Origin of the sequence: Methylohalomonas lacus (assembly GCF_024808875.1) — a bacterium.
GTDB classification, from domain to species: Bacteria; Pseudomonadota; Gammaproteobacteria; order Methylohalomonadales; family Methylohalomonadaceae; genus Methylohalomonas; species Methylohalomonas lacus.
The window spans coordinates 57672-115342 of sequence record NZ_JANUCT010000002.1 but is presented as its reverse complement, the minus strand read 5'-3'; the positions used below and the strand labels follow the sequence as shown (position 1 = coordinate 115342).

Sequence of the window (57671 nt, the reverse complement as noted above, 5' to 3'; positions counted from 1 at the left end):
AGTATCGCATGAATGATGCCAGCGATCCCGGTACGCAGCGATTGATCGCAGAGTGTTCGCCTCATGGCCTGTCGCCCTTGATAAACCGAGAGCTCAAGCAGCAACTAGGGTTATGCCATGAATGAAGCGGTCGAACCGTGTTGTCGATACGGCCGCAGGTTCGAATGGCCAGCTGGAAACCCAATCTTCATTAGGGGAGCTCAAAAGCTCCCCTAATGAAGATGGTGCCCCGGGCAGGATTCGAACCTGCGACCTACGGCTTAGGAGGCCGTCGCTCTATCCCCTGAGCTACCAGGGCGTGGTTTTATCCGGGAGACTCAGGATGGATGATAGCGGATGGAGAGAAATTGGTGGAGCGGAGGAGGATCGAACTCCCGACCTTCGCATTGCGAACGCGACGCTCTCCCAGCTGAGCTACCGCCCCTTCAAGACTGCGCGTATTCTAACGAATACATACCGACATCGCTACAGTCATACCACCACGGCATAATGGCGTTCATCATGCCCGCAGACAGCCGCCCCATGCCCGGTCAACCCGTCGACGATAAGGTTTCCGTAATCATGCCGGTCTTCAATGAGGCGGCCGGCATCGAGGCGGCGCTCCGCGCCCTGCAGCCATTGCGCGAGGCCGGGCACGAGGTCATCGTCGTCGACGGCGACAGCAGCGACGCGACCGTCGAGCGGGCGCAGGGCCTTGCCGATCGGACGCTGGCCGGTGAACGCGGCCGCGCCCGGCAGATGAACGCCGGTGCGGCCGTGGCCCGGCATCCGCTGTTGCTGTTCCTGCACGCGGATACGCAACTGCCACCGACGGCGCTGGAAGATGCCCGCCACGCGCTGGCGACAGGATATCGCTGGGGGCGTTTCGACGTCCGTATCGAACCGGCCGATGGAATCCTGCTGCTAGTTGCAGCCTGCATGAACCTGCGCTCGCGCCTGACCGGTGTAGCCACTGGCGACCAGGCGATTTTCGTTACCCGGCAGGCATTTGCCGCGGTCGGTGGCTACCCGGAGCTCCCCTTGATGGAGGACCTGGCACTGTCGGATCGTCTGAAAAGCATCGGCCCGCCGGCCTGTCTGCGTACGCGCGTGTTAACCTCGGCCCGTCGTTGGCAGCGTCATGGCCGTCTGCGAACGATTCTGATCATGTGGCGCTTGCGCCTGGCCTACCGGCTCGGCGCCGACCCGGCACGGCTGGCGCGCGACTATTATCAATGAGGCAGCGTTCATGAAAGACATCCGCGGCACCCTGCAGGTCTTCAGCAAGCCGCCGGAACCGGGCCAGGCCAAGCGCCGGCTGATCCCGGCCTTGGGCGAGACCGGCGCCGCCGAGCTGTATGAGCGGCTGCTGCGTCACAGCTTGCAAACCGCCACTGGCAGCGGCTTTGCGACGGTCGAACTCTGGTCGACGGATGTCAGCGCCACCAGCATCCGCCGGCTGGCCGGTCATTTCGGCGTACGCCTGCAGCAACAGCAGGGCGACGACCTGGGCCAGCGTATGTCGCGGGCACTGAGTACCGCCCTGTCACGGGCGCGGTTCGCGTTGCTGATGGGCTGCGACTGCCCGGCGCTGACTGTGGCCGATCTGCGTCAGGCGGCCGGCTGGCTGCGCGCCGGCGCCGATGCCGTGCTCGGCCCGGCCAGCGACGGCGGCTATTACCTGATCGGCCTGCGCCGGCCGGTCGTCGGGATCTTTGACGACATGCCCTGGGGCACCGGCAGCGTGCTGGATGAAACCCGGCAGCGCCTGCGCCACGCCGGGCTCGCCTGGCACGAGTTGCCGGAGTACAGCGATATCGACCGGCCCGAAGATCTCGAACGACTGCCGCCGGAGCTTGTCACGGACGGCGTATCCAGTATCTGAAAATTGCGCTACAGCGTTAATTTGTATACGCTCGCGCATCTTGAAAATCTGGAGAGGTGGCCGAGCGGTCGAAGGCGCACGCCTGGAAAGTGTGTAAGGGGTTTATAGCCTCTTCGAGGGTTCGAATCCCTCCCTCTCCGCCAAACAGAAAAAAGGACCCTTGCGGTCCTTTTTTTATGGATCAATGAAGCCGGATTCAAACCCTGAAATCAGCAATATTGGCACGCCCGTTTGCCAACTTTCCGTTATCACTGTCGCCTGCTGCCACGGCCGTGTAATCATATTCACATGTGAACAACCGTTGCCTGGCCTCTGCTCAGAGGGCAGTGATTTACAGAAACGATTCCAGGAGGACCCATGAAACACATTAAACACGGCCTATGGCTATGCTTGCTGATCGCACTGATAGCCTGTTCGCGCCTGCAGCCCATTGAAAATATCGCATCGGAGCCGTTGCCGGCGGGCAGCGAACAGCTCGAACTCGAACAGATCGAAGCGGCGATCATTCGTGCCGGTGCCAAACGCGGCTGGATTCTGCAGGCCGAAGGATCGGGCAAACTGCTGGGCACTTACAGCCCCCGCGATCATATGGCCAAGGTGCGCGTGGAATTCGATCGCCAGCAGTTCTCCATTCATTACGCCGACAGCGACAACCTGCTGCACGAAGGCGAGAAGATTCACCGAAACTACAATCGCTGGGTCAACAATCTGCGTCACGATATTATTGCTGAAGTAGCCGCGCTGGCCGCTACCGGCGACTGAAACCGGCCGCTCCAGCCCATGCCATCCGTTGAACTGACACTGGTAGACTGGTACGTATGGACCGATGATCCGGCCAGCAACGCGCTGCATGGCGAGCAGCTGCCGGCCGCCGAGCTCGGCAAACAGCTCGACGCGGGCATGCGTCGGCGCCAGGGCCTGTTCGGCCGTGCCACCGCCCAGGTGATCGCCACGGCCGGTGCGGACGGCGCCAGTCCGTCGCTCGTGTTGGCGTCACGCCACGGCGACCTGCAGCGGACATTGAAGATGATAGCCGACATTGCCGCCGGCGAATCACCCTCGCCGACCGACTTCAGCATGTCGGTACACAATGCACCGCTCGGTATCGCCGCCATCCAGTGGGCGATCAATACGCCCCACTCCGCGCTCGCCGCCGGCCGCGATACACTGCTGGCCGGCCTGACCGAGGCTGTCGCCCAGCTGCAGGTACAACCCGACCAGCCGGTACTGCTGGTCTACACCGATCTGCCACTGCCTGACGCGTATGCGGACAATGACCCGCCCGATACCTGCAGCTGTGCACTGGCCCTGCTACTTGCGGCGCCCGGCGGGCCGGGTGTGCGCCTTGAGTTCAGCGCCCATGCGGATCAAAGCGCCGACGTCTGGCCCCTGCGGCAGGCGCTGGCGCTGGCGCGCTGGCTGGATGAAGTAAATAATGATGAAGATTGCTTACTGTTAAGCGGCGAACATGGCGGCTGGCAACTACGCCGGGTTACGACAGACGCTTGAACGCGGCCGCCGGTTGGCGGCCACGGCGCTGGCGTTTGCTGCCTTCGGCGGCGGTGCCGTGCTGCTGGCGCTGCTGGCGGCGCCACTGCTGCTCATTCCACTTCGTACAGTCCGGCAACGACAGACCCAGCGCCTGATCTGCCACGCATTCGGCTTGTTCGTGGATTTCCTCGACTGTCTCGGCCTCATCAGAGTTACCATACAGGGTAAAGGACAGCTCGGTAAGGCAGGCGGTGTACTGATCATCGCCAATCACCCAACCCTGCTGGACGTCGTGATCCTGCTGGGGCGGTTGCCGCGTGCCCACTGCCTCGTCAAGCACCAGTTGTGGCGCAACCCGTTTCTGGCGCCCTTTATCAGTGCCGCCGGTTACATCCGCAATGACCAGCCGGCGGAGCAGTTGCTCGAACAATGCAGGCATGCTTTGCAACAACAGGTGCCGCTGGTGATCTTTCCGGAAGGCACGCGCACGCCATCCGGTCAGGTCCTCGGACCACTGCAACGCGGTGTGGCAAATATTGCGCTGGCAGCGCAGGCGGATATATTACCCGTCTGCATTCGCTGCAATCACGACGCACTCAAGAAAGGCAGCCCCTGGTATGCCGTGCCGGCAACAACGATTATTTACGACATCGAGGTCGCGCCCGCTTTTTCTCCGGCGCAGGTTATTGATTGCTCGCAGCCACGCGGTAGACAGGCACGCCATCTGACAGACTATATGAAACACAATTTTAGAGACAGGTTATCGCATGCAAGCGCTGGAAGATGAACTCAAGCTGTTTATTATAGAAACACTGAACCTGGAAGATATCAGTGCCGGCGAAATCGACAGTCATGAGCCCCTGTTCGTTGACGGGCTCGGGCTGGATTCGATAGACGCGCTGGAACTCGGCGTTGCCATACAGAGAAAATACGGTGTCCGCATCGATGCCCGCGACGAAAACGTCAAACAGCATTTTGCATCCGTGCATAACCTGGCCCGCTTTATCGAAACCGCACGCGAGGATCAGTAATGGCGTATTCGAAAGATGACATCTACGCCAAGCTCAGCGAATACCTGGTCGAGATGTTCGAGGTACCGGCGGCCTCAATCCGGCCCGAGGCCCGGCTGGCCGAAGACCTGGACCTCGACAGCATCGACGCCGTCGATCTGATCGTGCGGTTCCAGGGTCTCATCGGCAAGAAGATCCCGCCGGAAGAATTCAAGTCGGTACGCACTGTCGCCGACGTGGTCGACAAGGTTCATGCTCTGGTTCAGGAATAACGGCCGTGTATTGACCGCCGCGTTTGCAACGCTCGGCGTGCTGTATCCGCTGATCGTCTACTTTGGTCTGCAGACCCTGCCCGGCACCGGCCTGTTGGCGCTGCTGATGGCGCTGTTGCTGTTGCGTGCCCTGCTGTTCGGCTGGCAACGGCAGTGGCCGGGGTGCCTGGCCTGTCTGTTGCTGGCAGTCATGATGACGATCGTCGCGATCAGCCAGACTGAACTCGCCCTGCTGCTGTACCCGGTCCTCGTCAGCCTGTTGCTGGCCAGCGCCTTTACACTGACGCTGCTCTATCCGCCGCCGATGATTGAACGCTTCGCGCGCCTGCAACAGGCAACGCTCGACGACCATGGCATACGCTACACGCGCCGCCTGACCCTTGTCTGGATCGTCTTTTTCCTGATCAATGCAAGCATCGCGGCGTGGACGGCAACAGCCGGCACGCTGGAACAGTGGACACTTTACAACGGCTTCATCTCCTACCTGCTGATCGGCGCACTGTTCTTCGGTGAATGGCCGCTGCGTCACTATCTGCGCCGGCGTCAGACCGGGCCGGATCCGAACTGATGCAGGGTTTCCTCGAGGCACTGACCGATCCGCAACAACCGGCCGCTACGGTCTGCATGGATCACGACCGCAGCGTGGATCGGCAGACGACCGGCCGGGTGATCGAACAGCTGGCTGCCGGGCTGTCGGCAGAACGGGTTGCCATCCACTGTGATTCCGCGCTGCACTTCGCGATCGCGCTGGCGGCCACCTGGCACAACAATGCGCTGGCCATCCTGCCGGCGCACGGTCAGCCGGCCTATCTGCAGGAACTCGACCGGCAATACGACCGGCTGCTTGATGACGACGCCGTCCGCAGCGTGCTCAAAGAAACCGCTGCGACGCCGGACGGTTCGGCAACGACGGACCAGCGACCGGACCCTCGGCACAGCGAGCAGCACATCGTTTTCTACACGTCCGGATCCAGCGGCACGCCCAAGGCAATCACCAGGACCCGTCAGCAGCTGGAAACCGAGGTCGGCCTGCTGGAAAGCCTGTGGGGCGACTCGATCGCGGCAGCAGCCTGCTTTCACGGCCTGGTTTCCCAGCAGCATATATACGGCCTGCTGTTCCGGGTATTCTGGCCGGTGATGACGGGGCGGCCATTCGCAGCGCGGCAGGCGCACTACTGGGAAGAACTGCTGGCAGTCATGCGCAGCGGCGATGTGCTGGTGGCAAGTCCGGCCCATCTGCAACGCCTGCCCGCGCAGGCCAGCACCATCCGGCCGGCCCAGGTTTTCTGTTCCGGCGGCCCGCTGCCTGCCGCCGATGCCAACAAGGTGCAACACTATTTCGGTTGTCCGCCCTGCGAGGTCTATGGCAGCACCGAGACCGGCGGCATCGCCTGGCGCCGGCAAGCTACCGGCAGTGTCTGGACACCGTTACCGGGCGTGGCTGTTGCCAACGACGACGAACAGCGCCTGCAGGTAACGGCGACGCACATGCACTTACCCGACGATCAAACCGGTACCTGGCTGACGACGGATGACCGCGTGCGCATGGCGCCGGATCGGCAAACCTTCGAATTACTCGGCCGTGCCGATCGCATCGTCAAGATCGAAGGCAAACGCGTCTCGCTGGAACAGGTTGAACAGCGTCTGGCGGCCTCACCACTGGTCGAGCAGGCCCGCCTGCTACTGCTGGCACAGCGCGGTCAGCAACTCGGCGCCGTTGTGAAACTGTCCGCCACGGGCCGGCAGCAACTGACGCAGCTCGGCCGTTTCCGCCTCGGCCGCCGGCTACGGTCCGAACTGGGCGATTACGAAGAAAGCGCGGCCCTGCCCCGGCACTGGCGCTTCGTCACCGAACTGCCGGCTGATGCCCAGTCCAAACACCGGCAATCCGAACTCGCGGCACTGTTCGATCAGGCAACCGAACTGCACGCCATGCCGACAATCGAAACGCTGACCGCGACCGCTGAGCACGTTGTCCTGGCACTGTCCGTCGACGCGGACCTGACCCATTTCCGGGGCCACTTTCCCGATCAGGCAGTGTTGCCCGGCGTCACCCAGCTGCACTGGGCGGTGCTCAAGGCGGCCGATCATTTCACCGTAAGCGGATCGCCGAGCCGCATCCGCCAACTCAAGTTCAGACAGGTTATTCTGCCCGGCATGAACGTACGACTGGAACTGCGTCACGAAACCGCCCGGGCATGTGTTCATTTCCGCTATGAATCGGACCGCGGCGTTCACGCCTCCGGCATATTGCACTGGGATTGAATAGCGACCGCATGAACATCTGTGCCCTCATTCCCAGTTACGATCACTATCGTGAACTGCCCCGTATCATTGAATACCTGCGTACGCTGCAACTGGCGGTGTTCATCATTGATGACGGTTCCGGAACAACCGCCGCCCGCGCCATGGCCGATCAGCACGATCCCGAGCGCGGCATTCACGTTCTGCGTCTGGCGCAGAATAGCGGCAAGGGCGGCGCGGTCATCGCCGGCATGCGCGCTGCGGTCGCCCAGGGTTATACGCACGCAGTCCAGATCGACGCCGACGGCCAACATGATCTGGAACAGCTACCGGCGCTGCTCGAACAGGCCCGGCAACAGCCGCGGGCCCTGATCAGCGGTCGGCCCTGCTTCGATGCCGGCGTCCCCGTCATGCGCCGCTATGGCCGCTGGCTGACCAATGTCATGGTCTGGTGTGAAACCCTGTCGCTGCGGATCCGCGACAGCATGTGCGGTTTTCGTTGTTATCCGCTGGCCGACTGTCTAATGCTGGCCGACAGTGAACCATTGGGCAGCCGCATGGATTTTGACACCGACATCATGGTGCGATTGTTCTGGCGCGGCGTGACGACGGTGCATCTGCCGGTTGCCGTACGTTACCCGCCAGGCAACCCGTCCAATTTCCGGCTCTGGCGTGACAACGTCCGCATCACACGGATGCACCTGCGATTATTGACAGGCATGTTGTATCGACTGCCGCGCTTTATCCGCGACCGCGGCTGGCAAGCGCCGACACGGGCGTCCAGTCATTGGGCCCGGCTGCAGGAACGCGGTACCGCCCGGGGCCTGCAGCTGTTGCTTGCCGCCTACCGTTACGGCGGGCGGCGAACCTGCCTGGCCCTGCTCATGCCGGCGGTGATCTATTTTTACCTCAGTGGCCGCGAACAGCGTCGCGCCTCACAGGCCTACCTGACCCGCGTCGCCCATCTGAACGGACAGCCACCACCGGGCCGCTGGCAAAGCCTGCGCCATTTCTTCAGCTTCGCCAATGCGGCCGTCGACAAGGTCGCGGCCTGGTGCGGCGCCATCAAAACGGACCAGGTTCGCCTGGTCGACGGCAGCCACACGCTGTTCAAGCAGATCGATCACAGCCAGGCCGTCTTGCTGCTGGTACCGCACTTCGGCAACATCGAATGCATCCGCGCGATCGCCAACCGTGCCCGCAACTTCCAGGTCAACGTGCTCATCCATCGCAACAATGCCCGGCTTTTCAATCACGCCCTGGAACAGCTGGCCCCGGACTCGCAGATCAAGCTGATCGAGGTCAACGACATCGGCCCGGACACGGCATTATTGCTTCAGGAAAAGATTGCGGCCGGCGAATGGATCGTCATTGCCGCCGACCGCGTCGCCATCGGCGCCCGCGAGCGCAGCGTTACGGTGAATTTCCTCGGCAGTCCGGCCGAGTTTCCGCAGGGACCGATCATCCTCGCCCATGTGCTGCAGTGCCCGGTCTATATGGTCGCCGCCTGGCGCGAGGGCGACCTGTTTCAGGTAGCATGGCAACAACTCGCCGAGCGTGTTGAACTGCCGCGCGCGGATCGTGAAGCGGCCATACAACATTACATGAACGACTACGCACGCTGGCTGGAACCATTGGTGCTGGCGCAACCGCTGCAATGGTTCAACTTCTACGATTTCTGGGCGGATTTTCACAGTGCCAAAGAAGCAGGCATGACGACCGATGAACGCTGATCCCCAAACCATTGTTTTTGGCGAGACGCCATTGTCGATCGAGTCAATCATCGCCATTGCCGGCGAGCACCGACCGGTACAGCTGTCCGACCAGCCGGTGTTCGTGCAACGCATCGAGCAGGGTCGACAGCAACTGGATCGACACCTGGCCGAGGATGTTGTGGTCTATGGCGTCACCACCGGCTACGGCGATTCCGTTTCCAGAAGCGTCGCTGCCGGGCTGCTGGACGAACTGCCGCTGCACCTGAGCCGTTTTCACGGCTGTGGTCTGGGCGATCCCCTGTCGGTCGAACACGCCCGCGCGGTCATGGCCGTGCGCCTGGCCTCACTCTGCAGCGGCTACTCCGGTGTCAGTCGGGCATTGCTGCAGCAGCTGGTTGAATTCCTGAACCACGACATCGTCCCGGTCATACCGGCGGAGGGTTCGGTGGGCGCCAGCGGCGATCTGACGCCGCTGTCCTACATCGCCGCCACGCTGGCCGGCGAACGTGAGGTCATTTATCGCGGCACGCGCATGCCCAGCCGCCAGGCATTACAGCAGGCCGGACTGCAGGCGTTCGAACCGGGCATCAAGGAAGCGCTGGCGATCATGAACGGCACGGCAGTGATGACCGCGCTGACCTGCTGCGCCTGGCGGCGGGCCGAATACATGGCGCATTTGGCCGCCCGCATCAGCGCGCTCGCCGTCATCGGTCTGCAGGGCAACCCGGGCCACTTCGACGCGCGACTGGCGACCGCCAAGCCGCATCCGGGACAGACCGACATCGCCGCGCGCATGCACCGGGATCTGGCCGGGCTCGGCGCCGATTACCAGCCCGCGCGGCTGCAGGACCGCTACTCGATCCGCTGTGCGCCGCACGTCATCGGTGTACTCGCGGACATGCTGCCAGTGTTCCGCCAGACGCTGGAAACCGAACTCAACAGCGCCAACGACAACCCGCTGATCGACCCGGACAGCGGCGACGTGCTGCACGGCGGCCATTTCTACGGCGGCCACGTCGCCTTCGTCGCCGACAGCATGAAAAACCTGGTCGCCAACATCGCCGACCTGCTGGACCGCCAGCTCGCCCTGCTGGTCGACCCGCGCTTCAATCACGGCCTGCCCGCCAACCTGTCCGGTGCGCCGCCGGCGCGCGCCTCGATCAACCACGGCCTCAAGGCGGTGCAGATCGGCGCCTCGGCGTGGGCCGCGGAAGCGCTGAAGAACACCATGCCGGCCAGCGTGTTCTCGCGCTCGACCGAGTGCCACAACCAGGACAAGGTCAGCATGGGCACGATCGCCGCGCGCGACTGCCTGCGCGTACTGGAACTCAGCGAACAGGTTGCCGCTGCGCAGCTGATCGCGGTGCACCAGGCCATTCAGCTGCGCCTGCAGCAGGGGCAACTGGCGCGGCAACAACTGACCGGCGACGTACAGACATTCATCGACGCACTGTCCGAAACGGTGCCGTTCATCGATGAGGATCAGCCGCTCGAAGATGTACTGCGGACACTTGTGCAACGCATCCAGTCGCGCCAGTGGTCCCTGGACTGAAACTGCAACAATGATCAGCGCCTGCCATGAACACCGCGTACAACTGTTCGACCTCGATGCAATGCAGGTTGTCTGGCACGGCAACTACGTGCGCCTGTTCGAACAGGCACGCAGCGCCCTGTTCGATCGCATCGGTTACAACTATCCACAGATGGACACCTCCGATTACCTGTGGCCGATCGTCGATATGCGGGTAAAATTTCTGCGCCCGGCCACGTTTGGACAGCAGTTGTGCACCACCGCCACGCTGGGCGAATATGAAAACCGCCTCCGCATCGACTACGTCACGCGCGCAGACGATCACGAACACCCGGTCTGCAGCGGCTTCACGATCCAGGCGGCGGTCGAACGCCATTCCGGCGAAATGCTGTATCGCACGCCGGATTTCCTGATCGAGCGGATCCGCGCCCTGCTATGAACCGGCGAACGCTGTTGGCGAACGGTCTGCTGCTGATACTGCTCGTCGGCACGGCCGCCGCGGAAACGACGCTGATCAGCCTCGAGGACGATCAATACATCAGCGGCGAATTCAGTCTGGAACGCAGACTCAACCATTTCGAGGCGCCGCTGCGTTCGCATGGCCGTTTCATCCTGTCGGCCGAACACGGTCTGCTCTGGCAGACTGAGGTGCCGGTAAAACAGACCCTCATCCTCAGCGGGCGCAGCCTGTCGCGACTGACCGCTGACGGCGAAGTTGAGGCTTTGACGTCCGATTCGGACCGGGTCGGCCAATACACGCAACTCATCAACAAACTGCTGAACGGTGACTGGTCGGCGATCGAATCACGGTTTCATCTCGAGGATAGCGGCAGCGATACCGATCGCTGGCACAAGACACTGACACCCGACGAACAGGGGGCCTTGTTTCAACGCATCGAGATCAGCGGCGGCCGCTTCGTTGAACGTCTCAGCATTCACAAGGGCAGCCAGAACCGCGATCGCATCGAATTCAGCGACCAGTCGCTGCACGACGGGCCGTTGCCGGAGGATATCCGAACCCTGTTCACGGCGACCGGATCATGAAATACCGCGCGCTGGTCTGGATCGCACTGTTGATCGCGGCCAGTCTGTGGTCGGCCTGGCAACTGAACGCCGGCGCGATCGCGATCGATGCCGACTACCTGGCATTCGTCGACAGCGGCGAAAACGCCGCTTCCGGTCTGCAGGCCACCCACCGCCTGCTCACCGAAGACAATCGCCGGGCCCTGTTTGTCGTCGGCCACGACAACCACGATACAGCACGACAACAGGCACGTGATTTCATTGCCAGCCTGAAGGCGCTGCCGCAGACGGCGGCCATCAACTCGCCCGTCGCGGACAGCGATGACCGCGGCGAACGACTGCTCAAACACTACGCCGCGCACGGCGGCGGTCTGCTCAGCCGGGCGGATCGGCGCAAACTGGAAAACGGTCAGGCACGGCCGATCTACGAGCGTGCCCTGGCAGAGATCTACGCGCCCGCTGCCATGACAACCGGCGCCGGGCTGCGAGCCGATCCGTTCCGGCTGCTACCCGCCTTCCTGCGCCAGCTGCAAGAACGCAGCGCCGGATTCGATCGTGCCATCAAGCATAACGGCCGCAGCCATGTCCCGATCAGCGTGCGCCTGGACGAGGTGACGACAGCGCAGCGTCATGACTGGGCGGCGGCCGTGACGGCCGCGATCGATCGCGTCCATGACGCCGACGCGGCGACGCAAATCCTGCATACCGGGCCGCTGTTTTTCGCCCGCGCCGAGGAAAACCGGGCACGTCAGGAAGTCCGCCGCATCGCCCTGCTGTCGACTGCGGGTATCGTCTTACTGGCGCTGGCAGTGTTTCTGTCGTGGTTGCCGGTAGCCGGTCTGCTGATCACGATCGGCGGCGGCCTGCTGGCCGGCCTGACCGCGGCCGTAACCCTGATGGACACGATCCACGTCATCGCCCTGGTTTTCGGCAGCAGCCTGATCGGCATCAGTGTCGATTATGCGTTCCATTACTTTGCTGTCCACGACCGCCTCGGCGATGGTTACGGCAACCGGCGACTGCGGCGCATATTGCCGGGGCTGACGCTGGGCCTGCTGACTTCGCTGATCGGCTTCGCCGCACTGGCCGTCACACCCGCGGCACTGCTGACCCAGATCGCCGTGTTCTCGGCCTTCGGCCTCGCCGGCGCCTATCTCACGGTAGTCTGCCTGCTACCGCTGCTACCGGAACGCGGTCCGGCGCCATGGCTGCACGACAACCCGGGGCTGATGCAACTGGTCCACCGGCATCGGCGGCTGTTTCAGCGCAACAGCGCGCGTTACGCGCTGTTGGCTGTGTGGTTTATCGGCCTGATCGCCCTGCCCTGGTGGCTGCAACCCGACGACGATGTACGCGTGCTCGGTTACAGCGAGGCGCAGCTCGTCAGTAACAGCGAAACCATCCAGGCCATCACCGGTCAGGGTGGCCGGGCGGATTTCCTCCTGATCGAGGCGGCCGACACGCAGACGGCACTGCAGCTGGAGGAAACCATCCGCGAGCGACTGACACCACTGATCGAGCGCGGCCAGCTGGGCGGGCTGATCGCCATCGCCGACTTCATCCCATCGCTGCAGCGCCAGCGCGACAATCGTCAGCTGGTTGCAGAAAAACTCCATGCGCCCTACGCCGACGAACTGGCGGCCGCGATCGGCAACCCGGTCACGCCGCCGGACACGGACGAGCTGTTACGGCCGGATCGGCAAACGCTGGCACTCTGGCCGCAACTCGACACGCTGCTGGTCGCGCAACAACCCGGCACCCATCTGGTACGACTGCAGGGCATGGACGATGCGGACGCGGTCGATGCGGCGCTGGCGGATCTGGCCGGCGCCCAGCGCATCAACCCGGTCGCCGTCGTTAATAATGCGCTCGCCGGCTATCGCGTCTGGGCCTACGTGGCATTGCTGCTGCTGCTGGCCGGAGCGGCAGTGTTGCTGGTCTCGCGCTACGGACGGCGCCACGGCCTGCTGACGCTGCTGGCCCCGGCCAGCGGCGTGCTGCTGGCGCTGCTGGCGACGCCGCTGCTCGGCGTTACGCACAACTTTTTCACCACCATGGCGCTGTTTCTGGTCTTCGCTATCGGCGCCGACTACGCCATCTTTCTGCGCGAGAGCCACGCCGACGCATTCATCGAACAAACCTACCTGGCCGTGCTCCTGTCACTGGCCAGCAGCCTGCTGACCTTCGGCCTGCTGGCCAGCAGCCGGATTCCGCTAGTCCACGACCTGGGGTTGGTCATCGTCGTCGGCCTGACGGCAGCCTGGCTGTGTGCGACCCTGTCATTGGCAGCCCATCCCGACGATAAAGAGCACAACCCTTCATGAGCGCTCGCCCGGACCAACAGACGACCGACGTGGCGATCATCGGCGCCGGCCCGGCCGGCTGTGTCGCCGCCAAGCTGCTGGCCGACGCCGGCCACGCCGTCACCGTGCTCGAGGGCAGCCGCTTTCCGCGCTTTAGCATCGGCGAAAGTCTGCTGCCCTACTGCATGAACGTACTCGAGCGCTGCGGCCTGCTGCAGACGGTGGTCGAGGCCGGCTTCCAGTACAAGAACGGCGCCGTATTCGAGCGCGGCGACGCCTGCCAGCACATCGATTTCCGCGACAAGTTCGAGGCCGGCTGGGCCACCACCTACCAGGTGCAGCGCGCCCGCTTTGACCAGGCGCTCGCCAACACGGTCGCCGCCAGCGGCGTCGATGTCCGCTTCGAATCCCGGGTCACGGCGGCCAGGCTGCAGCGTGATGACTGCCGGCTCGACTACAGAGATGCGGCCGGCCGATCCGCCACGCTGGCATCACGATTCGTCATCGATGCCAGCGGCTTTGGCCGCGTCCTGCCGCGCTTGCTGGGCCTGGACGCGCCGGTAGAGTCGATCCCGCGGCGGGCGCTGTTCTCGCACGTGCGCCTGGCGCCGGCGGCCGACTTCGACCGCAACAAGATTCTGATCACGGTGCATCCGCAGGCGCACGACATCTGGTACTGGCTGATCCCGTTCAACGACGGCAGCGCCTCGCTCGGCGTGCTGTTCCCCGTCGATCATCCGCTGGCCGGGGCTGGCACGGATCTCGATACGTTCTGGTCACTGGTCAACGCGACGCGCATCGGCACGCTGCTGGCCGGGACCGAACTGCTGCGCGAGCTCGGCGCGATACAGGCCTACAGCAGTACCTCGAGCCAGGTGCATGGCGACGGCTACGCGCTGCTCGGCAACGCCGCCGGCTTTCTCGATCCGATCTTCTCGTCCGGCGTGACCATCGCCATGAAATCCGCCGAACTGGCCACCAGCACGCTGCTGCGCGAACTGGCCGGCCAGACCGTCGACTGGCAGCGCGATTACGCCGAACCGCTGGCCGCCGGGGTCGAGACCTTCCGCGCCTATGTCGATGCCTGGTACGACGGTCGCCTGCAGACGATCATTTTCAACCAGCCGCAGGACGCGGCCGACAGCCAGCTGCGGCGCATGATGGTGTCGATCCTCGCCGGCTACGCCTGGAATACGGCTAACCCGCTGGTCACGCATACTGAGCGCTATCTGAACATGCTGCATGAACTCAGCGATCAGCAGGTATAATCGACATTATCATGCTGTACCTGAATGCACTGGGCATCGTCAGCCCGCTCGGTCCTGACTGCCAGTCAACCCTGACGGCGTTCAGCAACGCCGACGCCGGCGGCATGCAGCGCGACGATCACCTGCTGTCCCGACCGATCACGGTCGGTCGCGTCGCCGAACCACTGGCGCCGCTACCGGATAACCGGGCGGAATTCGCCAGCCGCAACAACCGGCTGTTGTGGACCGCCTGCACGCAGATACTGACCGCAATCGAACACGCCGTCGCCAGTCACGGCCGCGAGCGTGTCGGCGTCATTCTCGGCACCAGCACCTCCGGCATCGCCGAGGGTGAAGCCGACTACACCCATTACCTGGAACACGGTCGCTTGCCCGACAATTTCCATTACGGTCGCCAGGAACTCGGCGCGCCGGCCCGATTTCTGCGCCAGGTCCTCGATCTCACCGGACCTGCCTACGTCATTTCGACGGCATGCTCGTCCAGCGGCAAGACCTTCAGCGCCGGTGCACGGCTGATCAACGCCGGTCTTTGCGACGCGGTCATCGTCGGCGGCGCCGACAGTCTCTGCCGCATGGCCATCAGCGGCTTCGAGTCGCTGCAATCAATTGCTGCCGAGCGCTGCAATCCGATGAGCCGCAACCGCGACGGCATCAACATCGGCGAGGCGGCGGCGGTCTTCCTGTTATCGCGCGAACCGGCCGACATCCAGCTGCTCGGTGTCGGCGAAAGCACCGACGCGCATCATCCGAACGCGCCGGATCCGCAGGGCCACGGCGCGCGTCTGGCCATGCAGGCGGCGCTGGACAATGCCCGCCTGGCGGCAACGGATATCGACTACATCAACCTGCACGGCACAGCGACGCGGCTGAACGATCACATGGAAAGCCACGCCGTGTCCGCGGTACTCGGCGACACCGTTGCGGCAAGTTCCAGCAAGCCGCTGACCGGCCACGCCCTCGGCGCCGCCAGCGCGCTGGAAGCGGCGCTGCTGTGGCTGTCGCTGATGCAACTGGAAAACGGCGCTCCTGTGCCGCCCCACTGCTGGGATGGCGAACCCGATCCGGAACTCGCCGCGCTCAACCTCATCGATGCCGATCAGGCGCGATTGCCAACGGCCCGGCGCGCGGCCATGATGAGCAACTCGTTCGCGTTCGGCGGCAGCAATGTCACCCTGATACTCGGCCGCGGCTGGCCGGAGTCTACGGCATGACAGCATATCCGCCCATCGGCGAACTGCTGGCGCATGAACCACCGATGCGGTTACTCGACGCGGTAACCGCCGCTGCCGAGGATACGCTGACGGCAACCGCCGGTATCCGCAGCGACAACCCGTTCTACATTGCCGGTCAGGGCGTACCCAGTTACGTCGGCATCGAATACATCGCCCAGGCGATCGCCGCATTGAGCGGCTGGCGCGCCTGGCAGGAAGGCACGCCGATCCGTCCGGGCCTGCTGCTCGGCAGTCGCCAGCTGGCGCCGCAGCGTTCCTGGTTCGTACCTGACGAGATCATTAGTATCACGGTCACGAGCGTCTACAGCGACGGCGGCATGGCGGTGTTCGACGGTCATATCCACGCACCAGGCGGACAGCTCATACTCGATGCCCGTACGACCGTCTATCAGCCCGACGACGCCGACAGTTTCGCCACATTGATCAATAACCAGTCCACGCAATCATGAACAAGACCATTCTTGTAACCGGCGCCAGCAAGGGTATCGGTGCCGCCGTGGCCGGCCGGCTGGCAACAGCCGGTTATGACATCGCCGTGCATTATCACAGCGATCGCGCCGGTGCCGAAGAAACAAAGACCACGGTCGAAGCCGCCGGTCGCCAGGCCCGGCTGCTGCAGTTCGATATCGCCGATCGCGCCCAGTGCCAGCAGGTGCTGAACGACGACATCAGCCATCACGAATGCTACTACGGCGTGGTCCTCAACGCCGGCCTGACTCACGACAATGCCTTTCCGGCGCTCAGTGACGACGACTGGGACAGCGTCATTCATACCAACCTCGACGGTTTCTACAACGTACTGAAACCGCTGGTCATGCCGCTGGTCCAGCGGCGGGCGCCGGGACGCATCGTCGCGCTGACCTCGATCGCCGGTATCAGCGGCAACCGCGGCCAGGTCAACTACTCCGCCTCCAAGGCCGGCATCATCGGTGCGGTCAAGGCACTGGCGGTGGAACTGGCGAAACGCAACATCACCGTCAATGCCGTCGCGCCGGGGATCATCGACACGCAGATGACCGCTGAACTGCCGGAAGAAGAGGTTCGCCAGTTGATCCCGATGCGCCGCTACGGCAGCGCCGCGGAAGTCGCAGCGGTGGTCGCCTTCCTGTGTTCCGACGAGGCCGCCTACGTCACCCGCCAGGTGATCAGCGTCAACGGGGGCATGCTGTGAACCGCCGCGTCGTCGTCACCGGCATGGCCGGCATCACCGCACTCGGCAATGACTGGCCGAGCATCCGCGCCAACATGGCGGCCGGCCAGACCGGTACGCGCCACATGGCAAGCTGGGCGAACGACTATGACCTGCGCACGCAGCTGGCCGCGCCAGTGCCCGACTTCGACATCAGCGACCGTTTCAGCCGCAAGCAATTGCGCAGCAGCGGCCGTGTCGCCCAGTTCGCCATCGCCGCCAGTGATCAGGCATTGACGCAGGCAGGGTTGCGCGACGAGACCCGTCTGCTGAAAAGCGGCCGCGTCGGTATTGCCTATGGTTCTTCGTTCGGCAGCACGCCGCCGGTACTCGGCTTCACCCGCCTGATCACGGACGGCACCTCGAACGGCATCAGTGCCACCAGTTACATCCAGATGATGAGTCACACCACCTGCGTGAACATCGGCATTCTGTTCGGCATCTGCGGCCGCATCATTCCGACGTCGACGGCCTGTACCTCGGGCAGCATGGCGATCGGTTACGCCTGCGAGGCGATCCGTTACGGCCAGCAGGACGTCATGATCGCCGGCGGTGCCGAGGAACTCTGTCCCAGCGAGGTGGCCGTGTTCGACACGCTGTTCGCCACCAGCGTACGCAACACGGAATCGGCCCGGACCCCGCGTCCCTACGACCGCGATCGCGACGGCCTGGTCATCGGCGAAGGCGGCGGCACGCTGATCCTGGAAGCCTATGATCACGCCGTCGCCCGCGGCGCGCCGATACTCGCCGAGGTGACCGGCTTCGGCACCAACACCGACGGCGTCCACGTCACCCAGCAGTCGGAAACAACCATGGCGGACGCCATGTGCCTGGCGCTGGCTGACGCCGGAGTGGCGGCCGGCGACATCCAACTGGTCAACGGTCACGGCACCGCCACCGAGCACGGCGACCGGGCCGAATCGCTGGCGACCCACGCGGTATTCGGCGAGCGGATCGCATTTCATACGCTCAAGGGCCATTTCGGTCATACGCTTGGCGCCTGTGGCGCGATCGAGTCCTGGCTCGGCCTGGAGATGCTGCGCGAGCAGCGCTTCGTGCCCACCGCCAACCTCGAGCGGATCGATCCGGACTGTGCCGATCTGGATTACATTCATATGCAACCGCGACAGCTGGCGGCCGAGTATTTCATGTCGAACAATTTCGCCTTCGGTGGTATCAACACGTCGCTGGTCTTTCGCCGTTGCGACTGACAGCAATCCCAGAATTCAAACCTGTGGGCAGGAGGTACGGTCATGCAATTCATATACGGACTTGTCTTTACACTACTGGCGCTGGTGGCCGGTTGTTCCGATAACGAGCGTCCGCAGGCGGCGCTGTCCATTGAAGAAGTCGCCGACGGCATTTACGTTCATGTCGGCAAACACGAACCCGTCGACTCTGAGGCCAGTGATGACGTTGCCAATATCGGTTTCATCGTCGGCAGTGACTGCGTTGCCGTGATCGACACCGGCGGTTCGGTCGAAATCGGCCGCGACCTGGAGCAGACTATCCGGGCGACCACCGACACACCGATCTGCTACGTGATCGACACGCACGTGCACTACGATCACATCCTCGGCAACCAGGCCTTTCAGAAGCACGACGATGTCGAGTTCATCGGTCACGCCGAACTGGCCGACGCCATCGCCGGCAATCGCCAGTTTTTTATCGAACAGTTTCCACAGTACCTCGGCGACAAACCGCAAGACGCGATCATTCCCCCGGGACGCCTGGTCGATGAGCGCCTGACCTTGGACCTGGGTGGCCGGCAACTGGAATTGCGGGCCTGGCCGTCCGGCCATACCAGCAGCGACCTGACGATATACGACAAACAGACGCGCACGCTGTGGGCCGCCGACCTGCTGTTCATGGAACGCATCCCGGCACTGGATGCCAGCCTGAAAGGCTGGCTGGCCATCATGGATGAACTCGAAACCATCCCCGCTGAACGCGTCGTTCCCGGCCACGGCCCGGCCGTTGCCGACTGGCCGCAGGCGCTCGCCGATCAACGACGCTATCTCACCACGCTGCTGGAGCAGACCCGCGCCGCTATCGACGACGGCCTGTTTCTCGACACCGCGATGGACAACGTGGCGAGCGAAGAAGCGGCGAAATGGCAACTGGCCGATCAGCATCACCGGCGCAATGTAAGCCGCGCCTACCGTGAACTAGAATGGGAATAAAGGGTCTGTATGGGGACTCCCTATAACAGGTCGTTCACGATGCCAGCAACCATGAATATGTTCAGAAGAGCTGTTCTGACACTGACAGCAATCATCGCCACACAAAACATCGGCGCCGCCGAGATTGAAAATGTCGAATTCAGTGAAAGCGTCAGCGTCGCCGGCACTGATCTCGAGCTGGCCGGGCTGTCACGACTGTATTACAAGGTCATCTTTACCGGCGCCGTGGCCGGCCTGTATCTGGACGATCCGGCCAGTCTGGATGACGTCCTGGCGGATACGGCCAAGCGGCTGGAATTCGTCTACTTTGGAGGGCTGGACGCCGACGATTTTGTCGCTGCCGCAAACGAATCGCTGGCGGAAAACCTCGACGCTGAAACCCTGGAAAAACTGCGCCCGAAAATCGATGCCTTCAACGATCTCTATGTCGATATCGAGAAAAACGACCGTTATGCCATCAGTTATGTTCCGGGACGGGGACTGGAACTGGCACATAATGGCGAAGTGTTGGGCACGGTCGCGGGCGACATGTTTGCCAACACCTATTTTCACATCTGGTTCGGCGACAGGCCGTTCAACAGGCACCTGAAGAAAACCCTCCTCAAGGGCGAATTCGACTGAGCGGCCGATGCATCTGTACGCCTGGCACCGAGCGTACTACGGGGACGGATATCCACAATCACGGTTGGCCGGGTAAACGGTTGATGCGCCCGGCTTGGCCGTTACCCGGCTATCCGGATTTGATCCAGAAAACTTCCCGTACTGTACAAATACTGGACATGACTGCCCGAGGCACGATCCTGTAGACCACATGCCGATTATCAGAAGCTACTTAATCGCCCTGCGCCGCTGGGTCGACAATGCCGCCATCGATGACCCGCCGACCGCCGAACAGCCGGACGCCGCGGCGGGCAGCGAGATCGACTGGGCCCGGGTATTGCCGTTCATCGGCCTGCATCTGGCCTGTCTGGGCGTATTCTGGGTAGGCTGGAGCGCGACCGCGGTTGCCGTCGCCGGCATGTTGTATCTGTTGCGCATGTTTTTCATCACCGGCTTCTATCATCGCTACTTTTCCCACCGGGCATTCCGCACCTCGCGGGCCTTGCAGTTCCTGTTCGCGCTTTTGGGCAATACCGCCATGCAGCGCGGGCCGCTGTGGTGGGCCGCGCACCACCGCCTGCATCACCGCCATGCCGATTCACCGGCGGACACGCATTCACCGCGCCAGTACGGTTTTTTCCAGAGTCATATCGGCTGGTTCCTGTCGCGTGGCAATTTTGCCACCCGGCTTGAGGCGGTACCGGACCTGGCGCGCTACCCGGAGCTGCGTTTCCTGGATCGTTTCGACAGCCTGGTGCCGATCACCTTTGGCATCAGCCTGTATGCCGGCGGCGAGTTGCTGGCCACCTACCAGCCGCAGCTGGGCACCAGTGGCGCCCAACTGTTCATCTGGGGCTTCTGCGTTTCAACCATCGTGCTGTTTCATGCCACCTTCACAGTCAATTCACTGGCGCATCGTATCGGCAGCCGCCGCTATGCCACCCGTGACGACAGCCGCAACAACTTCTGGCTGGCATTGCTGACGCTGGGCGAAGGCTGGCACAACAACCATCATCATTACCCCGGTGCAGCGCGCCAGGGATTCTTCTGGTGGGAAATCGATCTGACCTATTACCTGCTGTATCTGCTGCAAGCCCTCGGGCTGGTGCACGGCCTGCGCCCGGTACCCGAACACCGGCGTAATGCCGTGGCGCGACAGTAATCACCGACCATGCGCATCGCGATCATCGGCAGTGGCATCTCCGGTCTGGTTTGTGGCTACCGGCTACATGAGCAACACGATATTACCGTCTACGAGGCCAACGACTATATCGGCGGCCATACGCACACCCATGATCTCGACATTGACGGCCAACAGCATGCGGTCGACAGCGGCTTCATCGTTTTCAACCGTTACAACTATCCGCACTTCAGCCGGCTGCTGGATCAGATCGGCATCAGCGCCCAACCAACATCGATGAGTTTCAGCGTGCATGACGAGGCCAGCGGCCTAGAATACAACGGCACCTCGGTCAACCGCCTGTTCGCCCAGCGCCGTAACCTGCTGCGGCCGTCGTTTCATCGCATGGTACTGGACATCCTCCGCTTCAACCGGGACTGCCCACGTCTGCTGGCCGGCAGCGACAACCAGCAGACGCTGGCGGACTACGTTGCCGAGCACGGCTACTCAACCGGGTTCCGCGATCATTACCTGATCCCGATGTGTGCCGCGCTCTGGTCGGCACCGCCCGGAACGATAGAAACCTTCCCGATCCGTTTCCTGGTGCAGTTCTTTCACAATCACGGCATGCTGGCGATCAACGATCGGCCACAGTGGCTCGTGGTCAGCGGCGGTTCGGCGCGCTATGTCCATGCCCTGACCCGTTCTTTCAGCGATCGCATCCGCCTGAACACACCGGTCCGGCGGGTCGAGGATCACGGCAACCACCAGCGCGTACTGACGGATAATGACAGCGCCGACTATGACCGGGTGATCTTCGCCTGCCACAGCGACCAGGCACTGGAATTACTGGCGGCGCCGACAGCGGTGGAACGAGCGCTGCTGTCAGCAATGCCCTACCAGGCCAACGAGGCGGTCATCCACACCGACGCCGGCCGCCTGCCGCAGCGGCGGCGCGCCTGGGCCAGCTGGAATTACCGCATTCCGGTGCAAGGCAGCGGCCAGGCGATGGTGACGTATTACATGAACAGCCTGCAGCGTCTGAACAGCCGCGAACCGATCTGTGTCAGCCTCAACCAGACGCAGTCCATCGCCCCCGAACGTATCATCAAGCGCCTGCGTTACACACACCCGTTGTTCGTGGCCCCGGCCGTCGCCGCGCAGTCGCGCTGGTCGGAAATTTCCGGCGTCAACGGCCGTCACTACTGCGGTGCCTACTGGGGTCACGGCTTCCACGAGGACGGCGTCAACAGCGCGCTGGCAGTTTGCCGGCAGCTGCGGGATGATCAGCCATGATCACGGGCAGCGCACTCTACCGGGGCTGGGTCCGCCACCGCCGCGACAGGCCGGTGGTCAATCACTTCCGTTACCCGCTGTTCATGGTCGGGCTGGATCTCGATGAACTCGACCGCGTCTTCGCCGGCCGCTGGTTCTGGTCGACGCGGCGCCCGGCGCCGGCGCGATTCCGGCGCGCCGACTATCTCGGTGATGCCAATGTGCCGCTCAAGCAGGCCGTGCTCGATCGCGTCGCGACCGAACTGGGCTTTCGTCCCGGCGGCCGCGTCGTCCTGCTGACGCATCTGCGCTATTTCGGCTGCCTCTTCAACCCGGTCAGTTTCTATTTCTGCCATGCCGCCGATCAGTCACTGAGCGCCATCGTCACCGAGATCACCAACACGCCGTGGCAGGAACGTCACGCCTACGTGCTCGATTGCCGCGAACACACCGCGGCGAACCACCGGCGCTTCGAGTTTGCCAAGGCCTTTCACGTATCCCCGTTCATGCCGATGGACCAGTACTATGACTGGCGTTTTACATGGCAGGACGAGCAAGTGACCATACACATGATCAACCACGACAGTGACGGTCGGCTGTTCGACGCGACCCTGGCGCTGCAGCGCCAACCGCTGACGGCCGGCTCAATGGCCCGCGTGCTGCTGGCCTACCCATGCATGACGCTGCAGGTTATCAGTGGCATTTACTGGCAGGCTTTCAAACTGTGGCTCAAGGGCTGCCCGTTTCATACGCATCCGAACAAGACGGCCGGGCAGTCACTGAACGATCACCAACACACGAATTAGGACTGTACGAGATGAACGAGACTGATTCCGACAAGTCATTATCGACCGAGACCGACGCCAGCACTCTGCCGGCCACCGGCGGCTGGATCGATCGCTGGCTGCGCCAGCGCATCATCGACAGCCTGGCGGCACTGCAGGGCGGACGTGTCACGCTGCAGGAAGGCGATCAGGCGCAGACGCTCGGTGACGACGACCCGCAGGCATTGCAGGCGACTATCGAGGTCATCGACCCGGCGTTCTATCGCCAGGTCGCACTCGGCGGCAGCGTCGGCGCCGGCGAGGCCTACATGGCCGGCCACTGGCGTTGCACCGAACTGACCACCCTGATCCGGATACTCGCCCGCAACCGCGCGCTGCTCGACCGCCTGGAAGGCGGCACCGCCTGGGTCAGCAGCCTGGCCAACAAGGGCCTGCACTGGCTGAACCGCAACAGCAGCAAGGGCAGCCGCAAGAATATCGCCGCGCACTATGACCTGGGTAACGATCTGTTCGAACGCATGCTCGATCAGACCATGATGTATTCCTGTGCTTTTTTCGAGCACTCCTACGATTCGCTGCAGCAGGCGTCACTGAACAAGCTGGATCGCATCTGCCGCAAGCTGGAATTGAGCCCAGACGATCATGTCATCGAAATCGGTGCCGGCTGGGGTGGCTTCGCCATCCATGCGGCAAGGCATTACGGCTGCCGGGTCACCACCACAACCATCTCGCAGGAGCAATACGACTTCGCCCAACAGCGGATTCGTGCCGCCGGTCTCGGCGATCGCGTCGAACTGCTGTTTGAGGATTACCGTAAACTCGAGGGCCAATACGACAAACTCGTGTCGATAGAAATGATCGAGGCGGTCGGCCACCAGTACCTGGACACCTATCTCAAGCAGTGCAGCGATTTGCTCAAGGCCGATGGCAGCATGCTGTTGCAGGCGATCACCATCGAGGACCAGCGCTATGCCCATGCCATCAAGGAAGCCGATTTCATCAAGCGCTATATTTTCCCCGGCAGCTTTATTCCGTCGGTCGCGGCGATCAACCAGTCGCTGGCACGGGTAAGCGACCTGCGACTAACTGATCTGGAAGACATCGGCCTGCATTACGCGCAAACACTGCGCCTGTGGCGCGAGCAGTTCTTCGCCCATCAAGGCGCGCTTGAAGCACGCGGTTACGACGCCACCTTCCAGCGCATGTGGGAATTCTACCTGTGCTACTGCGAAGGCGGTTTCCTCGAACGCAGCATTAGCGATGTTCAGATGTTGCTGACCAAACCCCGCTGCCGCAACTGGCAGTCGCTTGCCGGCGTAATACCGCAATGAAACCCGCGATCATCGCCAACTTCGTTTTCTTTAATGCCGTCTGGTTTGCCTGCGTACTCGGTGCCGCCGCCGGCAATGCCTGGATTGGTCTGTTGGCGCTGGCCGCCTTTGCCGCCTGGCAGATCGGTATCAGCCCGCATCGCTTTGCCGACATCCGCCTGTTACTGATCGCCGGTATCATCGGGTTCATCGTCGACACCGGCTACGCCTGGAGCGGGCTCGTACAGTACGCTGATCCGGCGCCGTCGAGCGGCACCGCGCCCTGGTGGATCGTCGCCCTGTGGATGAATTTCGCCCTGGCGCTGAATCATTCGCTCAAATGGCTGCAACCGTATCCATTGCTGGCCTCGGTGTTCGGCCTGATCGGCGGGCCGCTGGCCTACTACGGCGGCATCAAGCTCGATGCGGTGTTTCCGCAGGTGCCACTGCTGCAGGTCATGATCGTATTCGGTCTGGCCTGGGCCGTGGTGACGCCGTTACTGACCGCGATCGCGCTGTGGACGCGCACCGGCGTGTTCATCCAGAAACCCCAACCGGATTGATCACCATGCTCGGGTCCATGCAACCACTCTGGCTTCTGCTTTATGCCACCCCCGTTGTCTGCATCATCATGGCCGGCGTCTGGTGGCTGCAGGTCAAACTCAAAGATGCCGGCATCGTCGACCTGGCCTGGTCGCTGTGCCTGGGCGGCCTGGCGATTGGCTATGCGGCGCTGGCGCCCGGTGCGCTGCTGCCGAAGCTGTTCATGCTGCTGTTTGCGCTGGTCTGGTCATTGCGCCTGGCCGTGCACCTGTTCGTGCGTATCCGTGACTATCCCGAGGACGGCCGCTACCGTTATTTGCGCGACTACTGGGGCGAACGCGAGCAAACCGGCTTTTTCTGGTTCTTCCAGGCCCAGGCCGGTTTCGCGATCATCTTTTCGATCCCGTTTCTGGTCGCGGCCAGCAACCCGGTGGCCGATTTCACGCCCTGGATCGCGCTGGCCGTCGTATTCTGGCTGGTGGCACTGACCGGTGAATCGATCGCCGACTGGCAACTGGCCCGCTTCAAGGCACGCCCTGACGCAAAGGGCAGAACCTGCCGCGAGGGTCTGTGGCGCTACTCGCGCCACCCGAACTACTTCTTCGAATGGCTGCACTGGTTCGCCTATGTCTGCCTGGCAGTGGGTCATCCGTACTGGTGGCTGGCGCTGCTGACCGGACCGGTGCTGATGTTTGTTTTTCTGTTTCGTTTCACCGGCATTCCCTACACCGAGCAGCAGGCGATCCGCTCACGCGGCGACGACTACCGCGACTACCAGCGTACCACCAGTGCCTTCTTTCCCTGGTTTCCGCGGCGGCGATAATCACGCCTGGCGCTTCAACAACTCATCCCCCTGCATAGATAAAGCACCATGACACCGATAGAACTCTGCGAACGCGGCCTGGTCCCCGACAGGCTCACGCGTATTGGCATGCGCCGACTCATGCGCCAGCGCCTGAACGATGAATTTCGTGACGCCGAACAGCAGTTCGCGCGTTATCAACAATTATTGACTGACTTCAGCCACGGCCCGATCGCCGTGGCCACCGACAAGGCGAATGAACAGCACTACGAAGTGCCGGCGGAATTCTTCCAGCTGTCACTGGGCCGGCACCTGAAATACAGCAGCGGCTACTGGCCTGTGGGCGTCGACAATCTCGATGCCGCCGAGGCCGCCATGCTGGCGCTGACCTGTGAACGCGCCGAACTCGACGACGGCATGGACATTCTCGAGCTGGGCTGCGGCTGGGGCTCGGTCACACTGTGGATGGCCGAACACTATCCGCGGGCACTCATTACCGCCGTGAGCAATTCAGCCAGCCAGAAAGCCCACATCATGGAACAGTGCCGCCAGCGCGGTATCGACAACGTGCGCATCGTCACCGCCGACATCAACGAATTTGCCGGCGACCGGCATTTCGATCGTATTGTCTCGGTGGAGATGTTCGAACATGTACGCAATCACGCCGAACTGATGCAGCGCATCAGCGGCTGGCTCAAACCCGGCGGCAAGCTGTTCGTGCACATCTTCTGTCACCGTCTGCTCACCTATCCGTTCGAAACCGAAGGCGAAGACAACTGGATGGGGCGGCACTTTTTCACCGGCGGCCTGATGCCATCGGAAAACTACCTGCTCAACTTCCAGCAGCAGCTGTTGCTGGACGCGCAGTGGCGGCTGTCCGGTCGCCACTATGCACGCACCGCCGAGGCCTGGCTAGAGAACACCGACTGTCATCGCGCCCGCATTCTCGCGCTGTTTCGCGATGTCTACGGCGACACGCAGGCGGCGATCTGGCTGCAACGCTGGCGCATGTTCTACATGGCCTGCGCCGAGCTGTTCGGTTACGAAGATGGCAACCAGTGGCTGGTCGGCCATTACCGCTTCCGCAAAAACGGCTAGGCCTATTGCGCGGTCAGAAAGCGACTGCGCAGCGTGTTGATGCGATCGCGGTTGACGTCGAAATCGTAGAGGCCGACGCGCGCGCTGGAACGCACGTGGATAAGCTGCTCTGCAGGTACAAACAGGAATTCGAGATCGTCGACGAAATTGAACCAGTCGCTGCGTACCTTGGCGTGCAGGTAATGTTCCTCCACCTTGACGATGCGCACCTCGTCCATGGCCTGCAACACATCGAGCAGGGTCTGGCGGGCTTCGGCGAGACTGCCGCTGTAGCGGATCGGCGCGACGCGATCGTCCGGATCACTGGCCTGTGAAGAGACGCAGCGTGGCGCCCACGGGCAGTCCGCCAGTCGGCCGTCGTCGGCCCCCAGGTTGGCCGGCGTGGTATTGCAGCCGGCCATGATGAACAACAACAACAGACAGGTCAGATGTTTCATGTTTTTTTCTTGATGGTATCCAGGGCCGCCAGCGCTGCCTGGCGTGCCTGTTTGTGATCGACAATCGGCTGCGGATAGGTCTTCCCCAGAACCACACCGGCACTTTTCAGTTCATCCGCATCCGCCTGCCAGGGTGCCAGCAACGCCTTGTTGCTCAATGCGTTCAGTTCCGGCACCCAGTAACGCACATAGTCGCCATTGGGGTCAAAGCGCTCGGCCTGACGCACCGGATTGAAGATGCGAAAGTACGGCGCGGCATCGGCACCACAGCCGGCTGCCCACTGCCAGCCCAGCGTATTGTTGGCCAGATCGGCGTCGACCAGCGTATCCCAGAACCAGCGCGCACCTGCCAGCCAGTGTACCAGCAGATGCTTGACCAGAAACGACGCCACCACCATGCGCACGCGGTTGTGCAGGTAGCCACTATGCCAGAGCTCGCGCATGCCGGCATCAACCAGCGGGTAACCGGTTTCGCCACGCTGCCAGGCGCGCAGGCCGGCCGTGTTCCAGCGCCAGGGAAAATCACGGTAGGCGTCGTTCAGTGGGGCCTGCGCGGTATGCGGAAAATGATACAGCAGGTGATGGCCGAACTCGCGCCAGCCAAGCTGGCGCAGATAGGCCTCGGCATGCCGGGTTTCACTGACGTAACCCCGTTCGATCTCGTGTTCGCGCACCGCGTGCCAGACCTGGCGCGGGCTCAGTTCGCCGAAGTGCAGCCGCGGCGACAATCGCGACACACCGTGCACGCCGGGATAATCGCGCTGCTTCGGATAGCCCTGAAAATCGTCTGCAAGAAATTCACGCAATGATTCGCGTGCGCCCTTACTGCCGAAAGTCCAGTGGGCACGAATACCGCCGGCCCAGTCGATCCGGGGTTCGAGTTCGAGCGCATCGAGTTTCAATGAACGCGGCCACTTGTCCGGCGCGCGCAGCTTGCGCACCGCCGGCAACGGCGCGACGGGTTCGCCGAGCTTGCGGCAATGACGCCAGAACGGCGTGAACACCCGGAACGGCCGGCCCTGTTTATTGAACGTCTGCGACGGTTCCAGCAGCAGATTGCCGTTGAAGCTTTCGACGGTCACGCCCTGGTCACGCAGCTGTGCCTTGATGCCGGCATCGCGCTCGACGACAGCGGGTTCGTAACGACGGTTCCAGAACACGGCTTCGGCCGCGCTGCTTTTGATCAGCTTGCCGAGTTCGGCAAGGCTGTCACCCCGGCGAATGATCAGCCGCGAGCCCAGCCGTTCCAGCTCGGCACTCAACGAGGCTAGCGACTGATGCAACCAGTAACGACCGGCACCGCCCGGTGGCCAGTCGCCCTCCTCGTCCGGCGCCCAGATGAACACCGGGATCACCACCCCACCGCGATCGCAGGCGGCCCTGAGGGCGGGATTGTCAGCCAGGCGCAAATCCTGGCGAAACCAGACAATGGCAGCAGTCATGTTGTAAACGATAAAAGGATCTCAGGTGCGATTGACGATCAGCAACCAGCGGGCCAGCGCCGGCAGCAACAGCATGGCCCCAAGCATGCTGACCAGAAACATGAAAACCAGGAGCATGCCCATATCCGCCTGGAACTGCAACGCTGAACAAATCCAGGTCATCACGCCGGCCGACAGCGTCAGTGCTGTTGTCAGTACCGCGGTACCGGTCGACGCCAGCGTCTGTTCATAGGCCTGCGTGAACGTGAATCCGGCGTCCAGGTATTCGCGCAGGCGGCTGAAAATATAGATGCCATAGTCAATACCGATGCCGACGCCCAGCGCCACCACCGGCAGCGTGCTGATCTTCAGACCAATGTGCAGGTGACTCATCAAGGCATACGTCAACAACGAAGTCAGCGCCAGCGGCAATACGATCGCGACAGTCGCGGCCGGCGAACGGAAGTACAGCAGGCACAGCAGTATGACCGCTGCGTATACGTACAGCAGGATCGGAAACTGCGCCGCGGCGATGACATCGTTGCTGGCGGCCATGACGCCGACGTTGCCACCAGCCAGCCGGTAATCGACGCCGCTGTCCGGCTGGGCGGCGCGGTGGCTCTCAATAGCATCAATGATGCTGGTGATCGTTTCCGCCTTGTGATCACGCGTGTAGGCAATCACCGGCATGACGCTGCAGTCATTGTTCAGCAGACCACTCGATGTCGGCACATGCGACACTGCCTGCGCCAGCGCCGCCGGATGCCGCGGCAGCGTCGCCCATTTCAGGCTGCCCTCGTTCAGTGCCGCGTTGATGTGGCTTGCCTGCTGCGGCAGTGACTGCACCAGTGTCACCTGCGGATGGTTGAGCAGGCGCCAGGCAAACGTGTCGACGGCCTGCATGGTCGTGTGATCGGTGCAGGCCTGTGCTTGCGTAGTGGCGTAGACACTCAGGGTATCGACGCCAATACGGAAACGCTCGGCGATGGCACGGCTGTCCTGGTTGTATCGGGCCTCGGTCCTGAGCTCGGGCACACCGATCTGGCGATCGCCGATATGCACCTGGCTGCCGGCGTAGAGGCCATAGGCAAACAGCAACGCGGCCATAATCAGAACTATCAGCGAACCACGGCGCCCGGCTACCAGCGCCAGCGCGCGCCAGCATCGCCCCAGAGTCCGGGCACGTTGCTGCATGCCCTGCCGGTAGGTCGCCGGCAGGGTCACGCCGGCCAGCAGCAGCGGCAACAGCAACAGGTTGGTCAGGATCACGACCGCCACCCCGAGGCTGGCCGTCAACGCCATTTCGCGGATGATGCCGATGTCGATGGCGAGGATGGTGACAAAGCCAAGGGTATCGGTCAGCAGGGCCATGGCCCCCGGCAACAACAGGCGTTCGAATGTCGAGCGGCTGGCCGCGGCCACGCTTTGCCCCGCGCTGATGCCGGTGCGCCAGCGCCCGAGCATCTGGATGCCATGACTGACACCAATGGCAAATACCAGAAACGGCACCAGCATCGACATGGGATCGAGCCCGAAGCCGAGTAACGGCAGCAGCCCCAGCTGCCAGCTGACCGCAACCAGCGAACAGACGATCGGCAGCATTGCCAGCCGCCACGAGCGGGCATAGACGGTGACCAGCAACCAGGTCACCAGCAGGCCGATTAAAAAGAAGGCTGCGACCGTGTACGCGGCGTCGGCGATCGCCCCCACCAGCGGCGCAAAACCGGTGATATGCACGTCGTATTGTTCGGCGAACGGCGCGCGGATTTCGCGTTCCAAGTATTCGGCCACCGCAAGGTAATCGAGTCGCTCGCCGGTCTGCGGATCGGTTTCCAGCAGTTCCGCACGGACCAGCGCGCCACTGAAATCATCGGCCACCAGCCGGCCGACAAGATCGGCCTTGAGAATATTGGCGCGCACCTGCTCGAGCGCCGAGTCGCTGAAGTCAAAATCGGCGGGAATGACATTACCGCCACGCAGACCTTCCTCGACCACTTCGGTGTAGCGTACGTTGGGCGTGAACAGCGAACGCACCTGGGTGCGATCGACGCCGGGCAGGAAGAACAGTTTGTCGGTCAGCGTCTGCAGATCCCGGAAAAACGCCGGCGTGAACATGTCGCCGTCACGACTGTGCAGTGCCACCAGTATGCGGTCGGCGCCACCGAAGGTATCCGCGTGTTCGCTGAACACCTGCATGTACGGATGCGCGCGTGGCACCTGTTTCGCGTAACCGGCATCGAAGCGCAACTGTGTCGCCGCCGCCAGCATCAGCAACGTGACCAGCACAAAACCGCCGATGATGAACCGGCGCCAGTGGAACACGGTTGCGGACAGGCGTTGCAGTATCACCGGCGACATCGACTATGGCTCCAGCGCGCGCAACTCGGCGAGATCCACGCTTAACAGACCCGCGTCGCTGGCCAGCAGCAAAGTCTCGCCCGGCCCCCGGACCACGGCCTGCAGCGCCGGCCGCCCCGGATACCGCCAGACGTGAACGGCGGCACTGGCCGTCGCGCGATACAGCACCACGCCACCGTGACCGACAAACACCTGCTCACCACCGGCCAGCACCCGACCGTCGGTCAGCGTCTGTCGCGTGTCGGCTGGCAGGCGCCGCCACTGCCGGGGCGACCGTAATTGGCCGGCGTACAGGTGACCGCGCAGTCCGGCCAGGTAAAACGTATCGGCAGCGCCAGCCACCAGGGCAAACCAGGAACCTGTATAAGGCGAGGACAGCTGCTGCCAGTCAGCACCCGCATTCGACGAGGCAAAAAGCTGACCCGCCTCGGCGGCGATCAGCAGGCGGCCGTCATGCTGTAGCACGGTGTGCAGGTGTGGTTCGTAATCCGTGGCGTCGCTGGCATCCGCCGCCGGCGTGAACGGCCGGCGCTGCCAGCTGCGGCCGGCGTCCTGCGAGACCAGGTACAGGCCATGGGCGCCGATCGCGATCACCTCGCGTTCATTGATGAACAGCACATCGAGTAACGGCGCCTGCCAGTCGGGCTGTGCGTGGGCCCGTTGCCAATGTTCACCACCATCATCGGTACAGAGAATGACCGCATCGTGCCCGACGGCACAACCGCGCTTGTTGTCATGAAAATCAACTGCCGTCAGCAACACACGCGTCGGCACGATTCGCTGTTGCCAGTCGTTACCGTCAGTGGAAAAAAGCACGTGTCCGCGTGCACCGACAGCATGAAAACCTTCGTCCGTGCGAACCAGATCCAGCAGCAGCGACTCGTCTGCCAGCGGCGCCGGCCAGGCACTGTCGGCATGGACCCCGGCGCCGGGCAGGCAAACCAGTGTGAACAATAAAAATATGGTGCCCGGACAGCGCATGGATTCCCCGCTATGTCGTTATCAAGCCCACCGTATGACGATGGCTGGCAACGCCAGGTTATGAACGGACGCAGCAATCAGACAGCCGCGTACGGCACGCATTAGCGCATGCCGTCACGGCGCAGGGCGTTGGGCGTGAACTCGTAAGCGTCGAACTCGACGTCGAAGTCATAGGGCTGACCCTCGTTATACAGACCGATGGCGAGGTAACGTCCGGACTGCAAATCGGTGTGTACGTCCAGCGCCGACCAGGTCATCGGCACGTCATAGAAATTCATGGCGAAGGCCTCGGAGACACGCCAGAGCTCGTCGCGATTGTCGTACTGATCGACGGCCAGGATCTGCCAGGAGTCCTCGTCGATATAAAACGTGCGCCGCTTGTAGATATGCCGGGCGCCTTCCTTCAGTGTCGCCTCCACCACCCAGACCCGGTGCAATTCGTAGCGCGTGTGCGCCTGGTTGATGTGCCGGGGTGTGAGAATGTCGGCGTAGGACAGCTCGGGACTCTGCAAACGATAGTTGTTGTACGGCACGATCATTTCGCGTTTGCCTTTCAACTCCCAGTTGTAGCGCTCCGGCGAACCGTTGAACATGTCCAGCTGATCATTGGTGCGCATACCGTCGGAAGCGGTACCCGGGTTGTCGAAGGCGACGCTGGGCGCGCGCCGAACGCGCCGCTGGCCGGGATTGTAGATCCAGGCCTGGCGGTTCTCGCGGTTCTGGTTCAGGGTCTCATGCACCAGCAGAATGCTGCCCGACAGGCGCGCCGGCGCCAGCACTTCCTGCTTGAAGTACAGGAGGATGTTGTCGAGGTTATCGACAGTGGTCTCCGCCAGGCTGTAGTTCATGCTGAAGCGGTCGCGAAACTCGACCAGGCTGTAGTCGCCGGAACGGGTCGGCGCCGCCTGAATGATACGCCGGTCGATGTAATCGCCGCGGTAGCGCAGCATGTGATTCCAGATCACTTCCAGACCGCTGTCCGGGATCGGGAACGGGATACCCACCGCCGCATCCTCGACGCCATTGCCGTCGGCCGTCAGTTGCGTCTGCCCGGCGATCGCGCGCGTCGCTTCGGCAATACGCGCCGGTACGCTGGCACTGCGATGACTGGGATAAACCGGCATGAAGTAGCTGTCCGGGTACTGCCGCAGCAATGCCTTGTGACCCGCCGTCAACTGATCGGCATGGGCGTCCATGTTGTCGGCGGTAATCGTCAGCCGCGGCGTTTCATCGGCATAAGGATCGACATAGTGTTCGCCCGGGCGGTAGTCCGCCGGCGGCTCGGTGATGCCGCCGCGCCACTCGGGGATGCGGCCGTCCGCGCTGCCGGCACGCTCGCCGCCCAGCGGCGTCAGCTCATCGCCCAGTTGCTGTAATTTCGTGTCATCGGCGGCCAGCGGCGCGCCGACACCCAGTAGCAGCATGGCAAGCAGAATACTTTCGCTGTAAAAACGGCGTCTCATCAGAACGAATACCTGAGCGTGAATGAAGCAAAATCGCGGTCGTTGAGCAGATTATGGCGGCCGGCGCCGAAGAAGTTCGTATAGCTGAAGTCGGCCTCCCAGTTCTGCTGATAGGTCGCCTTCAGGCCCAGCGTCACCGCCTTGCGATCCTCAACAAAATTGGTGATCGGCGCCGGCGTGGTGCCGCTGACGTCGTGCGACCAGGCGATGCGCGGCTGCAGATTGATGCCGGCAAAAACGTTGTTGTACTCCAGACGCCCGACCAGCCGATAGCCCCACGACGTGGCATCGGCAAAATGCGTCCAGGATTCGGTCTCGCCGGCAGCAGTCGGCGCATGGAAAGCCGCCAGCGCTTCGTTACCGCTGATGAACGTACCCGGCCCGTCCAGGCGCAGGTCGCGCTTGTCCGGCATGTCATGAACGTGGGTGATGCCGACCTCGGCAAGCAGCAGACCCTGGTTGGCCTTGAGCAGCGGTCCCAGCACCTTTGTGGCCGTGAACTGCAGCTGGCTGACGTCGCGTTCGATGTGCCCGGGAACATCGGTGGCGAAGCCGAAGCTGCCAATCTGGTTCTGATTGGCCAGCGGACAGGCGGCGGGTGAAATGCCGCATTGTGCGCCCAGGGCCGCAAACAGCAACTCGACATCATCCACCTGCAGGGGCTGATCGAGGCGGTGAGAAATCTCGCCCTGCAGGGCTATGCCGGTATTGCCGAGTTCGGTATTAAGACTGGCGCCGAACAACCGGATGTCCTCGGGATAGCTGATGAAATAGCGCGCCGAGCCGGGATAGTTCCCTGCCATGGCACCGGCGGCGGTGCCTGTACGTGCATTCACGATCGGCAGACGACTGTGGTAATTGATGAAGTAAAAGCCGACTTCACTGTAGTTCCAGTCCGGCAGATAGGCGCGCAGTGCGGCGCCGTACTGGCCGCCATGCTCGGGCCGATCGTCGGCGCCACGCGGTACGGCGCCAACCGGTGATGGCTGATCGCCAATAAAATCGTCAAGACCGCCGAAACCGAGATAGACAAAGCGGCCGCCGTCGCCGACAAAGTCGTTGGTACTGAAATACGTGCCGGGCGGTTCGAGTTCGGTTTCCTCGTGGTCGTACTGGTAGAACGCCTCCAGCGACAGGTTCGGGCTGAGGCTGAGGTTGCCCCAGATCACGCCGACCGGCAACAACGCCTCGCGTAATTCGGCACCGGGCACCCGCAGCTTGCTGACATCAAACGGGTTGATGGCATTGATGCCGTTCTGAATGAAAGTGCTTTCACCCCAGTTCACCACCTGTTCACCAATGCGCAGCTCCGCCGGCCGATCAGCCACATCAAAACGTACCGACAGATAGGCATCCAACAGGCGCAAGTCCTTACCCACCCGGTCGATGGCCGCTTCCGTAAGCGGCGTACGCTCGGTCGAGCCGCCATCGTTGAGTGTGTCGCGCAGGCCGGTACCGCGCACGAACAGACCGAAATTGCGATAGTGCGCCTCCAGTTCACTGGTAACCAGGAACGCATTGCTTATCAGGCCGCGGTCGTAATTAAGGTTACCGTCATCGGCGTTGACCGAGTAGGCGTTGCCGCCATTGGCTATACCTACCAGGTCCGGATCCCGAGCACTGACCCGGTAGTTCTGCCCCCAGGACAGCGTAGTATCCAGACGGCCGCTGATATCGCCCAGCTCGAAGTCCACCGCCGGGGCCGCGGGCGCGATAACGCCCAGCAAGCCAATCAGCGCCCCCCGTCTGACAATGCTGCATCCAGGCCGACTGTAGCCACACGACATTACAAAGGGTCCCCCGCCAAGTTACCGGTTAAACCGGCTGATTATTATATCGGCATCATAGCGTTAGCCGCTCATGAAGCAAATACCGGATACACATTAGTTCAGGCGGACAGCCGCTCCGTGGTGGTCGACAGGCGATGGATCATGGTACGCAGGAACACCTTGAGGAACCGCACCTGGCAGTTCATCGACACCTGGGATATGACGGTGGAATTGATTTTCAGCAGCGAGGTCTTCTCTTCCGCCGTGATGGTGGCAGTGCGCTTGGTCTTGGCGAGATAACCCATTTCACCGAAGCAGTCACCCTTGCCCAGCACGCGGATACTGCTACCGCCTTTTTTTACCGCCACGCTACCGCCAACGATAATGTAAAAACAGTCGTCGAGATCACCCTCAACAATAATTTCCTCGTCCATTCCATAGTCCTGCCAGGTGCTGGCACGCAGTATTTCCCAGATTTCGACATCCGGAAAACCGAGGAAAAATTCGAGATTTTTGACCGAGTAGAACTGTTCCTGGCTGGAAACTTCCTCGCTGGGCCCCTCCAGTGAATCAAATGCCCGGCTGAGATCCGAGGCCAGGTCCAGGCCCATGCGATGACGTTCATTTATATCCTTGGCAACGGCCTTGCGAAAGATATCTTCCAGGACGCCGGGCAATTCTGTCCGGTACCCGCGCATGGCTGGCGGCTCTTCATTCAGTATTTTGCTCACCAGACGTGAAAAATTTTCGGCATAAAATGGGTGCCGGCCCGTAAGCAGCTCATACATGACAACACCGAGGGAGAACAGATCACTCTGACTGGTCACAAAGTCCTCGCGCAACTGCTCGGGTGACATGTAGCGTGGCGATCCGATCATGCCCAGCGGCATCGTTTCTGTGGAGTCCGCCTTGTTGATATGGGCGATACTGAAATCACCGATCTTGATGTCCTGGTCCGGGGTGATCAGGATATTCGAAGGCTTGATATCACGATGTACGATACCCTGACGATGCGCATAATCCAAAGCCTTGGCACATTTGAAGACAATTTCTATGACACGCTCCACCGGCAGCAGGTTATCGACACGGCAGAAATCCTTGAGCGTCTGGCCGCCATCAATGAATTCCATGACGATATAGCAATTGTCATCATCCGTACCGGCATCGAAAATACTGATGATATTGGGGTGTTTCAGCATGCCGGCGGTATGCGCCTCGTTAAAAAACATCTTGCGATAGCGTTCGCCGGAATGAGGATCGTTCAGGGACTCCGACAGGGCCACCTTGATGGCGACGGGGCGGTCCGCATACGGGTCGTGGCCCAGATAGACAATCCCCATGCTGCCACGGCTGATCTGCCCCCTGACTTCGTATTTGCCCAGCTTGTCGGGGATGGTATTAATCATAACCCTATGTTTTTTTTATAAAATACTGTATTTCTGGTGTCTTGTTTCATGACCGGAAAGACGTCAATAGCGCCTCACCGGCACCCCATGGTACTGGATTGGTAACGCCGGCACACCGCCCGGTTGACGCTTTTTTGCCGCTGACTGCGACTGTGCTATCGTTGTTCGAGGCATTGTCGGCACGTCCGCAGTGTCGCCTGGTACCGGCACGACAAGACCAATTATATATAAAACCGGTTTGCGTGACGGTGACGTAGCTCGCACGGGGACAATCTGAGGCACAGAGGTGTTTAAATGACAACCACGGTCCGGCAAATACTGGAAAACAAAGGCTACAGCATACATTCGGTCACCCCTGACACATGGGTTATCGATGCTATCAAACTCATGGCTGAAGCCAGCGTAGGCGCCCTTCTCGTAATGGACAATGATCAGGTCGCCGGTATTGTTTCCGAACGCGACTATACCCGCAAGGTTATATTGAATAATCGCTCGTCACAAAACACACGAGTGCGCGACATCATGACCTCCAACGTGGTTTCCGTCAGGCCGGACCAGAATATCGAGGATTGCCTGGTCATGATTTCCGGCCACCAGATACGCCATCTGCCGGTTGTGGAAAACGGCATGGCGGTAGGCATGCTGTCGGTGATGGATGTTGTAAAAACCATCATCTCGGAAAAAGAATTCATCATAGAACAGCTGGAAAACTACATTTCCGGCGCGGTTTGATGATGCCGCCCCTGCATTCCGACTTGCCATGATTGTATGCGCAATGTACTGATCACATTTGTCATTCTCATCCTTATTGTTGCTGGTTATCTTCACTTCCAACCGATAGCGGATCCGGCCGCACCGCGCCCGGCCGAATCACTGGCGGAAGAGGAAAATGAACCAGCTGCACCACAGGATGCAGCCAGTAACGACACGAACAATCCGGCCGCTGATGAAAAGCAACTGCGCCAGGAAGCCGAGCGATATGTTTCCGAGATCATAGAACACGAAGACAATACGGTTGAAGTCGAAAGTGCCGACGACTTCATCAGTCGTGACGAACCAATTGCATTGCTTGCCGGCAAGCAGTATGAGACACGCACGCTGAATCAGCTCAAGGAAGAGATGAAGCCGGACGCGCCACTGACCATTGTACGCCAGCAGGAACAGGTAGAAATGACCACGACCAAGGAACTGCTGACGCAAAGTGGTGGCAACCTGAAAACGTCGGTGCTGGTGCTTGATGGCGGCGACGTTCGCGAAACCACGATCGGCGAAATCATCGAGCAGCGCGACAATGCGGAAGCGCCAATCTCGGTGATCCGGGAAACGGAGCATCTGGAAATCACCACCGTTAGCGAGCTGATGGAAGACGACAGCATTACGGCCGATCAGTCCCTGAAAGTCATCCGTGAACCCTATCGGCTGCAAAGTACCACGATTAATGAGCTGCTCATGGGCGAAGAAGCCGTATCTGAAAATTCGATCTTCTACATTCGAAATATCACCAAGGACGACATCCAGGGTCTCTGGGGCATCGTACACAATGGCCTGGTCAAGAATTTTGCCAGCGGCATCGCCCTGCGGCGTGGCCAGAAAATACGCAAATACCAGGTCGATATTCCTACCGATGCCGACGAGCGACTGGCTGACCAGTCAAGCTCCTTTCTCGGCAAGATGATCGATCGCAAGACGCATGAGTCATTCGTCTACAATTATCAGAAGGGCAAGATGGGTAAAAGTCCTGACATCATCCACCCGGGGCAGGAAATCGTGCTCATCGGCTTCACCCCCGAAGAGCTCTACCAGATTTATGAACATTTCGTGACCCGTTCCGAGTCACGTTCCTGAAACACTGGCAGTCAGCCGAGACGTCCGGACATGAACCTGCGACTTACCGAGGCGCGCGCCTGGCAGGCGCTGACCGAGCATTTTCCGGAAATGCGCGATCAGCATTTGCGGAATCTATTTGCCGCTGACCCGGAACGGGTGCGATGTCATACACTGGAGGTTGGCCCACTGTATGCCGACTTTTCCAAGCAACCCATCACCGCGACGACACTCGACCTGTTTGCACGCCTGGCCGACGAGATGGAACTGTCCAGCGCCCGCAAACAGTTATTCAATGGCGCAAACATCAACGTAACCGAGAACCGGGCGGCCCTGCATACGGCATTACGCGCTGCTGATACGGACGCGTCATTGGCGGCGGAAACTCAGTCCGCCATCCGTCACGAACTGGCACGCATGACCGATCTCCACCGCCGCCTGACCATCGGCCAGGTGACGGGTTTTTCCGGCCAGGCCATAAGTCACGTCATCCATATCGGCATCGGTGGCTCGGATCTCGGACCGCGCCTGCTCGCCGAGGCCCTGGGGACACAACAGACCAATCTCGATATCAGGTTTGTCGCCAACCTGGATCCGGCTGACCTGGAACGGACCCTGGCCGACTGCGCACCGGCCCGTACGCTGTTCATCATTTCATCGAAGTCGTTCACGACCCTGGAGACGCGCAGCAATTTCGACGCCGCGCGCCGCTGGTTGCAGGCAGCCGGTTGCCACGATGCTGACCTGCAACGCCACTTCATCGCCGCCACTGCCAGTAGCGACACCGCCATTGCCGCCGGCATTGATGCGAATAACATCTATCGTTTCTGGGACTGGGTCGGCGGCCGCTACTCCGTCTGGTCGGCAGCCGGTCTGGGCGCCTTCCTCGCCGTCGGTCCAGCTTCGTTTGAACAATTCCTAGCCGGCGCCCGGCGCATGGATCAACATTTCCGCGACAGTGACTGGCGCCATAACCTGCCGGCCCTGCTCGCGTTCATCAGCGTCTGGCAGGTGAATTTCTTCAATTATGGCAGCCATGCCATCGTCCCCTACGATCAGCGCCTCAGCCGTTTGCCCGACTATCTGTGCCAGCTGGTCATGGAAAGCAATGGCAAATCGCTGCGTCAGGATGGCCAGCCCATCGATTGGCAAACAGCCCCCGTCACCTGGGGTGGTGTCGGCAGCAACGCCCAGCATTCATTCTTCCAGGCTCTGCACCAGGGCACTCGGGTGGTACCGGTGGATTTCATGGCGCCGTTGGCCGGCGACGCCAGCGACACACGTCAGCGCAATTTACTGCTCAGCTGCCTGGCACAATCGCGCGCGCTGATGTGCGGTCAACACCATCCCGGAGAGCCACAGCGCGACTGTCCGGGCAACCGCCCCAGCAACACGTTGCTCTACCCGCAACTGTCCGCCGAGGTGCTCGGTATGCTGCTGGCCCTGTATGAACACAAGACCTTTGTCCAGGCCCAGCTTTGGCAGATCAATCCCTTCGATCAATGGGGCGTGGAACTGGGTAAAAGCATGACCCGGGAACTGGCGCAGCAGGTGGAGACACCCGCGAGCAACACCAGCCTCGATGCCTCGACACGCAGCCTACTGGAACGTTACCGCGCCGCCACCGGGGCTGAATAATCAGCCGGATTGTGCCGCCAGCAAGCTGGTCGTATCGGCCAGACGCCGCACCAGTGTCTTCATGAACATGCGCGTAAAATGCAACTGACACTCGGTGGAAACCTGCTCGATCAGGGTAGCATTGATCTTCATCAGGCTGACCCCGGTACGGGCCACGATACTGGCACTGCGGCCGGCCTTGGTGAGATAACCCATTTCGCCGAAACAGTCGCCGGCTTCCAGCAAACCGACATAAATCTGGTTCTTGCGAACCTCGACGACACCATCGAGCAGGATGAAAAACGAATCGTCCATGCCCCCTTCACTGATGATAACTTCGCCCGCTGCAAACTCCTGCCAGCTACAGGCACGAACGATCTCCCATAACTCGGCATCACTGAAATCGGCAAAGAAATCCAGATCCCGGATGGTGTTGAATTTCTCCTTGATTTCGATTTCGGTCTCTGGCTGCTCCAGATGATCAAAAGCCAGGCTCAAATCGGCAGCCAGATTGAGCCCCATTTTGTAACGCTTGGCGGGCAGTTTCTGTAGTGAATGGAAAATGATCTTTTCCAGGATATCCGGCATGTCGCTTCGATAGGTGCGCAGCGGTGGCGGAGCTTCATTGGTGATCTTATGTATCAGGCGGGAAAAAGTGTCAGCCGCAAACGGATGGCTGCCGGTTAATAATTCGTACATGATGATACCAAGCGAAAACAGATCCGTCTGATTGGTGATCGTGTCTTCCTGCACCTGTTCCGGGGACATATAGCGGGGCGAACCAACGAAACCGGTCGGCAGAGTATTGGCCGTATCTGCCGTCATCAGATGAGCGATACTGAAATCGCTGATTTTGACCATGCCCTCCTGGGTCAGCAGTATATTACTCGGCTTAATATCACGGTGGATAACCCCCTTGCGGTGTGCATAATCCAGTGTCTTGGCACAAATGAAGATGATCTCGATCACACGCTTGTAGGGCAGCAGGTTTTTAGCCCGACAGTAGTGACGTAGTGTCTCGGCGTGATCCACCAGTTCCATGACGATATAGCAGGCATCACCATCGACGCCGGCATCGAACATCTGCACGATATTCGGATGCCGCAGGCGACCGGCAGTATGCGCTTCATTGAAGAACATCTTGCGATAGCGCGGTCCGACTTCCTTATCGCGCAGGGATTCGGCCAACGCTACCTTGACGGCAACACGGCGCTTCTCATAGGGATCGTAGCCCTCGTAAACAATCCCCATGCTGCCGCGACCAATCTGCCGGACAATATCGTATTTTCCCAGTTTTTCCGGAATAGCGTCGGTCACGCCTGGTCCACCCCTGATGGTCTATTCATGGCCCGATTGCCAACAATCACTTTATAATCGAATCAAGCGGTTGTGGAAACCCCGATCGGAACCAGCCTGCGCCGGAACTGCCCGATGACAGCTTCTTTGCCGGCCAGCGCCGCTACCGGTAGGCCACCGCGGTGCGATCATATATGATTGCGTCATGTCCGACGCCCTGCTCAAGATTGAACGTTCCATCCGTGAAAACGACGGCTTGCTAACGGGCCGTTTTTCGCAGTTCGAACTGTTCAGTCTGTTCCAGCCTATCTACAGCTTCGCACACAAACGACTGGTGGGCTGTGAAGGCCTCACGCGCTGCGTCGATCAAACCGGCCGGCTTATTCCACCGGGCCGCCTGTTCGGCTCCACCCAGTCAATGCAGGATACCATTCACCTGGACCGGCTGATGCGTGCCCTGCATATCGGTAATTTCACCATGCGCAAACGTGACAACGCCTGGCTGTTTCTCAATGTCAGCCCGGTCGTGGTCATTAATGGCAACCGGCATCAACCCTTCTTCAGCGAGCTGCTGAAGAAATACGACTTTCCGCCCCAGCGCGTTGTCATCGAGATCATGGAAACCGCCATACCTGACGAAAACGCGCTGGAAAGAACCGTTGCGCATTACCAGGAACTGGGCTGCATGGTTGCCATTGATGACTTCGGTGCCGGCCACTCCAATTTCGAGCGTATCTGGCGTCTCAAGCCCAATATCGTCAAGCTGGATCGAATCATGATCCAGCGAGCCGCCATGGATACCAGTATTCGTCGCAGTCTCGGCACAATCGTTGCACTGGTTCACGAAATGGGGGGCCTGGTACTGGCCGAGGGCATAGAAACCGAGCAACAGGCGGTCATGGCAATCAATGCCGACATCGATCTCGTGCAGGGTTTTCTGTTCGCCGAGTCATTCAACCCGGCCAACCCGTCGCCGGATCACGCGGAATTATTCGAACGCATCAACGAACTGATGATTCGCCAGAACATCGACGATGAAGACGAATTCCGGCGCTCGGTCAAAGACTATGTCGAGGCATTTACCCGTTGCGCGAACATGCTCGCTGCCGGTCTGAACATTCATACCGCCACCGAGGAAATGGCGCGCATGGATCGCGTCATGCGGTTTTATCTGCTCGATGAATCAGGCACCCAGATCGGCGAGAACATCAGCTCACAGCAACGCAGCAAAACGCGCGATCCGCGACTGGCGCCGTTGACCGACACCCAGGGCGCCAACTGGGGACACCGCCCCTACTTCCGGCGTGCCATGGCACACCCGAACGAGGTACAGATGACACGCCCCTACCTGTCGCTGGTCGATGCGCGCATGTGCCTGACGCTGACCCGGATGGTCAAACTGCAGCATGAACGGGCCGTGTTATGCTGCGACCTTGAATGGCGTGACGGTGATCAGGGTCACCTTCCTGACACGGATACCGATCCGGGTTTTTCCGCCCTGTCAGACTGACGCCGCGGTCAGCCCTGGCCGGCCTGGTTCTTGATAATGGCCGGTTCGGCGCCGTCGCAGACGCTGGCGACAAAGGTACTGAAAGCCTCAACTGTCAGCCCGGCGTCATACAGCATATCCTCGCGCGAACCATGTTCCAGCAGGCGGTCCGGCAGACCATAATTGGCAATGCGCACATGGACGTTATGCGCGGCCAGCACCTCGTTGACGGCGCTGCCGGCACCACCATGGACGACATTTTCCTCAATAGTAATCAGCTGCCCGTGGCTGGCGGCGAGCTGCAGGATCATGTCCTCGTCGATCGGCTTGATGAAGCGCATATTCACAACCGTCGCATCGATCGTCTCGGCTACCTGCAGGGCGATATCGAGCATGACGCCAAAAGCGAGGATAGCAGTACCCTGTCCCTGTCGCCGCAGTTGTGCCTTGCCCACAGGCAGGGCGGTCATCTGCTTGTCGACCGCCACGCCCGGGCCACTGCCGCGCGGATAACGCACAGCCGCCGGCTGGTCCAGGCAATGACCGGTATAGAGCATCTGCCGGCACTCGTTCTCATCGGCCGGTGCCATCAGCACCACGCCCGGCAGACAACGCATGAAACTGATGTCGTAGGAGCCGTTGTGTGTCGGGCCGTCGGCACCGACCACGCCAGCACGATCGATGGCGAACAGGACCGGCAACTTCTGCACAACGACGTCATGAATCAGCTGATCATAGCCGCGCTGCAGAAAGGTTGAATAGATCGCCACCACCGGCTTGAGGCCGTCACAGGCCATGCCAGCGGCTACCGTCACACTGTGCTGTTCGGCGATGCCGACGTCGAAATAGCGATCCGGGTACTCCTGCTGGAAGCGCTTCAGGTCCGAGCCCTCGCACATGGCCGGCGTAATCGCCACCAGGCGGTCGTCCTCGGCGGCCATGTCGCAGGCCCAGTCGCCGAAGATGTTGCTGTAACTCGGTTGCTTGGCCTTTTTCGACGGTACGATCCCGAGCTGGGGATCGAACGGCGTGACGCCGTGGTACTTGACCGGGTCGTCCTCGGCCGGTGCGTAGCCCTTGCCCTTCTGCGTAATGATATGCAGGAACTGCGGCCCCTCGAGCTGCTGGATATTGCGCAGCGTGCTGAGCAGCGTCGGCAGATCGTGACCGTCGATGGGGCCGATGTAATTGAAACCGAACTCCTCGAACAGGGTCCCGGGCACGATCAGCCCCTTGACGTGTTCCTCGGCGCGACGCGCCAGTTCCCACATCGGCGGCATCATGGACAGCACGCGCTTGCCCTGCTCCTTGACCGAGGCGTAGATCTGGCCGGACAGGATCTGCGCGAAGCGGTTTGACAGCGCACCAACATTCGGCGATATGGACATGTTGTTGTCATTGAGGACGACCAGCATGTCGGCGTTGAGATCGCCGGCGTGGTTCAGGGCTTCAAAAGCCATGCCGGCCGTCAGCCCCCCATCGCCGATGATGGCCACGGACTTGCGGCCGCTATTGCTTTGCCGGGCCGCTATGGCCATGCCCAGAGCGGCACTGATCGAGGTGCTCGAATGGCCGACACCAAAGGTGTCGTAGTCGCTCTCCTCGCGCTTTGGAAACGGCGCCAGGCCGCCCCACTGGCGGATGCTCGGCAACTGGGCCCGGCGGCCGGTCAGGATCTTGTGCGGATAGGCCTGGTGGCCGACATCCCAGACCAGTCGATCCTCGGGCGTGTTGTACAGGTAGTGCAGCGCGATGGTCAGTTCGATGGTACCGAGCCCGGCCGCGAAATGGCCGCCGCTCTGGCTGACCGAATCCAGCAGCGCCGTGCGCAGTTCCTCGGCCAGCGTCTCAAGCTGGGATTCCGGCAGTCGGCGCAGGTCCGCGGGGATCTGGATCGTGTCTAACAACGGGGTCGCGTGGTTCTCGGCCATCACTCGGGTCCGTATCAATCTAGGTAAACGACCATTATCACCAGTGCATGAAAACCGTGCAAGGGAATCTCAGGCCGACTGAACGGTCCCTGGATAGGGCGTGATGCAAACGGCATAACCCCATGCCACACCTGTACATTTTGACGGGCATCCCTTAACCTTTACCATTTGGTCGGAAGCAAGCCCGTGGCGCACCGGGCAGTCGTGGTTATCAAGAACAATTTGGAGCATCTTTACTATGGGCGTACCCCTGATCCAGCAATATCGTGTCGGCAAGTACATCCTCGGCAAGAAAATCCGCCGGGAAAAGAAATACCCGCTGGTGCTGATGCTGGAACCGTTGTTCCAGTGCAACCTTGCCTGCGCCGGTTGCGGCAAGATCGACTACCCCGACGAAATCTTGAAAAAGCGTCTCAGTTACGAGGACTGCATGGAAGCGATCGATGAATGCGGCGCTCCGGTCGTCTCGATCGCCGGCGGCGAACCGCTGATTCACAAGGAAATGCCGGAGATCGTCGACGGCTATATCCGCAAGAAGAAATTCGTCTACCTGTGCACCAACGCGCTGCTGCTCGACAAGCGCATGGACGACTACACGCCATCGCCGTATCTGACGTTCTCGATCCACCTCGATGGCAACCGCGAGCATCATGACGCCTCGGTCTGTCGCGAAGGCGTCTACGACAAGGTCGTCGAGGTCGTGCGCAAGGCGCTGGACCGTGGCTTTCGGGTCACGGTCAACTGCACCCTGTTCCAGGGTGAAACCGCCAACGATGTAGCCGAGTTCATGGATACAATGATGGCACTCGGTGTCGAGGGCGCGACCATCTCGCCCGGCTACGAGTATGAGCGGGCGCCGCGCCAGGACGTGTTCCTCAAGCGCAGCGAGACCAAGCAGCTGTTCCGTGACATCTTCAAGCTTGGCAAGGGCCGGAAATGGCGCTTCAACCAGTCGTCGCTGTATCTCGACTTCCTCGCCGGCAACCAGACTTACGAATGCACCCCCTGGGGCAACCCGACGCGCAACATCTTCGGCTGGCAGAAACCCTGCTACCTGCTGGTTGGCGAGGGCTATGCGTCCAGCTTCAATCAGCTGATGGAGGAAGTCGACTGGGAGCAGTGGGGCACCGGCCGCAATCCCAAGTGCGCCAACTGCATGGTGCACTGTGGCTATGAACCGACGGCAGTCGATGATACTTTTGCCAGCCCGCTGAAGGCGCTGAAGGTGTTTCTCAAGGGACCGCGCACCGACGGGCCGATGGCACCGGAACTGCCGGTCCGCTACAGCGACGAGGATGTGGCCAAGCCGCATCTGGTCTCTGAGAACAAGGGCGGTTCCAGTTGCAGCAGCCAGAAGGTCGCCTGACGCCGGTTCGTCGCCGGGCCGTCAGCGGCGGCCCCGGATGCCTGTCAGCAAGCGCCTGATCCCGGCTTCATGATGGCGGCATTCGCCCTGGTCACGCTCGCGCTGTGTCTCTGGATCAGCGTTCTGTTGCTGCCGTGGCAGCCGTGGCGGGTGCGCGAACGCTTCACGCCAACGGCACAGCCTACGCCGTCGCTGCGCGAGGTCACCGTGTTGATCCCGGCCCGCAACGAAGCCGACGTGATCGGCTCGACCCTGACGGCGTTGCGCGCCCAGGCCGCCGATATCAACGTGATCGTGATCGACGACGACTCGACCGACGGTACCGCGGCAGCCTGTCGCTACGCGGGCCTGAAAAACCTCGATATCCTGCGCACGCCAGCGTTGCCGGCCGGCTGGAGCGGCAAGCTGTGGGCCCTGGAACAGGGTTACCGCCAGGTCAGCACCCCCTACATTCTGTTGCTGGACGCCGATATCCTGTTGCAGGCTGGCGTGGTCGGCGGGCTGCTCGACAAGCTCAGGCGCGAGCGTCTGCAGCTGGTCTCACTGATGGCGCGCCTGCGCATGGTCAGCGCCTGGGAAAAGCTGCTGATGCCGGCCTTCGTGTATTTTTTCAAGTTGCTGTACCCGTTCGCCCTGGCCAACCGGCCGGGTTCAAGGCTAGCCGCCGCGGCCGGCGGCTGCATTCTGCTGGAAAAGGCCGCCCTCGATAATATCGGCGGCCTGCAGAGCCTGCGCGGCGCCCTGATCGATGACTGCACGCTGGCGCAGCGGATCAAGCGCAACGGCGGCCGCATCTGGCTGGGACTGAGCCATGCCGCGATCAGCCTGCGCTGCTACGAGTCGCTGACGACAATCTGGCAGATGGTCAGTCGCACGGCCTATACCCAGCTGCGTTACTCGCCCTGGCTGTTGCTGATCTGTGTGGCCCTGCTCGGCATCAGCTTCATCGTGCCGCTTATCGCACTGTTTTTCCCGGGCCCGGTGCAGACCATGGCCATCGTGGCGATCATGGCCATGGCGCTCAGCTATGGGCCAACGCTGCTGTACTACAATCTATCGCTGGTATGGTTGCTGACACTGCCACTGGCCGCGATCCTGTTCGCCCTCATGACCCTCGACTCCGCGCGCCAGCACATCAGCGGCCACGGCACACAATGGAAACAGCGTCACTACAGCGAACCGGGCTGAATGGCGGACGTCCATAGGTACTGACAATTCGATACAGGTCGCCGATCCATGACGCGCACAACAACCATCCCGTGGCCGCTTCGCGGTCTACTCACGGCCCTAGTGGCAGGGCTGCTCATCAGCGCCAGCGCGCATGCCGAATCAACGGCCAGCGATCGCGTCGCGGCATTCCATGCCGAACTGAAAGCGACCATGCAGGCAGGCCCGGAACTCGGCTACCGCGGACGCTACGACAAACTGCAACCGTTGATCCGGGAGACCTTCGACCTGCCGGTCATTGCCCGCGTCGTACTCGGTCAACACTGGCGCGAGCTCGATGACGACCAGCAGCAACAGTTCATCGATGTCTTCACACGGCTGACCGTCGCAACCTATGCCGCACGCTTCAACAGTTACGACGGCGAAACCTTCGCGCACCTCGGCAGTAAGGCACTAAACAGCAACCGGCAGGTGGTGAAGACCGAGATGCAACCGGCCGACGACGAGCCGGTGCGTTTCGACTACCTGTTGCAGCAACGCGATGATCGCTGGCACATCGTCAGCGTGACTGCCGAGGGCGTGAATGACCTGTCGCTGAAACGGGCTGAATATACCGCCATTATCGAGAAGGACGGGTTTGCGGCGCTGCTGGCCACGCTGCAGGATAAAATCGACAGCCTCGCGCGCGGCACAGAAAACGACTAGAGGATGTCAGCCGGGAAGCAGTACATGCGTCGCGTTCGCCCGGGCAACCTGGCCGGTGCGCTGTTGATTGCGTTCAGTCTGGCGTTGTCCGGTTGTGCCAGCCTGCACGACAATGGCGAAGCGAACAGCGATCCGCTGGAGCCGGCCAACCGCGCGTTCTACACGTTCAACGACACGCTCGATAACGCACTGATCAGGCCGACGGCGGAATTCTACGTGTTCGCCACGCCGGCACCGGTGCGTGCGTCGGTCGCGAACTTCTTCACCAACCTCGGCTCCATTAACGTTATCCTGAACGCGTTCCTGCAGGGCAAGGTCGACGCAGGCTTTGCCGGGCTGTCACGCTTCTTCGTCAACTCGACCATCGGCCTCGGCGGCCTGTTCGACGTTGCCACCGAGGCCGGCATGAAACGCCACGAAGAGGATCTCGGCCAGACTCTAGCCATCTGGGGGATCGACCCGGGCCCCTACCTGTACCTGCCCCTGCTCGGCCCCTATTCGACCCGGCATACGCCGGATCTCGCCAGCAGTACGCTGACCAACCCGCTGTTTTACGTCTCCGGCAGCATTCTCTATCCCGTGGCCGCGCTCGGTCTCATCAGCAAGCGCGCTGAACACCTCGAAGCCACGCGCATGCGCGACGAAGCCGCCGTTGATGCGTACATCTTTACCCGTGAGGCCTATCTGCAAAGGCGCAGCAACCTGATCCATGATGGCGATCCGCCTACCACCGGCTATGACGACCTATTCGGCGATATACCTGCCGCGCAACCCGGTGCATCACAATGATACGGTGCCGCCGTACGGTCGCGTCGAATCTGTGATGGGGTTAGCATTCCGGCGGCTGGTCGAGGCCGGGCCCTGAACTAAAGTAGCCGCGTTCCATCCATTGGCGCAGAATGTATGACAACCTGTATCCGGGATGCGGTTTGCACATTGTTTCCGGAATCCATTCAGTCAACTATACGTCTAAAATCGAACCAAGAACGGTTCCCATACGGAGGGGGTTTGTAATGAAAATACGCGTCTTAACCGGCCTGTTGGCCAGCGCACTGGTTGTGACAGCCTGTAACCCGACCAAGCAGGATATCGGCACCGTGGCCGGCGCCGGCGCCGGTGCGGCGGTCGGTTCCCAGATCGGTGACGGCACCGGTCAGCTGGCGGCGGTTGCCATCGGCACACTGGTCGGCGGCTATATCGGTGGCTCGATCGGCAAGACCATGGACGACGTCGACCGCATGAAGATGAACCAGGCGCTGGAGAAACAACCCACCGGCCGTGCCTCCACCTGGGAGAACCCGGACACGGGCCACAACTATTCGGTGACGCCGACCGAAACCTACCAGCGCAACGATCGGCCGTGCCGCGACTACACGACCGAGGCGGTCATCGATGGCCAGCGTGAAGTGGTCCACGGCACGGCCTGCCGCGAAAGCGACGGCCGTTGGGTGGCACAGAACTAGTCCGCTTCGTCGATCAGTTCAATCCAGTGCCGGACCGGGCGCGCGGTTGCCTGTTGCAGGTGCAGCAGGCAACCGATATTCGCGGTCAGTATCAGCGCCGGGTCACCCTGTTCCAGCGTCCTGATCTTGCGATCGCGTATCGGTCGGGCCAGTTGCGGCTGCAGGATTGAATACGTGCCCGCCGAACCACAGCATTGATGACCGTCCGCTACCGGCGTCAGTTCCAGCCCCATTTTCTCCAGCAGGTTTTCCGTCACCCCGGCCAGCTTCTGACCGTGCTGTAGCGTGCAGGGTGACTGAAAGGCCACGCGCTGATGCAGGCGCGGCAGCAGGGCCGGATCCAGGCTGGCCAGGTATTCCGCCGGATCGCGGGCCAACCCGGCGACGCGCACAGCGCGGTCGGCGTAGTCCGGATCATCGGCCAGCAGCGCCGGGTAGTCCTTAACGGTGACACCGCAGCCGCTGGCGGTCACCACGATCGCCTCAATACCGGCCTCGATTAGCGGCCACCAGGCGTCAATATTGCGGCGCGCGAAATCGCGCGCCCGTGCGTTGTCGCCGAGGTGCAGGTTGATCGCACCGCAACAGCCTTCCGCGGCCGGCTGTTCGCAGCTGACGCCCATGCGATCCAGCACCCGCGCCGCAGCGGCATTGATGCCCGGCGCCAGCGCCGGCTGCACGCAACCCTGAAACAGGATGACGCGCCGGGCATGCTGCCGCTGCGGCAGTGGCCCGGCCGGCCGCCGCCGCGGCACCTGGCGCTTCAGGATCGGCGGAAGCAGCGGCCGTGCGGCCTGCCCCAGCCGCAGCAGCGGCGTAAAGCGTGCCCGGTATGGCAGCAGTTTCATCAGCAGGGTCCGCTGCAGGCGCTCGTACCAGGGCCGCCGGATCCGCTGCTCGACATGGTCGCGGCCGATCTCCAGCAGGCGGCCGTATTCCACCCCCGACGGACAGGTCGTCTCACAGGCGCGGCAGGTCAGACATCGGTCCAGATGCAGCTGGGTCTCGCGCGTCATGGGCTCACCCTCGAGCGCCGACTTGATCAGGTAGATGCGCCCGCGCGGGCTGTCCAGCTCATCGCCGAGCAGGCGATAGGTCGGGCAGGTCGCTAGGCAGAAACCACAGTGCACGCAATTGCGCAGGATGCGATCGGCATCCTGTCCGGCCGGTGTTGCGGCCATATCGGCCGGCAGTTTCGTCTGCATCAGGTGCCCCCGGCGGCGTCGGCTTCGTGATTGAACACGGCGGCCGGGTCGAAGGCCGCCTTCAGCCTGTGCTGCAGCTGCTGCAAGGCCGCCGGCTGCACCGGCCAGCGCCGATCATCGGCGACACCGCGCCAGCCGCGTGCCCAGCCGCCGGCCGCCTGCGCCGCGGCGTGCACGGCCGTTGCCGGTGCCTCGGCCCGCAACCAGCGCTGGGCACCACCCCAGTCGATCAGCCAGTCCGCCGCGTCGGCTCCATCAATAGCCGGCATGGCAGCGGTGGCCGGCAGGCTCAGGCGCCACAGCGGGCGCCCGGTCTGGAAAAAATCGTGCTGCTGCTCGCGCACGGCCGTCCAGAACGCGGCAGCGTCCGTCAGCACCGCGCCCCCACAGTCGGCGCACGCAGCGGCCACGGCGGCGGCGCTGCCGGAAAAACGCAGGTACAACCCGCCGTCGATATGGGCGGCGGCCGACAATGGCAACGGCCGGCCGGCGAGCCGATTCATGCGCTCGATCGCCGCCGCCGGTGATAATTCTAACGCCACGGTGGTTTCGGCTTCCGGCAACGGCAATACCTTGAACGATATCTCCAGCAACACGCCGAGGCGGCCGTAGGCGCCGGCCTGCAGCCGGGCGATGTCGTAGCCGGCGACGTTCTTCATCACCTGGCCGCCAAAACGCAGGTCTTCACCGTGGCCGTTGAGACAGCGCACGCCGAGGACGAAATCTCGCAACGCACCGGCGTACGGCCGGCGCGGCCCGGACAGGCCACAGGCGACCGTGCCGCCGAGCGTCGCCGTGGCGGCAAACGCCGGCGGTTCGAACGCCAGCATCTGCCCCTCGGCCGCCAGCGCCGCCTGCAATTCGGCCAGCGGCGTGCCGGCGCGCACGGTGACGACCAGTTCGGTCGGTTCGTAGTCGACGATGCCGGTCAGACCACTGACGTCCAGCGGCTCGCCCGTGACCGTTGGCCGGCAGAACGCCTTGCTGCCGCTGCCATGAATGACCAGCGGCGTTGCGGCGGCCGTCGCCGCGCGAACGCGTTCCTGCAGTTCGGCGATCAGCCCGTCGGCCATGGTCGGCGCGGTCGTGGTCACCAGCGGTACTTACCGAACAGTTCCGGGTTCGCCCAGTACTTGCTGTTCAGCCACTCCGGCGTCGCCTTGTAGGTGTCGAGCTCGAAGCGGCACAGTTGCCAGTCACCGTCATCGTCATAGTGGTGCAGCAGCGTAAAACCGTGCGCCAGCAGGTCGTTGCGTTGCCAGTGACTGGCCAGCCCGGTCCAGCGGTCGCCGGTGCGCACCAGCAGGAACAGGTGGCGTGAATGCAGGTCGCGCAGCCGGCCAATAAGGATGTGCGCACTTTGCTTGTCCAGCTGCTCGATCACGCCGACCAGCAAAATGACATCATAGACCGGTAAATCGACAACGCGATCCGGCAAATCCGCCGGCGCAATCGTTTCCAGCGGCGTATCCGGCAACGCGGCCTGGATGCGTTCGTTCAGGGCCGTGTCGGTGATACTGAGCAGCAGGCTTGCCGGCTGTTCGGCCTGCAGCAGGCCGAGCGCGTCGGCGCGGGCGGTGTCGGGCAAATTCATGCTAGAAGCGCTCCAGTTCCGGGTGACTGATCTGGCCGTGGTGGACATGCATGCGGCCGAATTCGGCACAGCGGTTCAGGGTCGGCACTGCCTTGCCGGGATTCAGCAGGCCGTGTTCGTCGAACGCAGCCTTGACGGCATGAAACTGCGTCAGCTCGGCGCTGCTGAATTGCACACACATCTGGTTGATCTTCTCGACACCGACACCGTGTTCGCCGGTGACCGTGCCGCCGGCGGCGACGCAGGCCTCGAGGATTCTGCCGCCGAGCTGCTCGGCGCGCTCGAGCTCGCCGGGCTGGCTGACGTCGTACAGCACCAGCGGGTGCAAGTTGCCGTCGCCGGCATGAAACACGTTGACGACTTCCAGCTCGTGTTCGCGCGCCAGAGCGCTGATGCGTTCCAGCACTTCGGCAATGCACTTGCGCGGAATGGTGCCGTCCATGCAGTAGTAGTCTGGGGCGATACGGCCGCTGGCGGGGAATGCCGCCTTGCGCCCGGCCCAGAAGCGTGCCCGCGCGGCGGCGTCGGCGGCGACGCGGATATCGCTGGCGCCGGCGTCGCGCAGAATCTGTTCAACGGCCTGCAACTGGGCCCGGGTTTCCTCGGCAATGCCGTCGAGTTCGCACAACAGGATCGCGGCGGCATCGCGCGGGTAGCCGGCATGAACGAAGTCCTCGGCCGCGCGGGTGATGCCCTGGTCCATCATTTCCAGGCCGGCGGGGATGATACCGGCGGCAATAATCGCGGCGACCGCGTTGCCGGCGGCACCGACGTCATCGAAAGCCGCCAGCAACACTTCCGTGACCGGCGGCTGCGGCAGCAGCTTGACGGTAATCTCGACGATGACGCCAAGCATGCCCTCGGAACCGTTGAACAGGGCCAGTAAATCCAGCCCCGGCGAGTCCAGCGTCTGGCCGCCGAGTTCGATCAGTTCGCCATCGCTGGTAATGAACTTGATGCCGAGTACGTTGTGCACGGTGAGGCCGTACTTCAGACAGTGCACGCCGCCGGAATTCTCGGCCACGTTGCCACCGATGGTGCAGGCGATCTGTGACGACGGGTCGGGCGCATAGAACAGGCCGAATTCGGCGACGGCCTCGGAGATGCTGATGTTGCGCACACCCGGCTGGACGCGGGCGGTGCGCGCCAATGGATCAATTTCAAGAATATCGCTGAACTTCGCCAGGCTCAGCAGTACGCCCTCGGCGATCGGCAGGGCGCCACCCGACAGGCCCGTACCGGCACCGCGCGCGACCACCGGCACGCGGTGCTCATGGCACAGGCGCAGCACCGCCTGCACCTGCGCGATCGTATTCGGCAACACCACGCAACCCGGCAACTGCCGGTAGGCGGACAGGCCATCGCATTCGTAGACCCGGCGCGGCTCGGTATCGACGATCACCGACTCGGCGGGCAACAGCGTTTCAAGCGCGGCGATGACCTCGCCCAGCCGCGCGCCTGCCGCCGCTGTCGTATTGCCGTGTGGCGCCGTTGCATTCATCAGCGATACTCATTCAAAAACATAGCCCTTGGGCACCACCACAATACCATTTTCCGTGACCGTGAAGCGCGCCGCATCGCGTTCGGCATCAACACCGATCGTTTCACCGGCCGGAATCTGCACGTACTTGTCAATGATGCAGTTGCGTAACTGGGCCTGCTCACCAATCCGCACCCCCTCGAAGACGATCGCGTGTTCCAGCGTCGCGGCATCATCCACCCGCACCTGTGGAAACAGGATGCTGTTGCTGACGCCGCCACCGGCGATAACCGTACCGCCCCCCACCACCGAGTTGATAAAGATACCCTCATTACAGGAACGCCCCGGTACGGTACGTGCCGGCGGGCTTTGTGCCTGGTAGGTGCGTATGGTCCAGTCGTCCTGGTACAGGTCCAGCGGCGGCTCGCTTTTCAGCAAGTCCATGTTGGCGTCAAAGTAACTATCGATGGAATGCAGGTCGCGCCAGTAGCGATCCTGGCTGACCCGGCCGCTGCTGCCACCGAACTGGTAGGCACGCACCTGGTAGTCACGCACCAGTAACGGCAGTACATCGGCCAGCAAATCATGACCAGTGACTGCCTGATCGCTGGCCAGCACCTGTTCCAGTACCGACAGCCTGATTGCCATGATGTCCAGCATGACCGGCTGATCTTCGGCCGGCTTGTCGACCAGCGCCTCGATACGCTGCCCCGCGCCCAGCTGCAGCCCGCGGCGCATCTCGGCATCGGTCGGATCGGCTTCCTTCGAGACCACAGTGACATCGGCATGGCTGCTCATGTGCTGCTCCAGCAGCGCCGCGTAGTCCATCCGGTGGATGGCGTCCCCGGGCAGAACCAGGACATGCTCAGCGCCGGTGCGGCGCAGGATGAACAGGTTCTGGTAGAGCGCGTTGGCGCTGCCCGTGTAGCCGGCATTGCCGGCATGCATCTGTGGCGGCACCAGCGTGATGTATTCGCCCAGTTCGGGATTGAATATCGACCAGCCATCGCGCAGATGCTTCGCCAGTGAATGGGATTTGTACTGGCTGAACACGAAAACACGACGCAGTTCAGAATGCAGACAGTTGGCCAGGGCGAAATCGATAACCCGGTACTTGCTGCCGAACGGTACCGCCGACTTGGTGCGCTGACCGGTCAACGGCTCGAGTTCGGCGCCGTCGCTCTCCGCCAGCACAACAACATTGACTTTATGGCTCAGGGACATGATGGCATCGGGACGTCATAATTGAGAAGGAACAGGTGGTGACTCGCTAGAGATTGTGCCGCCGCTCGCATTTGGCGACCTGATCGCACGGCTGCTGTTACAAAAGCCGACTGTTTGCCCGGCACACGCAGCGCAATGTTACAGCGCCCGGGCCAGCGGAAAAACCGGCAATAATAAATCAATTCCACGTCTCAGGGGAGTAAAATATCGCCGCGAGGCAACCTGGCCGCCTGTCGGCCGCAAACCGGAAAACGCTTGATTATGATATGGTTAGCAGGGTTGTCTGGCAGCCGCCTACTGAGGCATTGCACATGAGTTCGGAAATACTGATCAACGTCACGCCACAGGAGACACGCGTCGCCGTGGTCGACAACGGCGTGCTGCAGGAAGTCTACATCGAACGCGACAAACGTCGCGGTATCGTCGGCAACATCTACAAGGGACGCGTATCGCGCGTATTACCGGGCATGCAGGCTGCATTTATCGACATGGGCCTGGCGCGCACCGGCTTTCTGCACCGCAATGATCTGACCGACCCCGACAGTGACGAGGCGCCGGACAATACCAGTAACCTGACACGGACACCGGCGATCGAGCACCTGCTCAACGAGGGCGACGAGGTCCTAGTGCAGGTCCTCAAGGACCCGATCGGCAGCAAGGGCGCGCGACTGACCACGCGCCTGGCGATTCCGTCACGCTACCTGGTGCTAATTCCCGACTGCCCGCCCTCGATTGGCATTTCCCAGCGCATCGAGGACGAAACCGAACGTGAACGTCTGCGCGGTCTGGTTTATCAATACCAGAGCGGTGTCATACCGATCGCCGTCGGCGATCATGACAACCTCGGCATTCAGCCACGGCTGCCGCCGGTCGATGTCCTGAACAATGGCGGTTTCATCGTGCGCACCGCGGCGGAAGGCGTCAACGATGACAAGATCCGCAAGGACATCGATTTCCTCTGCCGGCTCTGGCATTCCATCCAGGGCCGTATCGACAGCATTACCGCGCCCGGCACGATCTATGAAGACTTGCCGCTGTTCATGCGCACTTTGCGCGATCTGGTCGATACGGAAACGGAGAAAGTACGCATCGATTCACGCGAATCCTATGATCGGCTGGCCGACTTCGCGCGCCGCTTTATCCCCGAATTCGTCGATCGCATCGAGCTTTACACCGGCGAGCACCCGATCCTCGATCTGTATTCGGTCGAGGACGAGATCCAGAAATCGCTGGGCCGACGCGTGGAACTCAAATCCGGTGGTCACCTGTACATCGACCAGACCGAGGCGATGACCACCATCGACATCAATACCGGTGCCTTTGTCGGCCATCGCAATCTCGAGGAAACGATCTTCAAGACCAACCTTGAGGCCACCCATGCCATCGCCCGTCAGCTGCGGCTGCGCAATCTCGGTGGCATCATCATCGTCGACTTCATCGACATGCAGGATACCGAACACCAGCGCCAGGTACTGCGTACCCTGGACAAGCATCTGGAGCGCGACCACTCCAAGGTCGCTATCAGTGAGGTAACCTCGCTGGGCCTGGTGCAGATCACGCGTAAACGTACGCGTGAGAGCCTGGAACACGTTCTCTGCGAACCCTGCCCGACCTGCCACGGCCGCGGCAGCGTCAAGACGGCAGAGAGTGTCTGTTACGAAATATTCCGCGAAATCCTGCGCGAGGTACGCCAGTTCGATGCCAAGAAACTGCTGGTGATCGCCTCGCAGCCGGTGGTCGACATGCTGCTCGACGATGAGTCCACCAGCGTCGCCGAACTCGAGGCGTTCATCGGCCGCTCGATTACTTTCCAGGTGGAAACGCTCTACGATCAGGAACAGTATGACATCGTGCTGCTCTAATTCCGTTGTACGGCCAGACGCTTTACCTGCCCCTGACAACCACCTGCAGTGAGCCATGATCCGTCAGTTTTATAATGCCTGCTGGTATCTGGTCGGCGGCCTGATACTGCTGGCCGCCGTTGCCGTGACCATCGTCCGGCTGCTGCTGCCCGGCATTGATGACTATCGGGCCGATATCGAGCAACTCGTCAGCCAGTACAGCGGCTATCCCGTCAGCATTGATGCGGTCAGTGCCCAGTGGCAGGGCTGGCAACCGCAACTGCACCTCAAGGGTGTAACCCTGCATGCACCGGAAGGCGGGCGGCCGCTGGCCGGTTTCGCCAGCGCCGATATCCGTCTCGCCGTCCTCGCCAGCCTATGGCACCAGCAACCGATGCCGGAATCTCTGGTGATTTCGGGGGCGCGGCTGAAGCTGATCCACAGCCGTGATGGCCTGCTCCGCTTCACTGACCAACGCTTCGATAGCGCGTCGACAACCAATCCGGAGCAGACCGGCCAGTTCGGCAACTGGCTGCTCAGCCAGCCCCTGATCAGCCTGCGCGATACCCGCTTGCTGGTAATCGACGAACAGGGTAATCAGCCGCCGCTGAGACTGAGCGACACCACGCTCAATCTACGCCACTGGCAAGGGCGCACGCAGATCGATGGCGCCGCCCGGCTGCCACAGCACTACGGCGACGCCGTACGCTTTGCCATGGACATCAACGGCGACCTGTTAACCAGCGACTGGGCCGGCACGATCTATATCGAGGGCC

53 protein-coding genes and 3 tRNA genes (1 of these 56 only partly in view) are annotated in these 57671 nt (G+C 61.8%); 40 read left to right on the top strand and 16 right to left on the bottom strand.

The window, feature by feature from the left end; genetic code table 11:
* Window positions 1-222: 222 nt before the first annotated feature.
* Window positions 223-298, bottom strand: a tRNA-Arg gene (locus J2T55_RS01820).
* Window positions 299-348: 50 nt separating this feature from the next.
* A tRNA-Ala gene (locus tag J2T55_RS01815) sits at window positions 349-424 on the bottom strand.
* A gap of 77 nt (window positions 425-501) precedes the next feature.
* Here J2T55_RS01815 and J2T55_RS01810 point away from each other — a divergent pair.
* The 29 genes from J2T55_RS01810 to J2T55_RS01670 all read left to right on the top strand — a co-directional run bounded on the left by J2T55_RS01810 (window position 502) and on the right by J2T55_RS01670 (window position 26858).
* A complete protein-coding gene (locus tag J2T55_RS01810; protein ID WP_259053881.1) occupies window positions 502-1218 on the top strand; it encodes a TIGR04283 family arsenosugar biosynthesis glycosyltransferase in 717 nt (238 codons plus the stop codon).
* A 10-nt stretch (window positions 1219-1228) separates the two neighbouring features.
* Window positions 1229-1864: a TIGR04282 family arsenosugar biosynthesis glycosyltransferase gene (locus J2T55_RS01805; protein ID WP_259053880.1), complete on the top strand. Its 636-nt coding sequence runs from the start codon at window positions 1229-1231 to the stop codon at window positions 1862-1864.
* A 50-nt stretch (window positions 1865-1914) separates the two neighbouring features.
* Window positions 1915-2007 (top strand) — tRNA-Ser (locus J2T55_RS01800).
* A 214-nt stretch (window positions 2008-2221) separates the two neighbouring features.
* Window positions 2222-2626 (top strand): hypothetical protein, encoded by a 405-nt coding sequence (locus tag J2T55_RS01795; protein WP_259053879.1) that lies wholly within the window; start codon window positions 2222-2224, stop codon window positions 2624-2626.
* An 18-nt stretch (window positions 2627-2644) separates the two neighbouring features.
* Window positions 2645-3373, top strand: a complete 729-nt coding sequence (locus J2T55_RS01790; protein ID WP_259053878.1) for a beta-ketoacyl synthase chain length factor — start codon at window positions 2645-2647, stop codon at window positions 3371-3373.
* On the top strand, window positions 3333-4142 hold the full coding sequence (locus J2T55_RS01785) for a lysophospholipid acyltransferase family protein (RefSeq protein ID WP_259053877.1): 810 nt from the start codon (window positions 3333-3335) through the stop codon (window positions 4140-4142). The genes J2T55_RS01790 and J2T55_RS01785 overlap by 41 nt, the downstream gene beginning before the upstream one ends.
* Window positions 4123-4386, top strand: a complete 264-nt coding sequence (locus J2T55_RS01780) for a phosphopantetheine-binding protein (RefSeq protein ID WP_259053876.1) — start codon at window positions 4123-4125, stop codon at window positions 4384-4386. The genes J2T55_RS01785 and J2T55_RS01780 overlap by 20 nt, the downstream gene beginning before the upstream one ends.
* A complete protein-coding gene (locus J2T55_RS01775; RefSeq protein ID WP_259053875.1) occupies window positions 4386-4637 on the top strand; it encodes an acyl carrier protein in 252 nt (83 codons plus the stop codon). The genes J2T55_RS01780 and J2T55_RS01775 overlap by 1 nt, the downstream gene beginning before the upstream one ends.
* Window positions 4618-5205, top strand: coding sequence for a COG4648 family protein (locus J2T55_RS01770; protein WP_259053874.1), 588 nt, complete (start codon window positions 4618-4620; stop codon window positions 5203-5205). The genes J2T55_RS01775 and J2T55_RS01770 overlap by 20 nt, the downstream gene beginning before the upstream one ends.
* Window positions 5205-6902, top strand: a complete 1698-nt coding sequence (locus J2T55_RS01765; RefSeq protein ID WP_259053873.1) for an AMP-binding protein — start codon at window positions 5205-5207, stop codon at window positions 6900-6902. The genes J2T55_RS01770 and J2T55_RS01765 overlap by 1 nt, the downstream gene beginning before the upstream one ends.
* Window positions 6903-6913: 11 nt before the next feature.
* On the top strand, window positions 6914-8614 hold the full coding sequence (locus tag J2T55_RS01760; protein ID WP_259053872.1) for a glycosyltransferase family 2 protein: 1701 nt from the start codon (window positions 6914-6916) through the stop codon (window positions 8612-8614).
* The gene (locus J2T55_RS01755; RefSeq protein ID WP_259053870.1) at window positions 8604-10148 is read left to right on the top strand and encodes an HAL/PAL/TAL family ammonia-lyase; all 1545 of its coding nucleotides are present in this window, start codon (window positions 8604-8606) and stop codon (window positions 10146-10148) included. The genes J2T55_RS01760 and J2T55_RS01755 overlap by 11 nt, the downstream gene beginning before the upstream one ends.
* Before the next feature lie 10 nt (window positions 10149-10158).
* Window positions 10159-10566, top strand: coding sequence for an acyl-CoA thioesterase (locus tag J2T55_RS01750; protein WP_259053869.1), 408 nt, complete (start codon window positions 10159-10161; stop codon window positions 10564-10566).
* On the top strand, window positions 10563-11171 hold the full coding sequence (locus tag J2T55_RS01745) for a LolA family protein (protein WP_259053868.1): 609 nt from the start codon (window positions 10563-10565) through the stop codon (window positions 11169-11171). The genes J2T55_RS01750 and J2T55_RS01745 overlap by 4 nt, the downstream gene beginning before the upstream one ends.
* Window positions 11168-13474, top strand: coding sequence for an MMPL family transporter (locus J2T55_RS01740; RefSeq protein ID WP_259053867.1), 2307 nt, complete (start codon window positions 11168-11170; stop codon window positions 13472-13474). Before J2T55_RS01745 ends, J2T55_RS01740 begins: the two co-directional genes overlap by 4 nt.
* Window positions 13471-14721, top strand: coding sequence for an NAD(P)/FAD-dependent oxidoreductase (locus J2T55_RS01735; RefSeq protein ID WP_259053866.1), 1251 nt, complete (start codon window positions 13471-13473; stop codon window positions 14719-14721). The genes J2T55_RS01740 and J2T55_RS01735 overlap by 4 nt, the downstream gene beginning before the upstream one ends.
* An 11-nt stretch (window positions 14722-14732) precedes the next feature.
* On the top strand, window positions 14733-15932 hold the full coding sequence (locus J2T55_RS01730; RefSeq protein WP_259053865.1) for a beta-ketoacyl-[acyl-carrier-protein] synthase family protein: 1200 nt from the start codon (window positions 14733-14735) through the stop codon (window positions 15930-15932).
* Window positions 15929-16402, top strand: coding sequence for an ApeP family dehydratase (locus J2T55_RS01725; RefSeq protein ID WP_259053864.1), 474 nt, complete (start codon window positions 15929-15931; stop codon window positions 16400-16402). The genes J2T55_RS01730 and J2T55_RS01725 overlap by 4 nt, the downstream gene beginning before the upstream one ends.
* The gene (gene fabG / locus J2T55_RS01720) at window positions 16399-17124 is read left to right on the top strand and encodes a 3-oxoacyl-ACP reductase FabG (RefSeq protein ID WP_259053863.1); all 726 of its coding nucleotides are present in this window, start codon (window positions 16399-16401) and stop codon (window positions 17122-17124) included. The genes J2T55_RS01725 and fabG overlap by 4 nt, the downstream gene beginning before the upstream one ends.
* Window positions 17121-18353, top strand: a complete 1233-nt coding sequence (locus tag J2T55_RS01715; protein WP_259053862.1) for a beta-ketoacyl-ACP synthase — start codon at window positions 17121-17123, stop codon at window positions 18351-18353. The genes fabG and J2T55_RS01715 overlap by 4 nt, the downstream gene beginning before the upstream one ends.
* A gap of 42 nt (window positions 18354-18395) precedes the next feature.
* Entirely contained in the window at window positions 18396-19325 is a 930-nt protein-coding gene (locus J2T55_RS01710; RefSeq protein WP_259053861.1) for a quinoprotein relay system zinc metallohydrolase 2, read from the top strand.
* Between the two features lie 51 nt (window positions 19326-19376).
* Window positions 19377-19946, top strand: coding sequence for a chalcone isomerase family protein (locus J2T55_RS01705; protein WP_259053860.1), 570 nt, complete (start codon window positions 19377-19379; stop codon window positions 19944-19946).
* A gap of 190 nt (window positions 19947-20136) precedes the next feature.
* A complete protein-coding gene (locus J2T55_RS01700; protein ID WP_259053859.1) occupies window positions 20137-21087 on the top strand; it encodes an acyl-CoA desaturase in 951 nt (316 codons plus the stop codon).
* A 9-nt stretch (window positions 21088-21096) separates the two neighbouring features.
* Window positions 21097-22341: an NAD(P)/FAD-dependent oxidoreductase gene (locus tag J2T55_RS01695; RefSeq protein WP_259053858.1), complete on the top strand. Its 1245-nt coding sequence runs from the start codon at window positions 21097-21099 to the stop codon at window positions 22339-22341.
* The gene (locus J2T55_RS01690) at window positions 22338-23126 is read left to right on the top strand and encodes a DUF1365 domain-containing protein (RefSeq protein WP_259053857.1); all 789 of its coding nucleotides are present in this window, start codon (window positions 22338-22340) and stop codon (window positions 23124-23126) included. The genes J2T55_RS01695 and J2T55_RS01690 overlap by 4 nt, the downstream gene beginning before the upstream one ends.
* Before the next feature lie 11 nt (window positions 23127-23137).
* Window positions 23138-24436 carry an SAM-dependent methyltransferase gene (locus J2T55_RS01685; protein ID WP_259053856.1) on the top strand — a complete coding sequence of 433 codons (1299 nt, stop codon included), beginning with the start codon at window positions 23138-23140 and terminating at the stop codon, window positions 24434-24436.
* The gene (locus J2T55_RS01680) at window positions 24433-24978 is read left to right on the top strand and encodes a DUF2878 domain-containing protein (protein WP_259053855.1); all 546 of its coding nucleotides are present in this window, start codon (window positions 24433-24435) and stop codon (window positions 24976-24978) included. The genes J2T55_RS01685 and J2T55_RS01680 overlap by 4 nt, the downstream gene beginning before the upstream one ends.
* A 5-nt stretch (window positions 24979-24983) precedes the next feature.
* Entirely contained in the window at window positions 24984-25781 is a 798-nt protein-coding gene (locus J2T55_RS01675; RefSeq protein ID WP_259053854.1) for a DUF1295 domain-containing protein, read from the top strand.
* A 48-nt stretch (window positions 25782-25829) separates the two neighbouring features.
* Complete coding sequence (locus J2T55_RS01670) at window positions 25830-26858, top strand: SAM-dependent methyltransferase (RefSeq protein ID WP_259053853.1); 1029 nt, start codon at window positions 25830-25832, stop codon at window positions 26856-26858.
* Window positions 26859-26860: 2 nt separating this feature from the next.
* Here J2T55_RS01670 and J2T55_RS01665 read toward each other — a convergent pair whose 3' ends face one another.
* The 7 genes from J2T55_RS01665 to J2T55_RS01635 all read right to left on the bottom strand — a co-directional run bounded on the left by J2T55_RS01665 (window position 26861) and on the right by J2T55_RS01635 (window position 36693).
* Window positions 26861-27295 carry a DUF1499 domain-containing protein gene (locus J2T55_RS01665; RefSeq protein WP_259053851.1) on the bottom strand — a complete coding sequence of 145 codons (435 nt, stop codon included), beginning with the start codon at window positions 27293-27295 and terminating at the stop codon, window positions 26861-26863.
* Complete coding sequence (locus J2T55_RS01660) at window positions 27292-28737, bottom strand: cryptochrome/photolyase family protein (RefSeq protein ID WP_259053850.1); 1446 nt, start codon at window positions 28735-28737, stop codon at window positions 27292-27294. Before J2T55_RS01660 ends, J2T55_RS01665 begins: the two co-directional genes overlap by 4 nt.
* 21 nt (window positions 28738-28758) lie before the next feature.
* On the bottom strand, window positions 28759-31074 hold the full coding sequence (locus J2T55_RS01655; RefSeq protein WP_259053848.1) for an efflux RND transporter permease subunit: 2316 nt from the start codon (window positions 31072-31074) through the stop codon (window positions 28759-28761).
* Window positions 31075-31077: 3 nt separating this feature from the next.
* Entirely contained in the window at window positions 31078-32055 is a 978-nt protein-coding gene (locus J2T55_RS01650) for a WD40/YVTN/BNR-like repeat-containing protein (protein WP_259053846.1), read from the bottom strand.
* Window positions 32056-32156: 101 nt separating this feature from the next.
* Window positions 32157-33518: a DUF1329 domain-containing protein gene (locus J2T55_RS01645; RefSeq protein WP_259053845.1), complete on the bottom strand. Its 1362-nt coding sequence runs from the start codon at window positions 33516-33518 to the stop codon at window positions 32157-32159.
* On the bottom strand, window positions 33518-35245 hold the full coding sequence (locus tag J2T55_RS01640; protein WP_259053844.1) for a DUF1302 domain-containing protein: 1728 nt from the start codon (window positions 35243-35245) through the stop codon (window positions 33518-33520). The genes J2T55_RS01645 and J2T55_RS01640 overlap by 1 nt, the downstream gene beginning before the upstream one ends.
* Window positions 35246-35406: 161 nt before the next feature.
* Window positions 35407-36693 carry a serine/threonine-protein kinase gene (locus J2T55_RS01635; RefSeq protein ID WP_259053843.1) on the bottom strand — a complete coding sequence of 429 codons (1287 nt, stop codon included), beginning with the start codon at window positions 36691-36693 and terminating at the stop codon, window positions 35407-35409.
* Window positions 36694-36987: 294 nt separating this feature from the next.
* Here J2T55_RS01635 and J2T55_RS01630 point away from each other — a divergent pair, with 294 nt between their 5' ends.
* From J2T55_RS01630 to pgi, 3 genes are read left to right on the top strand one after another with little or no spacing between them, the layout of a single operon-like run.
* Window positions 36988-37425 (top strand): CBS domain-containing protein, encoded by a 438-nt coding sequence (locus J2T55_RS01630; protein ID WP_259053842.1) that lies wholly within the window; start codon window positions 36988-36990, stop codon window positions 37423-37425.
* A 36-nt stretch (window positions 37426-37461) separates the two neighbouring features.
* Window positions 37462-38538, top strand: coding sequence for a hypothetical protein (locus J2T55_RS01625; protein WP_259053841.1), 1077 nt, complete (start codon window positions 37462-37464; stop codon window positions 38536-38538).
* Between the two features lie 30 nt (window positions 38539-38568).
* Window positions 38569-40155, top strand: coding sequence for a glucose-6-phosphate isomerase (gene pgi / locus J2T55_RS01620; protein ID WP_259053840.1), 1587 nt, complete (start codon window positions 38569-38571; stop codon window positions 40153-40155).
* On the opposite strand, the gene J2T55_RS01615 is transcribed toward pgi, so the two are convergent.
* The gene (locus tag J2T55_RS01615; protein WP_259053839.1) at window positions 40156-41451 is read right to left on the bottom strand and encodes a serine/threonine-protein kinase; all 1296 of its coding nucleotides are present in this window, start codon (window positions 41449-41451) and stop codon (window positions 40156-40158) included. It abuts the gene before it with no gap.
* A gap of 184 nt (window positions 41452-41635) precedes the next feature.
* Here J2T55_RS01615 and J2T55_RS01610 point away from each other — a divergent pair, with 184 nt between their 5' ends.
* A complete protein-coding gene (locus J2T55_RS01610; protein WP_259053838.1) occupies window positions 41636-42940 on the top strand; it encodes a sensor domain-containing phosphodiesterase in 1305 nt (434 codons plus the stop codon).
* An 8-nt stretch (window positions 42941-42948) separates the two neighbouring features.
* On the opposite strand, the gene dxs is transcribed toward J2T55_RS01610, so the two are convergent.
* Window positions 42949-44850, bottom strand: a complete 1902-nt coding sequence (gene dxs / locus J2T55_RS01605) for a 1-deoxy-D-xylulose-5-phosphate synthase (RefSeq protein ID WP_259053837.1) — start codon at window positions 44848-44850, stop codon at window positions 42949-42951.
* Between the two features lie 238 nt (window positions 44851-45088).
* On the opposite strand from dxs, the gene hpnH reads away from it, so the two are divergent.
* From hpnH to J2T55_RS01580, 5 genes are all read left to right on the top strand, one after another.
* Window positions 45089-46216 carry an adenosyl-hopene transferase HpnH gene (gene hpnH, locus J2T55_RS01600; RefSeq protein ID WP_259053836.1) on the top strand — a complete coding sequence of 376 codons (1128 nt, stop codon included), beginning with the start codon at window positions 45089-45091 and terminating at the stop codon, window positions 46214-46216.
* A 69-nt stretch (window positions 46217-46285) separates the two neighbouring features.
* Window positions 46286-47404 carry a glycosyltransferase gene (locus J2T55_RS01595; protein ID WP_259053835.1) on the top strand — a complete coding sequence of 373 codons (1119 nt, stop codon included), beginning with the start codon at window positions 46286-46288 and terminating at the stop codon, window positions 47402-47404.
* Window positions 47405-47452: 48 nt separating this feature from the next.
* Window positions 47453-48088 carry an ABC transporter substrate-binding protein gene (locus tag J2T55_RS01590; RefSeq protein WP_259053834.1) on the top strand — a complete coding sequence of 212 codons (636 nt, stop codon included), beginning with the start codon at window positions 47453-47455 and terminating at the stop codon, window positions 48086-48088.
* A 24-nt stretch (window positions 48089-48112) separates the two neighbouring features.
* Window positions 48113-48877, top strand: coding sequence for an MlaA family lipoprotein (locus J2T55_RS01585; RefSeq protein WP_259053833.1), 765 nt, complete (start codon window positions 48113-48115; stop codon window positions 48875-48877).
* Window positions 48878-49101: 224 nt separating this feature from the next.
* Window positions 49102-49551, top strand: coding sequence for an RT0821/Lpp0805 family surface protein (locus J2T55_RS01580; protein ID WP_259053832.1), 450 nt, complete (start codon window positions 49102-49104; stop codon window positions 49549-49551).
* On the opposite strand, the gene glcF is transcribed toward J2T55_RS01580, so the two are convergent.
* From glcF to J2T55_RS01555, 5 genes are read right to left on the bottom strand one after another with little or no spacing between them, the layout of a single operon-like run.
* Window positions 49548-50756 (bottom strand): glycolate oxidase subunit GlcF, encoded by a 1209-nt coding sequence (gene glcF / locus J2T55_RS01575; RefSeq protein ID WP_259053831.1) that lies wholly within the window; start codon window positions 50754-50756, stop codon window positions 49548-49550. The two genes, J2T55_RS01580 and glcF, sit on opposite strands and share 4 nt — an antisense overlap.
* A complete protein-coding gene (gene glcE, locus J2T55_RS01570) occupies window positions 50756-51850 on the bottom strand; it encodes a glycolate oxidase subunit GlcE (protein ID WP_310521959.1) in 1095 nt (364 codons plus the stop codon). Before glcE ends, glcF begins: the two co-directional genes overlap by 1 nt.
* Window positions 51847-52350, bottom strand: a complete 504-nt coding sequence (locus J2T55_RS01565) for a DUF6231 family protein (protein ID WP_259053830.1) — start codon at window positions 52348-52350, stop codon at window positions 51847-51849. The genes glcE and J2T55_RS01565 overlap by 4 nt, the downstream gene beginning before the upstream one ends.
* A 1-nt stretch (window position 52351) precedes the next feature.
* Window positions 52352-53851: an FAD-linked oxidase C-terminal domain-containing protein gene (locus tag J2T55_RS01560; protein WP_259053829.1), complete on the bottom strand. Its 1500-nt coding sequence runs from the start codon at window positions 53849-53851 to the stop codon at window positions 52352-52354.
* 9 nt (window positions 53852-53860) lie between these two features.
* Complete coding sequence (locus J2T55_RS01555) at window positions 53861-55054, bottom strand: GlgC family sugar phosphate nucleotidyltransferase (RefSeq protein ID WP_259053828.1); 1194 nt, start codon at window positions 55052-55054, stop codon at window positions 53861-53863.
* A 311-nt stretch (window positions 55055-55365) separates the two neighbouring features.
* On the opposite strand from J2T55_RS01555, the gene J2T55_RS01550 reads away from it, so the two are divergent.
* Window positions 55366-56916 (top strand): Rne/Rng family ribonuclease, encoded by a 1551-nt coding sequence (locus J2T55_RS01550; RefSeq protein ID WP_259053827.1) that lies wholly within the window; start codon window positions 55366-55368, stop codon window positions 56914-56916.
* Window positions 56917-56971: 55 nt separating this feature from the next.
* Window positions 56972-57671, top strand: partial view of a YhdP family protein gene (locus J2T55_RS01545; RefSeq protein WP_259053826.1) — the beginning only. The gene runs 3173 nt beyond the window's last position; 700 of the gene's 3873 nt are visible here — the first part of the coding sequence; it begins with the start codon at window positions 56972-56974; its stop codon lies beyond the right edge, outside the window.

Coding starts and splice junctions, on each gene's coding strand:
- J2T55_RS01810 (WP_259053881.1), top strand. CDS start 502: ATGCCCGCAGACAGCCGCCCCATGCCCGGTCAACCCGTCGACGATAAG.
- J2T55_RS01805 (WP_259053880.1), top strand. CDS start 1,229: ATGAAAGACATCCGCGGCACCCTGCAGGTCTTCAGCAAGCCGCCGGAA.
- J2T55_RS01795 (WP_259053879.1), top strand. CDS start 2,222: ATGAAACACATTAAACACGGCCTATGGCTATGCTTGCTGATCGCACTG.
- J2T55_RS01790 (WP_259053878.1), top strand. CDS start 2,645: ATGCCATCCGTTGAACTGACACTGGTAGACTGGTACGTATGGACCGAT.
- J2T55_RS01785 (WP_259053877.1), top strand. CDS start 3,333: ATGGCGGCTGGCAACTACGCCGGGTTACGACAGACGCTTGAACGCGGC.
- J2T55_RS01780 (WP_259053876.1), top strand. CDS start 4,123: ATGCAAGCGCTGGAAGATGAACTCAAGCTGTTTATTATAGAAACACTG.
- J2T55_RS01775 (WP_259053875.1), top strand. CDS start 4,386: ATGGCGTATTCGAAAGATGACATCTACGCCAAGCTCAGCGAATACCTG.
- J2T55_RS01770 (WP_259053874.1), top strand. CDS start 4,618: ATGCTCTGGTTCAGGAATAACGGCCGTGTATTGACCGCCGCGTTTGCA.
- J2T55_RS01765 (WP_259053873.1), top strand. CDS start 5,205: ATGCAGGGTTTCCTCGAGGCACTGACCGATCCGCAACAACCGGCCGCT.
- J2T55_RS01760 (WP_259053872.1), top strand. CDS start 6,914: ATGAACATCTGTGCCCTCATTCCCAGTTACGATCACTATCGTGAACTG.
- J2T55_RS01755 (WP_259053870.1), top strand. CDS start 8,604: ATGAACGCTGATCCCCAAACCATTGTTTTTGGCGAGACGCCATTGTCG.
- J2T55_RS01750 (WP_259053869.1), top strand. CDS start 10,159: ATGATCAGCGCCTGCCATGAACACCGCGTACAACTGTTCGACCTCGAT.
- J2T55_RS01745 (WP_259053868.1), top strand. CDS start 10,563: ATGAACCGGCGAACGCTGTTGGCGAACGGTCTGCTGCTGATACTGCTC.
- J2T55_RS01740 (WP_259053867.1), top strand. CDS start 11,168: ATGAAATACCGCGCGCTGGTCTGGATCGCACTGTTGATCGCGGCCAGT.
- J2T55_RS01735 (WP_259053866.1), top strand. CDS start 13,471: ATGAGCGCTCGCCCGGACCAACAGACGACCGACGTGGCGATCATCGGC.
- J2T55_RS01730 (WP_259053865.1), top strand. CDS start 14,733: ATGCTGTACCTGAATGCACTGGGCATCGTCAGCCCGCTCGGTCCTGAC.
- J2T55_RS01725 (WP_259053864.1), top strand. CDS start 15,929: ATGACAGCATATCCGCCCATCGGCGAACTGCTGGCGCATGAACCACCG.
- fabG (WP_259053863.1), top strand. CDS start 16,399: ATGAACAAGACCATTCTTGTAACCGGCGCCAGCAAGGGTATCGGTGCC.
- J2T55_RS01710 (WP_259053861.1), top strand. CDS start 18,396: ATGCAATTCATATACGGACTTGTCTTTACACTACTGGCGCTGGTGGCC.
- J2T55_RS01705 (WP_259053860.1), top strand. CDS start 19,377: ATGAATATGTTCAGAAGAGCTGTTCTGACACTGACAGCAATCATCGCC.
- J2T55_RS01700 (WP_259053859.1), top strand. CDS start 20,137: ATGCCGATTATCAGAAGCTACTTAATCGCCCTGCGCCGCTGGGTCGAC.
- J2T55_RS01695 (WP_259053858.1), top strand. CDS start 21,097: ATGCGCATCGCGATCATCGGCAGTGGCATCTCCGGTCTGGTTTGTGGC.
- J2T55_RS01690 (WP_259053857.1), top strand. CDS start 22,338: ATGATCACGGGCAGCGCACTCTACCGGGGCTGGGTCCGCCACCGCCGC.
- J2T55_RS01685 (WP_259053856.1), top strand. CDS start 23,138: ATGAACGAGACTGATTCCGACAAGTCATTATCGACCGAGACCGACGCC.
- J2T55_RS01680 (WP_259053855.1), top strand. CDS start 24,433: ATGAAACCCGCGATCATCGCCAACTTCGTTTTCTTTAATGCCGTCTGG.
- J2T55_RS01675 (WP_259053854.1), top strand. CDS start 24,984: ATGCTCGGGTCCATGCAACCACTCTGGCTTCTGCTTTATGCCACCCCC.
- J2T55_RS01670 (WP_259053853.1), top strand. CDS start 25,830: ATGACACCGATAGAACTCTGCGAACGCGGCCTGGTCCCCGACAGGCTC.
- J2T55_RS01665 (WP_259053851.1), bottom strand. CDS start 27,295: ATGAAACATCTGACCTGTCTGTTGTTGTTGTTCATCATGGCCGGCTGC.
- J2T55_RS01660 (WP_259053850.1), bottom strand. CDS start 28,737: ATGACTGCTGCCATTGTCTGGTTTCGCCAGGATTTGCGCCTGGCTGAC.
- J2T55_RS01655 (WP_259053848.1), bottom strand. CDS start 31,074: ATGTCGCCGGTGATACTGCAACGCCTGTCCGCAACCGTGTTCCACTGG.
- J2T55_RS01650 (WP_259053846.1), bottom strand. CDS start 32,055: ATGCGCTGTCCGGGCACCATATTTTTATTGTTCACACTGGTTTGCCTG.
- J2T55_RS01645 (WP_259053845.1), bottom strand. CDS start 33,518: ATGAGACGCCGTTTTTACAGCGAAAGTATTCTGCTTGCCATGCTGCTA.
- J2T55_RS01635 (WP_259053843.1), bottom strand. CDS start 36,693: ATGATTAATACCATCCCCGACAAGCTGGGCAAATACGAAGTCAGGGGG.
- J2T55_RS01630 (WP_259053842.1), top strand. CDS start 36,988: ATGACAACCACGGTCCGGCAAATACTGGAAAACAAAGGCTACAGCATA.
- J2T55_RS01625 (WP_259053841.1), top strand. CDS start 37,462: ATGCGCAATGTACTGATCACATTTGTCATTCTCATCCTTATTGTTGCT.
- pgi (WP_259053840.1), top strand. CDS start 38,569: ATGAACCTGCGACTTACCGAGGCGCGCGCCTGGCAGGCGCTGACCGAG.
- J2T55_RS01610 (WP_259053838.1), top strand. CDS start 41,636: ATGTCCGACGCCCTGCTCAAGATTGAACGTTCCATCCGTGAAAACGAC.
- dxs (WP_259053837.1), bottom strand. CDS start 44,850: ATGGCCGAGAACCACGCGACCCCGTTGTTAGACACGATCCAGATCCCC.
- hpnH (WP_259053836.1), top strand. CDS start 45,089: ATGGGCGTACCCCTGATCCAGCAATATCGTGTCGGCAAGTACATCCTC.
- J2T55_RS01595 (WP_259053835.1), top strand. CDS start 46,286: ATGATGGCGGCATTCGCCCTGGTCACGCTCGCGCTGTGTCTCTGGATC.
- J2T55_RS01590 (WP_259053834.1), top strand. CDS start 47,453: ATGACGCGCACAACAACCATCCCGTGGCCGCTTCGCGGTCTACTCACG.
- J2T55_RS01585 (WP_259053833.1), top strand. CDS start 48,113: ATGCGTCGCGTTCGCCCGGGCAACCTGGCCGGTGCGCTGTTGATTGCG.
- J2T55_RS01580 (WP_259053832.1), top strand. CDS start 49,102: ATGAAAATACGCGTCTTAACCGGCCTGTTGGCCAGCGCACTGGTTGTG.
- glcF (WP_259053831.1), bottom strand. CDS start 50,756: ATGCAGACGAAACTGCCGGCCGATATGGCCGCAACACCGGCCGGACAG.
- J2T55_RS01565 (WP_259053830.1), bottom strand. CDS start 52,350: ATGAATTTGCCCGACACCGCCCGCGCCGACGCGCTCGGCCTGCTGCAG.
- J2T55_RS01560 (WP_259053829.1), bottom strand. CDS start 53,851: ATGAATGCAACGGCGCCACACGGCAATACGACAGCGGCGGCAGGCGCG.
- J2T55_RS01555 (WP_259053828.1), bottom strand. CDS start 55,054: ATGTCCCTGAGCCATAAAGTCAATGTTGTTGTGCTGGCGGAGAGCGAC.
- J2T55_RS01550 (WP_259053827.1), top strand. CDS start 55,366: ATGAGTTCGGAAATACTGATCAACGTCACGCCACAGGAGACACGCGTC.